This is a genomic window from Enterobacter sp. BIDMC 29 (genome assembly GCF_019378755.1).
Lineage (GTDB): Bacteria > Pseudomonadota > Gammaproteobacteria > Enterobacterales > Enterobacteriaceae > Enterobacter > Enterobacter ludwigii.
Genome location: NZ_CP080000.1, coordinates 2,402,305 through 2,459,278, shown reverse-complemented (window position 1 = coordinate 2,459,278; position 56,974 = coordinate 2,402,305). Strand labels below are relative to the sequence as shown.

The following is a 56,974-nucleotide window of genomic DNA, read 5'->3' as shown; positions in this document are numbered from 1 at the left end:
CGTATGTGGCGCTGGCCGAAAAAGGACTGTCATTTACGCTAAAGACGGTGGATCTGGGCGGCGGTGAACATCTGAAACCCCAGTGGCAGGGCTACGCCCTGACCCGTCGCGTACCGGTGCTGGACATTGATGGCTTCGCGCTGAGTGAATCGTCGGCGATCGATGAGTATCTGGAAGATCGGTTCGCACCACCTGAGTGGGAGCGCATCTACCCTCACGATCTGCAAAAACGTGCCCGCGCACGTCAGATCCAGGCGTGGCTGCGCAGCGATCTGGTGCCGATTCGCGTGGAACGCTCCACGGATGTGGTGTTTGCCGGGGTGAAAAAACCGGCGCTGAGTAAAGACGGTGCGGCCAGTGCCCAAAAACTGATCGATACCGCGACTTCTCTGCTGGCTCATGGTAATCCGAATTTATTCGGCGAGTGGTGTATTGCCGATACCGATCTGGCGCTGATGCTGAACCGTCTGATCCTCAATGGGGATGAGGTGCCTCAGCTGCTGGTGGATTATGCTGCGTTTCAGTGGCAGCGCGCCTCAGTGCAGCGCTATGTGGCACTCTCCGCTAAGCGGGCGGGCTGATATAGCCTGACGCTTCAGGTATGATAGGGCAGTCTGATTTCCAGGGAGTGACTGATGAAACTGATGTTTGCGTCTGATATCCATGGTTCGCTGCCCGCGACCGAGCGTGTTCTTTCTCTGTTTGCTCAAAGCGGGGCGCAATGGCTGGTGATTCTGGGGGATGTGTTAAATCATGGTCCGCGCAATGCGCTGCCGGAAGGCTATGCACCGGCGCAGGTAGCGGAAAAACTCAACCAGTATGCTTCGCGCATTATCGCCGTTCGCGGTAACTGCGACAGTGAAGTGGACCAGATGCTGCTGGATTTTCCCATCACTGCCCCCTGGCAACAGGTGCTGATGGAAAATAGCCGTCTGTTCCTGACCCATGGTCATCTTTTTAGCCCGGAAAATCTCCCGGCACTGGCGGCTGGCGATGTCCTGGTTTACGGTCATACTCATATTCCGGTGGCAGAAAAACGCGGCGAGATGTATCACTTTAACCCCGGTTCGGTCAGCATACCGAAAGGTGGAAATCCAGCAAGCTATGGCATGCTCGATGAGAATACGTTAAGCGTAATCGCACTTAATGATCAGCAAGTTATTGCGCAAATAGCGATTAATCCGTAAGTTACACCTCAACTGCAAACGCGCCGAAAGAGCGCTTAGACGAGAAGGTTTCCCGATGGTGGAGCAGAGTCATTTGGCAAGTACAGAGTGGGTTGACATTGTCAACGAAGAGAATGAAGTGATCGCGCAGGCCAGCCGCGAACAAATGCGCGCGGAGCGTCTGCGTCACCGTGCGACATACATCGTTGTGCATGACGGGATGGGCAAAATTCTGGTCCAGCGCCGCACGGACACCAAAGATTTTCTCCCTGGTATGCTGGATGCAACTGCAGGCGGCGTTGTTCAGGCGGATGAAGTTCTGCTGGACTCCGCGCGTCGTGAAGCGGAAGAAGAGTTAGGGATTGCCGGCGTGCCGTTTGCCGAGCATGGTCAGTTCTATTTCGAGGACGAGCATTGCCGCGTCTGGGGCGGGCTGTTTAGCTGCGTTTCCCATGGCCCGTTCGCCCTGCAGGAAGAAGAAGTGAGCGAAGTGAACTGGATGACGCCGGAAGAAATTACCGCGCGTTGCGACGAGTTCACCCCGGATTCGTTAAAAGCGCTGGCGCTGTGGATGACCCGCAACGCTAAAAACGAATCCACGAAAGCGGAAAAAGAGGAAGAGGCGGAGTAAGCCTCAACAACTCTCCCGCAGACACAGGCTGGACGCGATAGGTTTATGATCGCGCCAGTCTCCATCATTCAGACGTTCCAGTAACGCGCGTCCCGCTTCAATCCCAATCTTACGATGTGGCACAGCCATGGTCGTCAGCGGTGGCTGACAGACCCGGCTGACGTCGCTATCGCCAAAACCCACCACGGCCAGATCGTCCGGTACTTTTATACGCCGACGCTGGCATTCATAAAGTGCCCCGCAGGCCAGTTCATCCGACACGCACACCAGTGCATCCAGCTCCGGCCACGCCAGCAGGAACTCCGGCAGTTGCGCCGCACCCGTGGAAAAACTCGGTGGCATGGCGGCGTTAATCACCCGGTTTGGTGACATATGGTGGCGAAGCATCGCTTTGTACCAGCCCTGTAAATGCTGCTGGAAAATCCACTGCTCCTGGTTAGCGCACAGCAGGCCAATATTCTGGTAGCCGCGCTTAATAACCATCTCCGTCAGTTCGTACATCGCCGCGACGTTATCAATCCCGATATTCATATCAATAGGATCGGCGCGCATGGCCCCCATTTCCATGACCGGAATGGACGCGTTTTTCAGCCAGTGGCGGACAGTATCGGAGTGTTCAACGCTGAGCAAAATCGCAGCGGCAATGTTCGAGGCAAGCAGCGTCTCCAGCAATTTTTCTTCCTGCTCGAGTCGATGCTGTGATTCGGCCAGCATGATCTGGTAGCCGGCAGGCTGCAGCACCTGCTGAAGCCCGGCGAACATCTCCGAGCAACCGGATTCGGAGAGATTAGGAACGACCATCGCAATCGTCCATGACGATGCCGAGGCCAGCGCGCTGGCAGCGAGATTAGGCATGTAACCCAATTCCTGTACAGCGGCTTCTATTTTTTCTCGCAGTTTATCGGAAACCTGTTCAGGCGTGCGGAGTGCACGGGACACGGTCATCGTGCCCACCCCGGCAAGCTGTGCGACATCGGCGAGTGTCACTTTACCGGTACTGCGCCGTTTTCGGGTTAGAGACATACACCTTCCTGCTGACCAGACGCGTTTTTATTATCATCCTTCGTTTCACGTGAAACGCAGTATACGCCTTAAATCCCTTTTTTTGCTGTGAATTCACACCATGATTACAATTTGATAGCGCTATCACACTTCTGAATGTTAGCGATTGGTAGCGCTATCTTTGTGATCCCGATCGCAGTCAACATGGGATGTGTTGAATAAAGTTTGCTCATCTTTTGCATTGTGGCGGGACGGAGAAATGCTGAAAAAGTGGATATATGATACAACCATCACGCTGCAGGAGAGCGTGGAAAGCTGGCCGCAAGCGCTGGAAATATGCGCGAAACCGTTGCTGGATCTGCAGGTGATTGGCCCGGAATACGTGACGGCCATCATTGAGCAGCATCATGCATTAGGACCTTATTATGTGCTGGCACCAGGGCTGGCCATGCCGCATGCGCGGCCGGAAGAGGGGGCCAAAGGATTAGGCCTCTCATTATTAAAACTGAAAAAGGGAGTCTCTTTTGGTGCCGGCGAGTTCGATCCCGTGGATGTTATTATTATGCTCGCGGCGCCGGATAAACACAGTCACATCGACATGATCTCTGCCCTCGCTGAATTATTTTCCAGTGACGACGATATGGCTGAATTGCATCAGGCGAATACCCTGGAGGACATTAAAACGATTATTGACCGCTTCTGATTTAATTCTCTCATCCGATTTATCACAACATTACGCTTAGCGTGATGGGGCGTGCTCTACTCAAAAAAAGGGGACAACAATGAAAATTATGGCTATTTGCGGTTCAGGCCTGGGCAGTAGTTTTATGGTCGAAATGAATATTAAAAAGGTGCTCAAGAAGCTGGCCATTGACGCCGACGTTGAACACTCCGATCTCTCCTCGGCAACGCCGGGTGCCGCCGATCTTTTCGTGATGGCGAAAGACATTGCCGCCAGCGCCAGCGTGCCGGAAAGCCAGCTGGTGGTGATCAACAACATCATTGATATCAACGAACTCGAAGCGCAGCTCCGCGCCTGGTTCGACAGACAATAATCCTGATAAGGCGAGGTGGATATGTTTATCCTTGAAACGCTGAATTTCGTTGTTGATATATTAAAAGTCCCGTCGGTGCTGGTGGGCTTAATAGCCTTAATTGGCCTGGTCGCTCAAAAAAAATCTTTTTCTGATGTGGTGAAAGGGACCATTAAAACCATACTCGGTTTTATTGTGCTTGGCGGCGGGGCCACGGTGCTGGTTGGGTCATTAAACCCGTTAGGCGGAATGTTTGAACACGCCTTTAATATTCAGGGCATTATTCCCAATAACGAGGCAATTGTTTCCATTGCGCTGGAGAAATACGGTGCCTCTACCGCGCTGATTATGGCATTCGGTATGGTGGCAAATATCATTGTCGCCCGCTTTACGCGTCTGAAGTATATCTTTCTGACCGGGCATCACACCTTCTACATGGCATGCATGATTGGGGTCATCCTCACCGTGGCGGGCTTTGAGGGCGTTGGTCTGGTCTTTACCGGGTCGCTGATCCTCGGTCTGGTGATGGCCTTCTTCCCGGCGCTGGCGCAGCGTTACATGAAGCGCATTACCGGCAACGATGACATCGCTTTTGGTCACTTCGGTACCCTGGGCTATGTTCTCTCCGGCTGGATTGGCAGCAAGTTCGGCAAAGGCTCTCGCTCGACTGAAGAGATGAACCTGCCGAAGAACCTGAGCTTCCTGCGCGACAGCTCTATCTCCATCTCGCTGACCATGATGATCATCTACCTGATCATGGCGGTGAGCGCCGGGCGTGACTACGTTGAGGCGACCTTTAGCGGCGGTCAGAACTACCTGGTCTATGCCATCATCATGGCCATCACGTTCGCCGCGGGGGTGTTCATCATCCTGCAGGGTGTGCGCCTGATTCTGGCGGAAATCGTCCCGGCCTTTACCGGCTTTTCTGAAAAACTGGTGCCGAATGCACGTCCGGCTCTGGACTGCCCGGTTGTCTATCCGTATGCGCCAAATGCGGTGCTGATTGGCTTCCTGTTCAGCTTCCTTGGCGGGCTGGTGGGGCTGTTTATCTGTGGGCAATTCAGCTGGGTGCTGATTCTGCCTGGTGTGGTGCCGCACTTCTTCACCGGCGCCACCGCGGGCGTGTTTGGTAACGCCACCGGGGGGCGTCGTGGAGCGATGATTGGTGCGTTTGCCAACGGCCTGCTGATCACCTTCCTGCCGGTTCTGCTGCTGCCTGTGCTGGGGGCAATTGGATTTGCCAATACCACGTTCTCAGACGCTGACTTTGGCGCTGTCGGGATCGTGCTGGGTAACCTGGCGCGCTTCCTGTCGCCGCTTGCCATCACTGGCCTTGTTGTGGCGTTGTTCGCACTGCTGGTGGCGTACAACGTGTTCGCTAAAAACAAATCTGCGGGCGATAACGCGCAGGAAAACACCGGAGCCAAATCATGAATGAGAATGAGATAACCCATCTGGCGCGTCAGATCCGCCTTGAAACGCTGAAAATGCTGACCCAGCTGGGCTTTGGTCACTACGGCGGCAGTATGTCGGTTGTTGAAACCCTGGCCGTGTTGTACGGCGCAGTGATGAAAATTGACCCGGCCGACCCGGACTGGCCAGAGCGTGACTACTTTGTCTTGTCAAAAGGACATGCTGGTCCCGCGCTGTACAGCACCCTGGCGATCAAAGGCTACTTCCCGATGGAAGAACTTAGCACGCTGAACCAGAACGGTACGCGTCTGCCGAGCCATCCGGACCGGCTAAAAACGCGCGGGGTGGATGCCACCACCGGCTCGCTGGGGCAGGGGATTTCCATCGCCGGTGGAATGGCGCTGTCGCATAAGCTGGCGGGACGCCCCAACCGGGTTTTCTGTATCGTCGGCGACGGCGAGCTGAACGAAGGGCAGTGCTGGGAAGCGTTCCAGTTTATTGCACACCATCGCCTGAATAACCTGACGGTATTCGTTGACTGGAACAAACAACAGCTTGATGGCGAACTCGACGACATTATCTGTGCGTTCGATCTGGAAGGAAAATTCCGTGCCTTCGGGTTTGACGTGGTGACGGTGAAAGGAGATGACATTCCGGCACTGCTGGAGGTGACATCGCTGGTTCCGGCGGCGGATGCTCGCCCGCTGGTGGTGATCCTCGACAGTATCAAAGGGCAGGGCGTGCCGTATCTGGAGCAACTGAGTAACTCGCACCATCTGCGATTAACCGCCGAGAGCAAGGCGGCCCTCAACGAGACGATTCGCCAACTGGAGGCTTCACATGATTAAGGTTGCACCTGCAGGTCAGAAAGACGTCGTTGAGATGCGTAAAGTCTACGCGGGGTTTGTGGCACAGCAGATTGAAGCCGGGAGCGACATTATCGCCCTCGAGGCGGATCTGATGAGTTCAATGGCGATGGATGGCGTGGCGCGTGATTATCCGCAGCATGTGATTAACTGCGGCATCATGGAAGCTAACGTTATGGGGACGGCGGCGGGGCTGTCGCTGACCGGACGCAAGCCGTTCGTGCATACCTTTACCGCCTTCGCCAGCCGTCGCTGTTTCGACCAGCTGTTTATGTCCCTGGACTACCAGCGTAACAATGTGAAGGTCATTGCCTCAGATGCCGGCGTGACGGCCTGTCATAACGGCGGCACGCATATGTCGTTTGAAGATATGGGCATCGTGCGGGGGCTGGCCCATTCGGTGGTGCTGGAAGTGACGGATGCGGTGATGTTTGAAGATGTACTGCGCCAGCTTATTAACCTCGACGGTTTCTACTGGGTGCGTACCATCCGTAAGCAGGCCCCGAGCGTGTATGCGCCGGGTTCGACATTTACGCTTGGCAAGGGCAACGTACTGCGCGAAGGCAGTGACATCACCCTGATTGCCAACGGCATTATGGTGGCGGAAGCGCTTGAAGCGGCGCGTCAGCTCGAACAGGAGGGCGTCAGCGCCGCGGTGATCGACATGTTTACCCTTAAGCCGATTGACCGGATGCTGGTGAAAAACTACGCCGAGAAAACCGGACGTATCGTGACCTGCGAAAACCACAGCATTCATAACGGGCTGGGATCGGCAGTGGCGGAAGTGCTGGTGGAAACCTGTCCGGTGCCGATGCGTCGGGTGGGCGTGAAGGAGCGTTACGGCCAGGTGGGGACACAGGACTTCCTGCAGAAGGAGTATGGCCTGACGGCACACGACATTGTGTCGGCGGCGAGGGAGTTGTTGTAAATAAAAAAGGCGACCTTCGGGTCGCCTTTTTAGTCAGTAACGTATTACTGCTGTTGTGAAGACTGGATCGCGGTCAGAGCGATGGTGTAGACGATATCGTCAACCAGCGCGCCACGGGACAGGTCGTTCACAGGTTTGCGCATACCCTGCAGCATTGGCCCGATGGAGATCAGGTCTGCAGAACGCTGTACCGCTTTGTAGGTGGTGTTACCGGTGTTCAGATCCGGGAAGATGAACACGGTAGCGCGACCCGCAACCGGTGAGTTCGGTGCTTTGGATTTCGCAACGTCAGCCATAACCGCGGCATCATACTGCAGCGGACCGTCGATCATCAGATCAGGACGTTTTTCCTGTGCCAGACGCGTCGCTTCACGGACTTTCTCTACATCGCTACCTGCACCAGAAGTACCGGTAGAGTAGGAGAGCATTGCCACGCGAGGTTCAATACCGAAGGCAATCGCGGAATCGGCAGACTGAATAGCGATCTCAGCCAGCTGCTCTGCAGTTGGATCCGGGTTGATCGCACAGTCACCGTAAACGTAAACCTGTTCAGGCAGCAGCATGAAGAACACGGAAGACACCAGAGAACTGCCTGGCGCCGTTTTAATCAGCTGCAGCGGTGGACGGATGGTGTTCGCCGTGGTGTGAACCGCACCGGAAACCAGACCGTCAACTTCGTCCTGCTCCAGCATCAGCGTGCCCAGCACAACGTTGTCTTCAAGCTGCTCACGCGCTACGGCTTCGGTCATGCCCTTGCTCTTACGCAGTTCAACCAGACGTGCAACGTAGCTTTCGCGAACCACTTCCGGGTCGACGATTTCAATGCCTGCACCCAGCTCAACGCCCTGAGAGGCAGCAACGCGGTTAATTTCATCCGGGTTACCCAGCAGCACACAGGTCGCGATGCCGCGCTCTGCACAGATGGCAGCCGCTTTAACGGTACGTGGTTCGTCGCCTTCTGGCAGAACAACACGTTTGCCCGCTTTACGCGCCAGCTCGGTCAGCTGGTAACGGAAGGCCGGAGGAGACAGACGACGGCTGCGCTCGGAGGTCGCCGTCAGGGATTCAATCCAGTCTGCGTTGATGTAGCCCGCAACGTATTCCTGCACTTTCTCGATACGCTCATGGTCATCAACCGGCACTTCCAGGTTGAAGCTCTGCAGGCTCAGAGAGGTCTGCCAGGTGTTGGTGTTCACCATAAAGACTGGCAGGCCAGTGGCGAACGCACGTTCGCACAGCTTGCTTACGCGTGGATCCATCTCGTAAGCACCGGTCAGCAGAATGGCACCGATTTCCACACCGTTCATCGCGGCCAGGCACGCAGCAACCAGCACGTCAGGACGGTCAGCGGAGGTCACGAGCAGGGAGCCTGCGCGGAAGTGTTCCAGCATGTGCGGAATGCTACGCGCACAGAAGGTCACAGACTTCACGCGGCGGGTGTTGATGTCGCCTTCGTTAATCACGGTAGCGTTCAGGTGACGCGCCATGTCGATTGCACGGGTAGCAATCAGGTCGAAGCTCCATGGCACCACGCCCAGTACTGGCAGCGGGCTGGAATCCTGCAGAGTCGCAGGATCAACTTTAACCACTTTCGCTTTAGAAGAGTCATCGAAGATTTCGGACAGGTCAGGACGGGTACGACCTTGTTCATCAACCGGTGCGTTCAGTTTGTTAACGATAACGCCGGTGATGTTGGTATTTTTCGCGCCGCCGAAGCTGCTGCGGGTCAGTTCGATACGCTCTTTCAGCTGTTCCTGGTTATCGGTACCCTGGGACATGACGAACACGATTTCTGCATTCAGCGTTTTCGCGATTTCGAAGTTCAGAGACTGAGCGAACTGGTGTTTGCGGGTCGGGACCAGGCCTTCAACCAGCACCACTTCCGCGTCTTGCGTGTTAGCGTGATAGTTGGCGATGATCTCTTCCATCAGCACGTCTTTCTGGTTGCTGGACAGCAGAGATTCAACGTGGCTCATCTTCAGCGGTTCAGCCGCTGGCAGATTGGAGTTCTTACGCACGATGGTGGTGGTCTGGTCTGGCGCATCGCCACCGGCACGAGGCTGGGCGATAGGCTTAAAGACGCTCAAACGAACGCCTTTGCGTTCCATAGCACGGATAACGCCAAGGCTGACGCTGGTCAGACCGACGCTGGTTCCGGTAGGGATCAGCATAATAGTACGGGACACGGTTTATCCTCTTTCGTTACCGCCGACAGGGGGCGGGCTACAAAACAGCACCGCCAGCATTGCTGGCGGTGTGGAATCAGGCAGTCAGGCGGTGCGCGTCTTGCGCGATGACCAGCTCTTCGTTAGTTGGGATAACGATAGCCGGACGGGTGCCTTCTTTGTTGATGAAGCCAGACTTGCCGAAGCGGGCTGCCAGGTTACGCTCGTGGTCAACTTCGAAGCCCAGAACACCCAGTTTACCCAGGGACAGTTCACGAACCATTGCCGCGTTCTCACCGATACCACCGGTGAAGATAACCGCGTCCAGACGACCGTCCATCAGCGCAGTGTAAGAGCCGATGTACTTCGCCAGACGGTGGCAGTAAACGTCCATTGCACGTTTAGCGTCTGCTTTTTCTGCGTAGTTGTCTTCAACATAACGGCAGTCGCTGGTGACTTCGGTCAGACCCAGCAGGCCAGACTCTTTGGTCAGCATTTTGTTGATCTGATCAACGCTCATGCCCAGGGTGTCGTGCAGGTGGAAGATGATCGCCGGGTCGATGTCACCGGAACGGGTACCCATCACCAGACCTTCCAGCGGGGTCAGACCCATGGATGTATCAACACATTTACCGTTGCGGATAGCAGAAACAGAACCACCGTTGCCCAGGTGGCAGGTGATGATGTTAACTTCGTCAACCGGCTTGTTCAGCACTTTAGCGGCTTCCTGAGTCACATAGAAGTGGCTGGTGCCGTGCGCGCCGTAGCGACGAACGCCGTGCTCTTTGTAGAGGCTGTACGGCAGGGCATAGAGGTAAGATTCTTCCGGCATGGTCTGGTGGAACGCAGTGTCGAACACAGCCACGTTTTTGTCTTTCAGCTGCGGGAAGGATTTCAGCGCTTCAGCGATACCGATCAGGTGAGCTGGGTTGTGCAGCGGTGCGAAAGAGGCAGAGTCTTTAATGCCCTGAATAACCGTTTCGTCGATAACGACGGAACGGGTGTATTTTTCGCCGCCGTGGACGATACGGTGACCAATCGCAGTCAGCTGAGCAGACAGTTCTGGTTTTTGTGCCAGAATAGTGTTAACGATAAAGTTCAGCGCTTCACTGTGAGCGGCGCCTGCACCTAAAGCCGCTTCCTGTTTGCTGCCGTCCATCTTCCACTTGATACGTGCTTCAGGCAGATGGAAACATTCGGCCAAACCAGAGAGGTATTCGTCACCGTTGAGCGCATCGATGATGGCGAATTTCAGTGAGGAGCTACCGCAGTTCAGAACCAGTACTAACTTACTCGACATGGAAGTACCTATTATTGATACGTGGCTAAAAAAACGTCAGGGAGTCTAAAAGCGTAACGCATAATGACTCAGACATTTATGATTAACATCATGCCAAACGAACATTGTGGCATGATGGAAGAAATACATATGATTTTATGCCATTTTGAACATTTTTCAGCCAATGGCATAATATGCGATAATTTGACGAGTTAATGGTTCTCGTCTAAGGGCCTATCAGGCTGGCACAGAATACCCGATACGGGGTGCTGATGACAAAATATTTTGAACGTTGTCATAGCCTGTTGTGGTTTTGCACGAAAATTTTAATTTTTATATGTGAAGTTGAGGTACAGCCATGTCGACACCAGAGAACCCGTCCGTGAATTTTTTCAGTCTGTTTCGTCGGGGACAGCATTACGCAAAGACGTGGCCAATGGAAAAGCGCCTTGCGCCCATGTTTATTGAGAACCGCACGATCCGCGCCACGCGCTATGCGATTCGCTTTATGCCACCTGTCGCCATCTTTACGCTCTGCTGGCAAATCGCGCTGGGCGGGCAGCTTGGCCCGGCCGTTGCGACGGCACTTTTCGCGTTAAGTCTGCCGATGCAGGGTCTGTGGTGGTTAGGTAAACGTTCTATCACGCCACTCCCGCCTTCTATTTTACACTGGTTTTATGAAGTTCGCGGGAAACTGGAGGAAGCCGGGCAGGCGCTTGCCCCGGTCGAAGGCAAGCCCGATTACCAGGCGCTTGCTGACACGCTCAAGCGCGCTTTTAAGCAACTCGACAAAACATTCCTCGATGACTTGTGATTGATCATCGAAACGACGAATAAAAGAAGGCACAGTAACTCACCGTTACCGTGTCTTTTTTTTTACAGTGCAATGCGCTACAGGAGTCGAAAGATGGAAATGACCCATGCTCAACGTCTGATTTTGTCCAACCAGTACAAAATGATGACTATGCTTGATCCCGATAACGCTGAGCGCTACAGCCGCCTGCAGACAATCGTCGAACGTGGCTTTGGTTTGCAGATGCGTGAACTGGACCGCGAGTTTGGTGAGATGAAAGAAGAAACCTGCCGCACCGTGATCGACATTATGGAGATGTATCACGCCCTGCATGTTTCCTGGACCAATCTCAAAGATCAGCAGTCCATTGACGAACGTCGCGTCACCTTCCTGGGCTTTGATGCCGCAACGGAAGCGCGTTATCTGAGCTATGTGCGTTTTATGGTGAACACGGAAGGGCGCTATACCCATTTTGACGCGGGCACGCACGGCTTCAATGCGCAGACCCCAATGTGGGAAAAATATCAGCGCATGCTGAGCGTCTGGCACGCCTGCCCGCGCCAGTACCATTTAAGTAACAATGAGATTCAACAAATTATTAATGCCTGACGGAGGTGCTTGTGCAGTGTAGAGGTTTTCTGTTTGATTTGGACGGTACGCTGGTGGATTCGCTGCCGGTTGTGGAGCGTTCATGGTGCCATTGGGCGGACAGACATGGCATTGACCATCAGGAAGTACTGAATTTTATCCATGGCAAACAGGCCATAACCTCATTGCGGCACTTCTTAGCAGGACGTTCTGAGGAAGAGATTCAGGCGGAGTTCAGCTATCTTGAGCACATTGAAGCCACCGACACGGATGGCATCACAGCGCTGCCGGGGGCGCTTGAACTGCTTGAACATCTGAACGAAGCCCAAATCCCGTGGGCGATCGTCACCTCCGGCTCGGTGCCCGTTGCCCATGCCCGCCACAAGGCCGCAGGGTTACCGACGCCCGAAGTGTTTATCACGGCAGAGCGCGTGAAGCGCGGCAAGCCTGAACCGGATGCCTTTTTACTCGGTGCCGAACTGCTTGGCCTGGCACCAGCCGATTGTGTGGTGGTGGAGGATGCGGCAGCAGGCGTCCTGGCGGGGTTGAACGCCGGAAGCCACGTCATCGCCGTTAATGTTCCGGCGGGTTCACCCCGCCTGAACGAGGCGGATCTGGTGCTTAACACGCTGACGGCGATTAACGTTGCGAAGGCACCGGACGGAGTTGTAACCGTCTCGCTTAAAATGTAATCCCATGATATAGCCCCACATTGTTGGGGCTTTTTTATGGCAAAATTTTGTCTCCTCCACTGACAAGGATATGTTGTGAACGGTGAACTGATTTGGGTCCTGAGCCTGCTTTTAATCGCCATCCTTCTCTTTGCCTCAGGCAAGGTGCGCATGGATGCCATCGCCTTGTTTGTCATCGTTGCCTTTGTGCTGAGCGGTACGCTCACGCTGCCGGAGGCTTTCTCCGGATTTAGTGATCCCAACGTTATCCTGATTGCCGCCCTGTTTATTATTGGCGACGGGCTGGTGCGCACCGGCGTGGCGACCATTATGGGGTCGTGGCTGGTCAAGGTGGCCGGCAACAGCGAAACCAAAATGTTGATCTACCTGATGCTGACGGTTGCCGGGCTGGGGGCGTTTATGAGCTCCACGGGCGTCGTCGCCATCTTTATCCCGGTGGTGCTGAGCGTCTCCATGCGGATGCAAACCTCGCCGTCGCGCCTGATGATGCCTCTGAGCTTTGCCGGTCTTATCAGCGGGATGATGACGCTGGTGGCGACCCCGCCGAACCTGGTCGTCAACAGTGAGCTAATCCGCGAAGGGTTTGAAGGCTTTAGCTTTTTCAGCGTGACCCCACTTGGACTGGTGATTCTGGTGCTGGGCGTGGTCTACATGCTGTTAACCCGTTTTGCCCTGAAGGGGGAAAAACAGGATAAAAGCAAAGACGGCTGGAAACGACGGACCTTCCGCGATCTGATCAAAGAGTATCGTCTGACCGGGCGGGCGCGCCGTCTGGCTATCCGCCCCGGCTCGCCCCTCATTGGCCAGCGTCTTGACGACCTGAAGCTGCGCGAGCGCTATGGCGCGAACGTGATCGGCGTAGAGCGCTGGCGTCGTTTTCGGCGGGTGATTGTTAACGTCAACGGGGTGTCGGAATTCCGTGCACGCGACGTTTTGCTGATTGATATGTCCACCGCCGATGTCGATTTGCGCGAGTTTTGCAGTGAACAGTTGCTGGAACCCATGGTGCTACGTGGGGAGTATTTTTCAGACCAGGCGCTGGATGTCGGCATGGCCGAAGTGTCGCTGATCCCGGAATCAGAATTACTGGGTAAAACCGTGCGCGAAATCGGCTTCAGGACCCGCTATGGGCTAAACGTGGTGGGCTTAAAGCGTGATGGCGTGGCGATGGAAGGGGCGGTAGTGGATGAGCCTATCCTGCTCGGTGATATCTTCCTGGTCGTCGGCAACTGGAAACTGATCGGTCAGCTCGGGCAGAAAGGCCGCGACTTTGTGGTACTTAATATGCCGGTTGAAGAGAGCGATGCTTCTCCGGCGCACAGCCAGGCACCGCATGCGATTTTTTGCCTGGTGTTGATGGTCGCACTGATGCTGACTGACGAAATTCCAAACCCTATTGCGGCCATTATCGCCTGTCTTCTGATGGGGAAATTCCGCTGTATTGATGCCGAAAGCGCCTACAAAGCCATTCACTGGCCGAGCATCATTCTGATTGTCGGGATGATGCCCTTTGCCCTGGCGTTACAAAAAACCGGTGGGGTGGATTTGATCGTCAAGGGACTCATGGACGCAGGCGGTGGATACGGGCCTTACATGATGCTGGTCTGCCTGTTTATCATGTGCGCCACGATAGGCCTGTTTATCTCCAATACGGCCACGGCCGTCCTGATGGCACCCATTGCACTGGCGATGGCGAAATCAATGGGGGTTTCGCCGTACCCGTTTGCCATGATCGTCGCTATGGCGGCATCTGCAGCGTTTATGACTCCGGTCTCGTCACCGGTCAATACGCTGGTGCTTGGCCCCGGAAATTACAAATTCAGTGATTTTGTGAAGATAGGCGTGCCCTTCACCGTGCTGGTGATGGTGGTGTGCGTGATACTGATTCCCGTACTTTTCCCGTTTTAAACCCTGATGCCGGGTAGCGATGTCGCGACCCGGCATACCGTCAGAGAGGGGAGTCCTGACTGATCTCGTCCAGCGACAAATGGAAGCTCGGCACAAACACCTGCATGAAATAATCCATCTCTTCGCTGCGGCGTGATTCCAGCGTTTTTTCCAGACGCGTTTTCGCCAGCAGAAATTCGTTATTCCCCGCGGACAGCTCTTCCAGACATTTCAGGTAAGCGCATAGCGCATCCGCCTGCTTAACCAGTAATTTTTCCTCTTCCGTGTACTGATGCTCATCAATCAGCGGCTCAAAAATATCGCGCAGCTCGTCCGGCACCATGTCGATCAGTTTCTGCTGAGCAATCTTCTCAATGGCCTTATATTCCTGGGCTATCTGCGAGTTGAAATATTTCACGGGTGTCGGTAAATCCCCGGTCAGCACTTCCGAGGCATCGTGATACATCGCCAGCAGGGCAATACGCTCAGCGTTAACCTGCCCGTTGAATTTCCGGTTTTTAATGGCAGCCAGAGCGTGAGCGACCATCGCAACCTGCAGACTGTGCTCCGACACATTCTCAGTGCGGACATTGCGCATCAGCGGCCAGCGGTTGATCAGTTTAAGGCGGGAGAGGTGGGCAAAGAAATGACTCTGACTCATAGGTTACCTTTTGTCTTCACTGCGACAGACTTCATTGTGCGGGGAGGGGAGGCAAGATGCAAATCAGGCTACCGAAGTAGCCTGATTTTAAGATTACTGGTGGTAACCTGAGAGGAAACGTCCAAAGCGGCTGATGGCCATCTCGAGGTCATCTTCACGCGGCAGGGTAACGATACGCACGTGATCCGGCCACGGCCAGTTAAAGGCGGTACCCTGCACCAGCAGCACTTTTTCCTGCAGCAGGAAATCGAGCACCATCTTCTGGTCGTCATGAATATTAAAGCGTTTCGCGTCGATTTTCGGGAACATGTAGAGCGCGCCGTTCGGCTTCACGCAGGAGACGCCTGGAATATCGTTGATAAGCTCCCACGCGCGGTTACGCTGCTCATATAAACGCCCGCCCGGCACGATAAACTCGCTGATGCTCTGATAGCCGCCGAGTGCGGTCTGGATAGCATGCTGCGCCGGCACGTTGGCACATAAACGCATAGAGGCGAGCATTTCCAGCCCTTCAATATAGCCTTTCGCATGTTTTTTCGGGCCGTTTAAGACCATCCAGCCCTGACGGAAACCGGCCACGCGGTAGGTTTTAGAGAGACCATTAAAAGTCACGGTCAGCAGGTCCGGAGCCAGTGCGGCGATAGAGTGGTGCTGCGCCGCGTCATACAGGATCTTGTCGTAAATTTCGTCGGCAAAGATGATCAGGTTGTGCTGGCGGGCGATCTCCACGATCTCCATCAGCAGCTCTTTTGAGTAGACCGCGCCCGTTGGGTTGTTCGGGTTAATAATGACGATGCCGCGCGTGCGTGGGGTAATTTTCGCACGAATATCATCGAGATCCGGGAACCAGTCAGAGGACTCGTCGCAAAGATAGTGCACGGCTTTACCGCTGGACAGGGATACGGCCGCCGTCCACAGCGGATAATCCGGCGCGGGAACCAGCATTTCGTCACCGCTGTTCAGCAGCGCCTGCATGGCCTGCACGATCAGCTCAGAGACACCGTTGCCGATATAGATATCTTCAACGGTAACATCACGCATATCGCGCGCCTGGTAGTGCTGCATGATGGCTTTTCGTGCGGAGTAAAGTCCTTTTGAATCGCAATAGCCTTGCGCAGTAGGCAGGTTGCGGATCACATCAACCAGAATTTCATCCGGCGCTTCAAAACCAAATGGCGCAGGGTTACCAATGTTGAGTTTTAGAACCTTATTGCCTTCTTCTTCAAGGCGTTTAGCCTCTTTCAGAACCGGGCCACGGATGTCGTAACAGACGTTATCTAGCTTGCTGGATTTTTCGATAGGGGACATGAACCTTTAACCTTTTCGCGATTGTTGCCACTCCCTGCCGTGGAAGTCAGCACGGAATAATGTACTCCCCCCTCGCTTCGTTTTGAAGGGCGGGCAGGAGAAGATTTTGTGTAGTGAATGAAAATGGTGTGAATCTTTTTCGCTATCAACGAACAATTTAACTGACGTAAAGTAAGGTTAATGGTGTAATAATAGGTTTATTGTGCTGTTAAAGAATATAAAAGTTGTATATTGTGCTGATAAAAATAAATAATATCCGCAACCTGCGTGGCAGTTACGCTGAGTGACCTTTCGTAAAACCTGAATGCTTCGTTACGTGGCGTTGTAATAGTGTGCATTGGCTAAAAGTTACTCATGTGAAATTAATGTTAAGTGTTATTAATGAATGGCCTTAATCTAAATTAAAATTTATTTATTATTAACCAACAAAATGCAACTTTAGTTAATTTTAATAAAATTAGTTGAGAAGCTTAACAACCCTCATAAATCCGCAATATTGCAATAAGACTTATAAATAAAGTGGATTTGGGTTAAGATGTCTTTCAGGAAAGCTGGGCACAGATACATATGTTTTGTATTTGTGGAACAGGTTTTCTGAATTAATTGATTGTTATTGTTAGAGTTATCTCTGGCCGGAATGGGTTAAACATCTCCTGCTACGTTGACAGCACTGCGAGAAAGATGGCAGAAAGGGTGTATCACCCTTAATGGAATTTACATAAACCTGCAAACATCTAAATATCCTGAACGTTTAAGAGAATAAAAATAACGTCATGAAACGTGCTTTCTGACTGTTGATATTAAAACAGCACAATAACTATCTGTCAGGCAGTCTGCCGGGCCGGGATGCGAGGGAAAACCTTCAGAGGGAATTGCTTAACTGTTACACACACAGCTTCAACCCGGGCAGCTCCGCACGAGCAACCTGAAAGTGAAAAGATATGATAAATGCAAATCGTCCGATAATGAATCTCGACCTCGATCTGCTGAGAACGTTTGTTGCGGTCGCCGATCTCAACACTTTTGCAGCTGCTGCTGCCGCCGTTTGCCGAACCCAGTCCGCCGTTAGCCAGCAAATGCAACGGCTGGAACAACTGGTTGGTAAAGAGCTCTTTGCCCGTCACGGGCGTAATAAGCTCTTAACGGAACACGGTATTCAGCTTCTGGGTTATGCCAGGAAAATACTTCGCTTTAATGACGAAGCATGTATGTCATTAATGTATAGCAACCTGCAAGGGGTGCTAACGTTAGGTGCGTCTGATGAGTCAGCAGACACAATATTGCCATTTCTTCTCAATCGAATTAGTTCGGTTTATCCGAAGCTTGCGCTGGACGTTAGCGTAAAACGAAATGCTTTTATGATTGAGATGCTAAATGAGAATAAGGTCGATCTGGTGGTGACCACGCACCGTCCAGGGCAATTTAATTGCCTGACGTTGCGCACGTCTCCGACGCATTGGTATTGCGCTGCTGAATATGTGCTGCAAAAAGGTGAGCCAATTCCATTGGTATTACTGGATGATCCGAGCCCGTTCCGCGATATGGTGTTGTCGGCGCTCAATGAGGCCAATATTCCATGGCGTCTGGCTTATGTGGCTTCCACATTGCCAGCGGTACGTGCTGCCGTGAAAGCGGGGCTTGGGGTAACGGCTCGTCCGGTCGAAATGATGAGCCCGGATCTGCGCGTACTGGGTAAATCAGATGGTCTTCCTGCTTTGCCTGATACGGAGTATCTGCTCTGCCACAATACGTCCAGCAATAACGAACTGGCGAAAGTCGTGTTCGAGGCGATGGAAAACTACCATAATCCATGGCAGTTCGAACATGTTACCTCCGAAGGGGGGGATGATTCCCTGATCGTTGAAGGGGACTTTGAGTGATCGACAGCTCAAAATTCTGGTAACAATTTGTAAATGTAAAAAAAAGCCACTCACGCGATTTTCGCCTGCAGTGGCTTTTTTTTGGCAGTAATACCCGCGATCACCGCGTGGATTTTCAGGATAGTCGCTATTTATCAGTAAGATAAATGCTTTTGTTCAAATGTTGTGCATTTCCCGTTCAGTCTCCCTCCAGCTCGCCTCGATGTTAATAAAACAGGAAATATGTTGCTGGTTTTTTGGGTGAATTAACAAAAGCGTGTCTCAGATCAAGAAAATACTCCTCTTTGGGGGGAGGAATCGTTGGCAAATCCTGTCAAAATAGGAGGGTTATTTTTTTTACTTCCAAAACGGACACGATTCAACAACATGCATTTGACGTAAACTCAGGTACCCACCAGGGTTAAAGGGCACCAAATGTTAATGAGAATCGCTCGATGTAATTTAATGTGAAGAAACCTTTGTTAAAGTTGACAAAAGGTTATAGAAAGGAGTAAAAAACCCCATCATTTTGCTGTCTACGTCTCATTTCTGACAGTTAGTGTAAGGTTTTTCGTTCCTCCCCATGAATCGATGTGATGCCCATCTGCCAGCAAGAGCAGTGTCGTAGGTATCACTTTTGATGAGTAAGCAATGAGTATGTCAACATCCACAGAAGTCATCGCTCATCACTGGGCATTCGCAATCTTTCTTATTGTAGCCATTGGCCTGTGCTGCCTGATGTTAGTCGGCGGCTGGTTCCTGGGCGGTCGCGCCCGTGCAAGGCACAAGAACACACCTTTCGAATCAGGTATTGATTCAGTAGGTTCCGCTCGCTTACGCCTGTCTGCCAAGTTTTATCTGGTAGCCATGTTCTTCGTCATCTTTGACGTGGAAGCGCTTTACCTTTTCGCATGGTCAACTTCCATCCGCGAAAGTGGTTGGGTGGGCTTTGTCGAGGCCGCAATTTTCATTTTAGTGTTACTGGCCGGTCTGGTTTATCTGGTGCGTATTGGCGCGCTTGACTGGACGCCTGCGCGTTCACGTCGTGAACACATCAACCCGGAAAACAGTATCTCTAATCGTCAGCAGTAACAGCGAGGCAATAAGATGGATTATACGCTCACCCGCATAGATCCTAACGGTGAGAATGACCGTTACCCCCTGCAAAAACAGGAGATCGTAACCGACCCCCTGGAGCAAGAAGTCAATAAAAGCGTGTACATGGGCAAACTCGAGCATGCCATGCACGATATGGTCAACTGGGGTCGTAAGAACTCCATCTGGCCTTACAACTTTGGCCTTTCTTGCTGCTACGTTGAAATGGTGACGTCATTCACTGCGGTGCATGACGTTGCGCGTTTTGGGGCAGAGGTACTGCGTGCCTCCCCACGTCAGGCTGACCTGATGGTGGTGGCAGGTACATGCTTTACCAAGATGGCACCTGTTATTCAGCGTCTGTATGACCAGATGCTGGAGCCAAAATGGGTTATTTCCATGGGCGCATGTGCAAACTCTGGCGGTATGTACGACATTTATTCCGTCGTACAGGGCGTAGATAAGTTTATTCCAGTGGATGTTTACATCCCGGGTTGTCCGCCGCGTCCGGAAGCTTACATGCAGGCGCTGATGCTGCTGCAGGAGTCTATCGGTAAAGAACGTCGTCCGCTCTCCTGGGTGGTTGGCGATCAGGGTGTTTACCGCGCCAACATGCAGTCTGAGCGCGAGCGTAAACGCGGCGAACGTATTGCAGTAACCAATCTGCGTACGCCTGACGAAATTTAATTTGCGCCTGTGGGCATGGAGTAAACCTTCGCATATCACTACTCAAATAGCGCGAAGCCACGCCCTACAGTCACCACGGACCATTTGCAATGGTGAACAATATGACCGACTTAACCGCGCAAGAAGCCGCCTGGCAAACACGGGATCATCTGGATGACCCTGTCATTGGCGAACTGCGCAACCGTTTTGGGCCGGATGCCTTTACTGTTCAGGCGACCCGCACCGGGGTACCCGTTGTTTGGGTGAAGCGTGAGCAATTACTGGAAGTGGTCGATTTCCTCAAGAAATTGCCAAAACCTTACGTCATGCTGTTTGATTTACACGGCATGGATGAACGTCTGCGTACGCACCGCCAGGGTCTCCCTGCTGCGGATTTTTCCGTTTTCTACCACCTGATCTCAATAGACCGTAATACGGATATCATGCTCAAGGTGGCATTGTCTGAAAACGACATGCATCTGCCGACGATCACTAAACTTTTCCCGAACGCTAACTGGTATGAGCGTGAAACCTGGGAAATGTTCGGGATGACCTTCGACGGCCACCCGCATCTGACGCGCATCATGATGCCGCAGACGTGGACCGGCCACCCGCTGCGTAAAGACTATCCGGCACGTGCGACTGAATTCGACCCGTTTGAGCTGACGAAAGCCAAGCAGGATCTGGAGATGGAAGCGCTGACCTTCAAGCCGGAAGACTGGGGCATGAAACGCGGGACGGAAAACGAGGACTTTATGTTCCTCAACCTCGGTCCAAACCACCCCTCTGCGCACGGTGCTTTCCGTATTATTCTTCAGCTTGATGGCGAAGAGATTGTCGACTGCGTACCGGACATCGGTTACCACCACCGTGGTGCTGAGAAGATGGGCGAGCGTCAGTCCTGGCACAGCTACATTCCGTATACCGACCGTATCGAGTACCTCGGCGGTTGCGTAAACGAAATGCCATACGTGCTGGCCGTTGAGAAACTGGCAGGTATCACCGTACCGGATCGCGTTAACGTCATCCGCGTGATGCTCTCCGAACTGTTCCGTATCAACAGCCACCTGCTGTATATCTCCACGTTCATTCAGGACGTTGGCGCGATGACCCCGGTCTTCTTTGCCTTTACCGATCGTCAGAAAATCTACGATCTGGTAGAAGCCATCACCGGTTTCCGTATGCACCCGGCCTGGTTCCGTATCGGCGGTGTGGCACACGATCTGCCGCGCGGCTGGGAGCGCCTGCTGCGTGAATTCCTCGACTGGATGCCAAAACGTCTGGCTTCTTACGAGAAAGCCGCACTGCGTAACACCATCCTGAAAGGCCGTTCCCAGGGCGTTGCCGCCTACGGTGCGAAAGAAGCGCTGGAGTGGGGTACGACAGGTGCGGGTCTGCGCGCAACCGGTATTGATTTCGACGTGCGTAAAGCCCGTCCTTACTCTGGCTATGAGAACTTCGACTTCGAAGTCCCGGTTGGCGGCGGTGTTTCCGACTGCTACACCCGCGTGATGCTGAAAGTTGAAGAGTTGCGCCAGAGTCTGCGCATCCTTGAGCAGTGCCTCAACAACATGCCGGAAGGCCCGTTCAAGGCGGATCACCCGCTGACGACGCCGCCGCCGAAAGAGCGCACGCTGCAACATATCGAAACCCTGATCACCCACTTCCTGCAGGTTTCCTGGGGTCCGGTCATGCCGGCGCAAGAATCCTTCCAGATGATTGAAGCGACCAAGGGTATTAACAGTTACTACCTGACCAGTGACGGCAGCACCATGAGCTACCGTACCCGCGTGCGTACACCAAGCTTTGCGCACCTGCAGCAGATCCCGTCCGCCATCCGCGGCAGTCTGGTCTCCGACCTGATTGTGTATCTGGGTAGTATCGATTTTGTTATGTCAGATGTGGACCGCTAATTATGCACGAGAATCAACAACCACAAACCGAGGCTTTTGAGCTGAGTGAAGCAGAACGTGCCGCTATTGAGCACGAGATGCACCACTACGAAGACCCGCGTGCGGCGTCCATTGAAGCGCTGAAAATCGTTCAGAAACAGCGTGGTTGGGTGCCGGATGGGGCGATCTATGAGATCGCAAAAGTGCTGGGCATTCCGGCAAGTGACGTAGAAGGCGTAGCCACGTTCTACAGCCAGATCTTCCGTCAGCCGGTGGGTCGCCATGTGATCCGCTACTGTGACAGCGTGGTTTGTCACATTACCGGTTATCAGGGCATTCAGGCAGCGATTGAGAAAAAGCTCAATATTAAGCCAGGCCAGACCACGTTCGATGGCCGCTTTACGCTGCTGCCAACCTGCTGCCTGGGGAACTGCGACAAGGGGCCGACCATGATGATTGATGAGGATACTCACAGTTATCTGACGCCGGAAGCCATTCCTGACCTGCTGGAGCAGTACAAATGAAAACTGTAATTCGTACTGCTGAAACTCATCCACTGACCTGGCGTCTGCGTGATGACAAACAGCCGGTATGGCTCGACGAATACCAGAGCAAAAACGGCTATGCCGGTGCGCGTAAAGCCCTGGGCGGCATGGCGCCGGACGACATCGTCAGTGCGGTCAAAGACGCTGGCCTGAAAGGGCGCGGCGGCGCAGGCTTCTCCACCGGTCTGAAGTGGAGCCTGATGCCTAAAGACGAATCCATGAACATCCGTTACCTGCTGTGTAACGCTGATGAAATGGAGCCGGGCACCTATAAAGACCGCCTGCTGATGGAACAGCTGCCGCACCTGCTGGTGGAAGGCATGCTGATCTCCGCATTCGCGCTGAAAGCGTACCGGGGTTACATCTTCCTGCGCGGTGAATACATCGAAGCGGCTGAAAACCTGCGTCGCGCGATTGCCGAAGCCACTGAAGCGGGCCTGCTGGGTAAAAACATCCTTGGCACCGGTTTTGACTTCGAGCTGTTCGTGCACACCGGGGCAGGGCGTTATATCTGTGGTGAAGAGACCGCACTGATTAACTCCCTGGAAGGCCGCCGTGCTAACCCACGTTCCAAGCCACCGTTCCCGGCAAGTTCTGGCGTCTGGGGTAAACCGACCTGTGTAAACAACGTCGAAACCCTGTGTAACGTCCCGGCAATCCTCGCCAATGGCGTGGAGTGGTATCAGGGCATCTCGAACAGTAAAGATGCCGGTACCAAGCTGATGGGCTTCTCCGGTCGCGTGAAGAACCCTGGCGTCTGGGAACTGCCGTTTGGCACCACCGCACGTGAAATTCTTGAAGACTACGCTGGCGGCATGCGTGATGGCCTGAAATTCAAAGCCTGGCAGCCAGGCGGTGCAGGGACCGACTTCCTGACCGAGGCCCATCTTGATCTGCCGATGGAATTCGAAAGCATTGGTAAAGCAGGCAGCCGTCTGGGTACGGCGCTGGCGATGGCCGTCGACCATGAGATCGGCATGGTATCGCTGGTGCGTAACCTCGAAGAGTTCTTTGCCCGCGAGTCCTGCGGCTGGTGTACACCGTGCCGTGATGGTCTGCCGTGGAGCGTGAAGATCCTGCGTGCTATCGAACGTGGCGAAGGCCAGCCTGGCGATATCGAGACACTTGAGCAACTGTGTCGATTCCTGGGCCCCGGGAAAACCTTCTGTGCCCACGCACCAGGCGCCGTTGAGCCACTGCAGAGCGCGATTAAATATTTCCGCGACGAATTCGAAGCAGGCATCAAGCAGCCGTTCAGCAATACCCATGCCATCAATGGGATTCAGCCGAACCTGCTGAAAGCGCGCTGGTAAAACAGAATTTTGATTAACGCTCAGTTACGACTGAGCCAACTGGAAGCATGCTAATGGCTACGATTCATGTAGACGGCAAAGAGTATGAGGTCAACGGGGCGGACAACCTGCTGGAAGCTTGTCTGTCGCTCGGCCTTGATATTCCGTATTTTTGCTGGCATCCGGCGCTGGGCAGCGTCGGTGCTTGCCGCCAGTGTGCGGTGAAGCAATATCAAAACGCGGAAGACACGCGTGGTCGCCTGGTAATGTCCTGTATGACGCCAGCCACCGAAGGCACTTTTATTTCGATTGATGACGAAGAAGCCAAACAGTTCCGTGAAAGCGTTGTGGAATGGTTGATGACCAACCACCCGCACGATTGCCCGGTCTGTGAAGAGGGCGGTAACTGCCACCTTCAGGATATGACCGTAATGACCGGTCACAGCTTCCGTCGCTATCGCTTTACCAAACGTACCCACCGCAACCAGGATCTGGGGCCGTTCATCTCTCACGAAATGAACCGCTGCATCGCCTGCTACCGCTGCGTGCGTTACTACAAAGATTACGCAGACGGACAAGATCTGGGCGTGTATGGCGCGCATGACAACGTCTACTTCGGTCGTCCGGAAGACGGTACGCTGGAAAGCGAATTCTCCGGTAACCTGGTCGAGATTTGTCCAACCGGCGTCTTCACCGATAAAACCCACTCCGAGCGTTACAACCGTAAGTGGGACATGCAGTTTGCACCAAGCATCTGCCAGCAGTGTTCGCTGGGCTGTAACACCAGCCCGGGTGAACGCTATGGCGAACTGCGTCGTATTGAAAACCGTTATAACGGTACCGTTAACCATTACTTCCTGTGCGACCGCGGTCGTTTCGGCTACGGCTACGTGAACCTGAAAGACCGTCCACGTCAGCCCGTTCAACGCCGTGGTGATGACTTCATCACCCTGAACGCTGAACAGGCGATGCAGGGCGCGGCAGATATTCTGCGCCAGTCGAAGAAAGTGATCGGTATCGGCTCCCCGCGCGCCAGCATCGAAAGTAACTTCGCGCTGCGTGAGCTGGTTGGGCCGGAAAACTTCTACACCGGTATCGCTCAGGGCGAGCAGGAACGTCTGCAGCTGGTACTGAAAGTGCTGCGTGAAGGCGGTATTCATACCCCAGCGCTGCGTGAAATTGAATCTTATGATGCGGTTCTGGTGCTGGGTGAAGATTTGACGCAGACCGGCGCTCGCGCTGCCCTGGCGGTTCGTCAGGCGGTCAAAGGTAAAGCTCGTGAAATGGCGGCGGCTCAAAAAGTGGCTGACTGGCAGATTGCGGCAATCCTCAATATCGGTCAGCGTGCGAAGCATCCTCTGTTTGTGACCAACGTCGACAACACGCGTCTGGACGATATCGCGGCGTGGACCTACTGCGCGCCGGTTGAAGACCAGGCCCGTCTTGGCTTTGCGATTGCTCATGCGCTGGACAGCAATTCTCCGGCCGTTGAAGGTCTCGATCGCGACCTGCAGAACAAAGTTGATGTGATTGTTCAGGCCCTGGCGGGTGCGAAGAAACCCCTGATTGTTTCCGGGACTAACGCCGGTAGCGCGGAGATCATTCAGGCTGCCGCGAACGTGGCTAAAGCGCTGAAAGGCCGTGGTGCAGACGTTGGCGTGACCATGATTGCCCGTGCGGTGAACAGCATTGGTCTGGGAATGATTGGCGGTGGCTCTCTGGAAGCTGCGTTAAGCGAACTGGAATCCGGTGCTGCTGACGCCGTTGTGGTGCTGGAAAACGATCTGCATCGCCATGCTTCTGCCGCACGCGTTGACGCAGCGCTCTCCAAAGCGCCGCTGGTGATGGTAATTGACCATCAGCGCACCGCGATCATGGACAAAGCGCACCTGGTGCTCTCTGCGGCAAGCTTCGCGGAAAGCGACGGTACGGTTATCAACAACGAAGGCCGCGCACAGCGTTTCTTCCAGGTGTATGACCCGGCGTACTACGACAGCAACACCATAATGCTGGAAAGCTGGCGCTGGCTGCACTCTCTGCACAGCACCGTTCAGAGCCGTGAAGTGGACTGGACGCAGCTCGACCATGTTATCGACGCGGTCGTGGAAAAACTGCCTCAGCTGGCTGGCATCAAAGATGCGGCTCCTGACGCAAGCTTCCGTATTCGTGGCCAGAAACTGGCGCGTGAACCGCACCGTTACAGCGGTCGTACCGCGATGCGTGCCAACATCAGCGTTCACGAACCTCGTCAGCCGCAGGATAAAGACACGATGTTTGCCTTCTCAATGGAAGGGAACAACCAGCCGTCTGCACCGCGCTCTCAGGTTCCGTTCGCATGGGCACCAGGCTGGAACTCCCCGCAGGCATGGAACAAATTCCAGGCTGAAGTGGGCGGCTCTCTGCGCCACGGTGACCCGGGCGTGCGTCTGATTGAAGCTTCCGACACCGGTCTGGACTTCTTCACCACCGTGCCGGCGAGCTTCCAGGCGCAGGAAGGGAACTGGCGTATTGCGCCGTACTACCATCTGTTCGGCAGTGATGAGCTGTCTCAGCGTTCTCCGGTATTCCAGAGCCGCATGCCGCAACCGTACATCAAGCTGAACCCGGCAGATGCCGCGAAGCTTGGCGTTAACGCGGGTGCGAACATCGCCTTTAGCTATGATGGCCAGACAATCAGCTTGCCGCTGATTATCTCTGAAAGTCTGACAGCAGGGCAGGTGGGTCTGCCGATGGGTATGCCTGGCATCGCGCCGGTACTGGCGGGTGCGCGTCTTGATAATCTGCAGGAGGCAAAAGCATGAGTTGGTTAACGCCGGATCTTATCGACATCCTGCTGAGCATTCTGAAAGCGATAGTTATCCTGCTGGTGGTCGTCACCTGTGGCGCGTTCATGAGCTTTGGTGAACGTCGTCTGCTCGGTCTGTTCCAGAACCGTTACGGGCCGAACCGCGTGGGCTGGGGTGGTTCACTCCAGCTGGTAGCGGACATGATCAAGATGTTCTTTAAAGAGGACTGGATCCCGCGCTTCTCGGACCGCGTGATCTTTACTCTGGCACCGATGATCGCCTTTACCTCGCTGCTGCTGGCGTTCGCGATTGTTCCTGTCAGCCCGACCTGGGTGGTGGCTGACCTGAACATCGGCATTCTGTTCTTCCTGATGATGGCAGGCCTCGCCGTGTATGCGGTGCTGTTCGCGGGCTGGTCCAGTAACAACAAATACTCCCTGCTGGGTGCGATGCGTGCTTCTGCGCAGACGCTGAGCTACGAAGTATTCCTGGGGCTTTCCCTGATGGGTGTGGTGGCGCAAGCCGGTTCATTCAACATGACCGACATCGTCAACAACCAGGCTGACATCTGGAACGTTATCCCGCAGTTCTTTGGTTTTATTACCTTTGCTATCGCGGGCGTGGCGGTGTGTCACCGTCACCCGTTTGACCAGCCAGAAGCCGAACAGGAACTGGCCGACGGTTACCACATCGAATATTCCGGTATGAAATTCGGTCTGTTCTTCGTGGGCGAGTACATCGGTATTGTCACCATTTCCGCGTTGATGGTAACGCTGTTCTTTGGTGGCTGGCATGGCCCGTTCTTACCGCCGTTCATCTGGTTCGCGCTGAAAACCGCGTTCTTCATGATGATGTTCATTTTGATTCGCGCAGCGTTACCGCGTCCGCGTTATGACCAGGTAATGTCCTTCGGCTGGAAAGTGTGCCTGCCGCTGACGCTCATCAACTTGCTGGTAACGGCGGCTGTCATTCTCTGGCAGCAGCCATAAGGGGCTATAGACCATGACCTTAAAAGAATTATTGGTAGGTTTCGGCACTCAGGTACGCAGTATCTGGATGATCGGCCTGCACGCGTTTGCGAAACGCGAAACCCGGATGTACCCGGAAGAGCCGGTATATCTGCCGCCGCGCTACCGTGGCCGTATCGTGCTGACGCGCGATCCGGACGGTTCAGAGCGCTGCGTAGCCTGTAACCTGTGTGCGGTAGCGTGTCCGGTGGGCTGTATCTCTCTGCAGAAAGCAGAGACGGTAGATGGCCGCTGGTATCCTGAGTTCTTCCGTATCAACTTCTCACGCTGCATTTTCTGCGGTCTGTGTGAAGAAGCGTGCCCAACCACGGCGATTCAGCTGACCCCGGACTTCGAACTGGGTGAGTATAAGCGTCAGGACCTGGTGTACGAGAAAGAGGATCTGCTGATTTCCGGTCCGGGCAAATACCCGGAATATAACTTCTACCGGATGGCGGGTATGGCAATCGACGGCAAAGATAAGGGCGAAGCAGAGAACGAAGCTAAGCCTATCGACGTCAAGAGCCTGTTACCGTAAGGAGAGGGCAATGGAATTCGCTTTTTATATCTGTGGCCTTATCGCCATCCTGGCTACGCTGCGAGTGATTACGCACACCAATCCGGTGCATGCGCTGCTGTACTTAATTATCTCGCTGCTGGCTATTTCCGGGGTGTTCTTTGCGCTGGGCGCGCACTTTGCTGGTGCGCTGGAGATCATCGTCTACGCCGGGGCCATCATGGTGCTGTTCGTCTTCGTGGTGATGATGCTGAACCTGGGCGGCTCTGAAATTGAGCAGGAACGTCAGTGGTTAAAACCGCAGGTCTGGATTGGCCCGGCGATCCTGTCGGCCATCATGCTGGTGGTCATTGTTTACGCCATTCTGGGTGTGAATGATCAGGGCATCGACGGCACGCCAATCGGCGCTAAAGAGGTGGGTATTACGCTGTTTGGCCCATACGTCCTGGCGGTTGAACTGGCCTCTATGCTGCTGCTGGCGGGCCTGGTTGTTGCCTTCCACGTTGGCCGCGAAGAGCGTGCTGGTGAGTTGCTGAGCAACCGCACTGACGACCGCGCGAAAAGAAAAACGGAGGAACGCGCATGATCCCCTTAACACATGGACTGATCCTCGCTGCGATTTTATTCGTTCTGGGCTTAACCGGTCTGGTTATCCGCCGCAATCTGCTGTTTATGCTGATCGGTCTGGAAATCATGATTAACGCCTCCGCGCTGGCCTTCGTGGTCGCCGGAAGCTACTGGGGCCAGACCGATGGTCAGGTGATGTACATTCTCGCCATCAGCCTCGCGGCTGCCGAAGCGAGTATTGGCCTGGCGCTGTTACTGCAGCTCCATCGTCGCCGCCAGAACCTGAACATCGATTCAGTAAGTGAGTTGCGTGGATGAACATGCTTGCCTTAACCATTATTTTTCCGCTGATTGGCTTCGTGCTGCTGGCGTTTTCTCGTGGCCGCTGGTCTGAGAATCTGTCCGCCACCGTCGGCATGGGCTCTGTGGGTCTGGCTGCGCTGGTGACAGCGTATGCGGGTATCGACTTCTTTAATAACGGGCGTCAGGCCTTCAGCGTACCGCTGTGGACTTGGATGTCGGTCGGTGATTTCAACATCGGTTTCAACCTGGTGCTGGATGGTCTCTCTCTGACCATGCTCTCCGTGGTAACCGGCGTGGGCTTCCTGATCCACATGTTTGCCTCCTGGTATATGCGCGGTGAAGAGGGTTACTCCCGCTTCTTCGCCTACACCAACCTGTTTATCGCGAGCATGGTTGTTCTGGTGCTGGCCGATAACCTGCTGTTGATGTATCTCGGCTGGGAAGGCGTGGGTCTCTGCTCTTATCTGCTGATCGGCTTCTACTATACCGATCCGAAGAATGGCGCAGCGGCCATGAAAGCGTTTGTCGTGACCCGTGTGGGTGACGTCTTCCTCGCCTTCGCGCTGTTCATTCTCTACAACGAACTGGGCACGCTGAATTTCCGCGAAATGGTGGAACTGGCGCCAGCGCACTTCGCTGCCGGCAATGACATGCTGTGGTGGGCAACGCTGATGCTGCTGGGTGGTGCCGTGGGTAAATCCGCGCAGCTGCCGTTGCAGACATGGCTGGCCGACGCGATGGCAGGTCCAACGCCTGTCTCCGCGCTGATCCACGCCGCAACCATGGTTACCGCTGGGGTCTACCTGATTGCGCGTACGCATGGTCTGTTCCTGATGACGCCGGAAATTCTGCATCTGGTGGGTATCGTTGGTGCGGTAACGCTGGTGCTGGCAGGCTTTGCCGCGCTGGTGCAAACCGACATCAAACGCGTTCTCGCGTACTCCACCATGAGCCAGATTGGTTATATGTTCCTGGCACTGGGTGTTCAGGCATGGGACGCAGCCATTTTCCACCTGATGACGCACGCGTTCTTTAAAGCGCTGCTGTTCCTCTCATCCGGTTCCGTGATTCTGGCCTGCCACCACGAGCAGAACATCTTCAAGATGGGCGGACTGCGTAAGTCCATTCCGCTGGTTTATGTCTGCTTCCTGGTGGGCGGCGCGGCGCTGGCGGCACTGCCGCTGATTACCGCGGGCTTCTTCAGTAAGGACGAAATCCTTGCCGGTGCCATGGCGAATGGTCATATCAATCTGATGGTTGCGGGTCTGGTCGGTGCGTTCATGACCTCCCTGTATACCTTCCGTATGATTTTCATCGTATTCCACGGTAAAGAACAAATTCACGCTCACGCAGGGAAGGGGATTACTCATCACCTGCCGCTGATTGTGCTGCTGGTACTCTCCACCTTCGTTGGCGCACTGATTGTGCCACCGCTGCAGGGCGTACTGCCGGACACCACCGAGCTTGAGCACGGTCGCGTTCTGACGCTTGAAATCACCTCGGGTGTGGTCGCTATCGCGGGCATCCTGATCGCAGCATGGCTGTGGCTGGGCAAACGTACGCTGGTGACCGCCGTTGCCAACAGTGCGCCAGGCCGCCTGCTGGGGACCTGGTGGTACAACGCGTGGGGCTTCGACTGGCTGTACGACATGATCTTCGTCAAGCCGTTCCTGGGCATTGCGTGGCTGCTGAAACGCGATCCGCTGAACTCCCTGATGAATATCCCGGCGATCCTTTCCCGCTTTGCAGGTAAAGGCCTGCTGTTCAGCGAGAACGGTTACCTGCGCTGGTATGTGGCGTCCATGAGCATCGGTGCGGTTGTCGTGCTGGCGCTGCTGATGGTGTTGCGTTGATCGTTAAGTGAATTTTATTCGAATTCGTTGAAAATCAGGCCCCTGCTGGGGGCCTTAAAAAGGAATGTAAATCGCCATGTTACTACCCTGGCTAATATTAATTCCCTTCATCGGCGGCTTCCTGTGCTGGCAGACTGAACGCTTTGGCGTGAAGATGCCGCGCTGGATCGCGCTGATCACCATGGGATTGACGCTCGCGCTTGGTCTGCAACTGTGGTTGCAGGGTGGCTACTCTCTGACGCAGTCTGCGGGGATTCCGCAGTGGCAGTCTGAATTTATTCTGCCGTGGATCCCGCGTTTTGGGATAACCATTCACCTGGCTATCGACGGTCTGTCGCTGCTGATGGTGGTGCTGACGGGTCTGCTCGGCGTTCTGGCGGTACTGTGCTCCTGGCGAGAAATTGAAAAATACCAGGGCTTCTTCCACCTGAACCTGATGTGGATCCTGGGCGGCGTTATCGGCGTGTTCCTTGCCATCGACATGTTCCTGTTCTTCTTCTTCTGGGAGATGATGCTGGTGCCGATGTACTTCCTGATCGCGCTGTGGGGCCATAAGGCGTCCGACGGTAAAACGCGTATCACGGCGGCAACCAAGTTCTTCATCTATACCCAGGCGAGCGGTCTGGTAATGTTGATTGCGATTCTGGCGCTGGTGTTTGTTCACCACACGGCGACCGGTATCTGGACCTTCAACTATGAAGACCTGCTGAAGACCCCGATGTCTCACGGTGTGGAATACCTGCTGATGCTGGGCTTCTTCATTGCCTTCGCGGTGAAAATGCCGGTGGTTCCCCTGCACGGCTGGCTGCCAGACGCGCACTCACAGGCGCCAACGGCGGGTTCCGTTGACCTGGCGGGGATCTTGCTGAAAACCGCGGCCTACGGTCTGCTGCGTTTCGCTCTGCCGCTGTTCCCGAATGCGTCCGCTGAGTTCGCGCCAATTGCGATGTGGCTTGGTGTGATCGGTATCTTCTACGGTGCCTGGATGGCCTTCACGCAGTACGACATTAAACGTCTGATTGCGTACACCTCCGTTTCCCACATGGGCTTTGTACTGATTGCCATCTACACCGGCAGCCAGCTGGCTTACCAGGGTGCGGTTATCCAGATGATTGCGCACGGTCTGTCCGCAGCCGGTCTCTTCATCCTGTGTGGTCAGCTGTACGAACGTCTTCACACCCGTGACATGCGTATGATGGGCGGTCTGTGGAGCAAAATTAAATGGCTGCCAGCGCTCTCTATGTTCTTCGCGGTGGCCACTCTGGGTATGCCAGGCACCGGTAACTTCGTCGGCGAATTTATGATTCTGTTCGGCAGCTTCAAAGTGGTGCCGGTCATTACCGTGATCTCCACCTTTGGTCTGGTGTTCGCTTCCGTTTACTCGCTGGCGATGCTGCATCGCGCTTACTTCGGTAAAGCGAAGAGCGAAATTGCTGCAAAAGAACTGCCGGGGATGTCGCTGCGTGAGCTGTTCATCATCCTGCTGCTGGTCGTACTGCTGGTGCTGTTGGGCTTCTTCCCGCAGCCAATTCTGGATACCTCGCACTCCGCGATGGGGAATATCCAGCAGTGGTTTGTTAATTCTGCTTCTACTACAAGGCCGTAATTCGCCATGACAATAACTCCACAACAACTGATCGCGCTGCTACCGCTGCTGATCGTCGGATTGACGGTGGTGGTTGTGATGCTCTCCATTGCGTGGCGACGCAATCACTTCCTGAATGCCACGCTGTCGGTCATCGGTCTGAACGCCGCATTGGTCTCTCTCTGGTTTGTTGGCCAGGGCGGGGCGATGGACGTCACTCCACTGATGCGCGTTGACGGCTATGCCATGCTGTACTCGGGTCTGGTTCTGCTGGCGAGCCTGGCAACCTGTACGTTTGCGTACCCATGGCTGGAAGGCTACAACGACAACAAAGAAGAGTTTTACCTGCTGGTACTGATTGCCGCGCTGGGCGGTATTCTGCTGGCGAATGCGAACCATCTGGCTGCGCTGTTCCTCGGTATTGAGCTTATCTCTCTGCCGCTGTTCGGTCTGATTGGTTACGCCTTCCGTCAGAAACGTTCTCTGGAAGCGAGCATCAAGTACACCATTCTGTCTGCTGCCGCGTCGTCTTTCCTGCTGTTTGGTATCGCGCTGCTGTACGCACAGTCCGGAAACCTCTCTTTCATGGCGCTCGGCAAGAGCCTCGGCGACGGTATGCTGCACGAACCGCTGCTGCTGGCGGGTCTGGGCATGATGATTGTTGGCCTTGGCTTTAAGCTCTCTCTGGTTCCGTTCCACCTGTGGACGCCAGACGTCTACCAGGGCGCGCCTGCTCCAGTCTCAACCTTCCTGGCGACGGCGAGCAAAATCGCTATCTTCGGAGTGGTGATGCGTCTGTTCCTGTACGCGCCGGTGGGTGACAGCGAAGCGGTTCGCGTGGTGCTGGGTATCATCGCGTTTGCTTCCATCATCTTCGGTAACCTGATGGCGCTGAGCCAGACCAACATTAAACGTCTGCTGGGCTACTCATCTATCTCCCATCTGGGCTACCTGATGGTGGCACTGATTGCGCTGCAGAGCGGTGAGATGTCGATGGAGACCGTCGGTGTTTACCTGGCCGGTTACCTGTTCAGCAGCCTCGGCGCGTTCGGCGTGGTGAGCCTGATGTCCAGCCCGTACCGTGGTCCGGATGCAGATTCCCTGTTCTCCTACCGTGGTCTGTTCTGGCACCGTCCGATTCTGTCCGCCGTTATGACCGTAATGATGCTCTCTCTGGCCGGTATTCCGATGACGCTGGGCTTTATCGGTAAGTTCTACGTGCTGGCAGTGGGTGTGCAGGCACACCTGTGGTGGCTGACGGCGGGCGTGGTTATCGGCTCTGCAATCGGTCTCTACTACTACCTGCGTGTGGCCGTGAGTCTGTATCTGAGTGCACCTCAGCAGCTGAACCGCGATGCGCCGCGTAACTGGCAGTACAGCGCCGGTGGTATCGTGGTACTGATCTCCGCGCTGCTGGTACTGATCTTCGGTATCTATCCACAGCCGCTGATCACCATCGTGCAGCACGCGATGCCGCTGATGTAATCACGTTGCTGTTTGACCGCAGTGAATAAAAAAACCCGCCTCGGCGGGTTTTTTGTTGGCTTGCGGCCTTGCCCTGTCGGGAAGGCGTGAGCCTGCTGAAAGTTAAGCCAGCTGTTTACGGCTAATCAGCGGACCGTCAATCTTCTTCATTGACCGATCCAGAACTTCTTCAATGACTGACGACAGTTCATTGAGTTCAAACTTTGCCACGTAACCGTCGGCTTTCACCTTGCGAATATGATCTTCGTTAGCATTGCCGGAGAGGGAAGAGTGGATCACCACCGGAATATCTTTCAACAGTGGGTCGGTTTTGATTTTACGCGTCAGGGTAAAGCCGTCCATCTCCGGCATTTCCAGGTCGGTCAGCACCAGTGCAATCTTATCGGTAATCGGCACACCTTCAGCCTGAGCCTGTGCCGCCAGCACGCTAATTTTCTCCCACGCGTCTTTGCCGGTGATATGCAGCTGCGCCGGGATCTCCATCGCCTGCAGACCTTTTTCCAGCATCGAGCGTGCCACTTTAGAGTCTTCGGCGACAATCGCGACGGCACCGGGCTTGATGTGGAATTTCGTGGTCTTCAGATCCGTGGCATGCAGGTCGTGGTTGGCCGGGGTGATGTCATACAGGATCTGCTCAACGTCGAGCACCATCGCCAGCTCATTGGTATCGGTCTTCTCATCCAGACAGGCGATACTGGTGATGTACCGCCCGCTGACGGCAGTTTCCGCCGCGTGCACCTGCTTCCAGTCAAGACGCATGATGTTCTCAACGGATTCCACCGCAAAAGCCTGCACGCTGCGGGCATATTCCGTGATCAGCAGGATGTTCAGCCCGGTGGTTGGCTTACAGCCCGCCACGGCAGCCAGGTCGATTACCGGGATAACCTGATCGCGAATATTCACCATGCCCATCAGCGGTGATTTCATCCCGGCGGGTTTCGTGAACTCTGGCATCGGCACAATTTCACGCAGCTTAAAGACGTTAATGCCAAACAGCTCGGATTTATTTGCGTTCAGAGAGGTGCCAAGACGGAACAGCAACAGTTCAAAACGGTTCGACAGGGTGAGATTCGCCCTGTCATCAATATCTTTCTGGAAATTATCCATTCTACCCTCGAGAGAAATGCTGACCTTTTAATCGTTATCGGCACTCTGAGAGAAAAATGAAGGACTAAACGCTGACCTTAGCGAAATCTTCGGCCAGCTCACATTCCTGGAACCGTTCACGGCACTCTGCCAGCAGGCGTTCACAGCCACGGGCATCGTAGCGCGAGCTGACATGGGTGACGATCAGTTTCCCGACGCCCGCGTCACGCGCAAGCTGCGCCGCCTGGTGCGTAGAGCTATGGCCCCGGCTGTTGGCTTTCTCTTCCATCGCCGCCTCGAGGGTGGCTTCATGCACCATGAGATCCACACCCTGCGCCAGCAGCAACCCCGCCGGGCACGGGGCCGTGTCGCCAAAAATCGCCAGTTTTTTCCCGGGCTGCGGGGCGGCGAGGTAATCCTGCCCGTTGATGACGCGCCCGTCTTCCAGCGTCACGGTTTCGCCCTGCTTCAGGCGCTGGAACAGCGGCCCGGGTTTAATCCCGTCGGCCAGTAACGCCGACGCATTGAGCGCGCCGGGTTTATCCTGCTCCTCAATGCGATAACCATAGCACTCTACCGGATGGCTCAGGGGTTGGGCTGTCACCCGATACACACCGTCATCCAGCACCAGACCAGCGGTTATCTCCACCACCTCCAGGGGATAATCTGTCCATGAGCCGCTCAGGCGCAGCGTGGTGTCGACAAATTCCCGAATACCCGCAGGCCCGTAAATCGTCAGCGGGTTGGCATTGCCCGCCATTGAGCGGCTGCACAGCAGGCCAGGCAGGCCAAACAGATGGTCGCCATGCAGATGGGTAATGAAAATGTTATCCAGTTTGCCGGGATGATACGGGGTATGTAACAGCTGATGCTGCGTCCCTTCACCGCAGTCAAAAAGCCATAATCCACCCCGCGTCGGGTGCTGCAAATCCAGCAGAATCGCGGTCACATTTCGTGATCGGGTTGGCACTCCAGCGGACGTACCGAGAAAAATCAGTTCCATAACGTAATCAGCCCTTTGCCGAACGGGGAGGGGTTTAGTATAACGTGATGAACCCAGGAAGGAGACTGACATGATCCAGTGGCAAGATTTACACCATAGTGAGCTCACGGTAACGTCACTTTACGCGCTGCTCAAACTGCGCTGCGAAGTGTTTGTTGTTGAACAAACCTGCCCGTATCAGGATATCGATGGCGATGATCTTATTGGCGAGAATCGCCATATTCTTGGCTGGCGGGACAACGCGCTGGTGGCGTATGCGAGGATTCTGAAAAGCGAAGACGATTTTGAGCCTGTCGTGATTGGCCGCGTGATTATCAGCGGCAACGCGCGTGGTGAAAAACTGGGCTATCAGCTGATGGAAAAAACGCTGGAAGCGTGCCAAAAACAGTGGCCGGACAAGGCGTTATATCTGGGCGCGCAGGCGCACCTGCAACCGTTTTACGGGCATTTTGGGTTTACGCCCGTGACGGACGTGTACGATGAGGACGGTATTCCACACATCGGCATGGCGCGGGAAGCGAAACAGGCGTAATGGCGAGTCGTTGGCTATAGTTAGCGGACTGGTGTACTAACATGGAGAAAAATATGTCATTTCAATCCTGGGATACCCGTATCGATGACGACCTGGCCTTGCTGAGCGAAACGCTGGAAGAGGTGTTACGTTCGTCGGGCGACCCTGCCGATCAGAAATATATTGAGCTGAAAGCCCGTGCCGAAAAAGCACTGGATGATGTTAAAAATCGCGTCAGCCATGCTTCGGACAATTACTACTACCGCGCGAAAAAGGCGGTATACCGTGCCGATGATTACGTCCATGAAAAACCATGGCAAGGCATCGGGGTAGGGGCAGCTGTCGGACTGGTGCTGGGGCTGCTTTTAGCCCGCCGTTAACGTTCCTTATACGGTTAACCACTCCCTATACGTGGGTACTGCTATTTATGGTCAGTACCCCGTATAATATGCGGTTTTAACAGGGAGAGGTTCGCGTGAATTCGATTTCCACCGCGCTGGAGCATCTGCGTAGCCAGCTTACGCAAGCGTTACCCACTGCACCCGGTTTACATCACTTCGACGTCTCTTTCCCGTTAAACGACGCCTTCGATCCCCTGGCCTGGCTGGGCGTTCAGCATTGCTATCCTCAGTTTTACTGGCAACAGCGTAACGGTGATGAAGAACTTGCTGCGCTTGGTGCCGTCGCGCATTTCTCCTCTCTGGCATTTGCCTCACAGTTTTTGCAGGCGCATGATGCGGCCCGTGACACGCGTATCTGCGGCCTGAATGCGTTTAATCCCGAGCAGGGCAGTCTGTTTTTACCGCGTCTGCTGTGGCGACGTACCGCCGGACATGCCACGTTACGCCTGCAGCTGTGGAGCGACAGTTCACTTCACGATGATGCCCGCGCCGCGCTGGATTTTCTCCAGCAGCTCGTTGAGGCGAGACCCATTCGTCCGCTGTACGTTGAGGTTGTGCAGGAAAAGCATCATCCGGAACAACCCGAATGGCTGCGCCTTATCCGCAAGGCAACCCAGACCATCGCTCGCGGTGATTTTGAAAAGGTGGTGCTCGCCCGGGCAACCGACCTGCAGTTTAAGCACTCTGTTAACCCTGTCGCACTGATGGCTGCCAGCCGCGCCCTGAACCTGAACTGCTACCATTTCTGCATGGTGTTCGATGCCAGCAACGCGTTTCTCGGCTCGACCCCCGAGCGCCTGTGGCGCAGACGCGGCAAGCTGCTGCGCACGGAAGCGCTGGCAGGCACCGTCGCCAGCCATACCGATGATAAACAGGCCAAACGGCTGGGCGACTGGCTGATGAACGACGACAAAAATCAGCGTGAAAATATGCTGGTGGTGGAAGATATTTGCCAGCGGCTCCAGCACCATACCCAGACGCTGGAGGTGCTGCCCGCCCAGGTTGTACGGCTGCGTAAAGTACAGCATCTGCGTCGCTGTATCTGGACCGAGCTCAAACACGCTGACGATGCACAATGCCTGCATGTTCTGCAGCCCACGGCGGCCGTCGCCGGCCTGCCGCGTCAGGCGGCGCGCGACTTTATCTACCACAACGAGCCGTTCGACCGCGAGTGGTACGCCGGTTCTGCCGGGTATTTATCCCCTGAACAAAGCGAGTTCTGCGTGGCGTTGCGTTCTGCCCGTGTTTACGAAGACGCCCTGCGGCTGTACGCCGGGGCGGGAATTGTCAGCGGCTCTGACCCGGAGCAGGAGTGGCAGGAGATAGAAAACAAAGCGGCCGGACTGCGCTCTCTGCTCCTAAGGGATTAAGACTGATTCGCGCAATCCCGATTCATATCAAAATTCCAATTTTTTCTATTATTTATACTGTGTCGCATTCTTGATACCGGACAATCTCATGTCAGTAAGTTCTTTTAACCGACGCTGGGCGGCGGTGATCCTTGAAGCCCTGACTCGCCATGGCGTCAGGCACGTGTGTATTGCACCGGGTTCTCGTTCAACGCCGCTGACGCTGGCGGCCGCTGAAAACCGGGCATTTATTCACCACACTCATTTTGATGAACGCGGGCTTGGCCATCTGGCGCTGGGGCTGGCGAAAGTCAGCAACGAGCCTGTGGCGGTGATTGTGACCTCCGGTACCGCGGTGGCAAACCTCTATCCGGCGTTGATCGAAGCCGGATTAACCGGGGAGAAACTGATCCTGCTGACCGCGGATCGTCCCCCCGAGCTTATCGACTGTGGCGCCAACCAGGCCATTCGTCAGCCGGGCATCTTTGCCTCGCATCCTTCACAGGCAATCGCACTACCGCGTCCTACTCAGGATATTCCGGCAAGCTGGCTGGTCTCGACAATCGATCATGCCATCGGGACACTGCGCAGCGGGGCGCTGCATATTAACTGTCCGTTTGCCGAACCGCTGTATGGCGAAATGGATGACACCGGACTTGAATGGCAGCGCACCCTGGGTGAGTGGTGGCAAAGTGAAAAGCCGTGGCTGCGTGCACAACCGCATCCTGAAAGCGCCAGACAACGTGACTGGTTCTTCTGGCGGCAGAAGCGTGGCGTGGTGGTTGCCGGGCGCATGAGCGCCGCGCAAGGCAAGCTGGTTGCGGAATGGGCGCAAACCCTTGGCTGGCCGCTGATTGGCGACGTACTTTCCCAGACCGGTCAGCCGCTGCCGTGTGCCGATCTCTGGCTGGGGAATGCGAAGGCGGTCACCGAGCTTTCGCAGGCGCAGATTATTGTCCAGCTCGGCTCAAGCCTGACCGGCAAACGGTTACTGCAGTGGCAGGCAACCTGTGATCCAGAAGAGTACTGGCTGGTGGACTCGCTGGACGGGCGGCTCGACCCGGCACACCATCGTGGTCGTCGTCTGGTCAGTGAGATTGACGCCTGGCTTGCGCTCCATCCGGCTGAAAAACGCAAGCCCTGGGCCGTTGCGATCCCGGCGCTTTCGGAACAGGCCTGGGCGTTAACCCAGGCGAGCTGCGAAGCGTTCAGTGAGGCCGGGCTGGCACACCGTATTCGTCAGTATCTGCCCGAGCAGGGGCAGCTGTTTGTCGGCAACAGCCTGGTGGTTCGCCTGATAGATGCCTTTTCAAAGCTGCCAGCCGGTTACCCGGTCTACAGTAACCGGGGGGCCAGCGGCATTGACGGGTTGATCTCCACGGCGGCGGGCGTACAGCGTGCCAGCGCGAAGTCTACGCTGGCGATCGTCGGCGATCTCTCCGCACTGTACGACCTCAATGCCCTGGCGCTGCTGCGTCAGGTTTCGGCACCGTTTGTGCTGATTGTGGTTAACAACAACGGTGGACAGATTTTCTCCCTGCTGCCCACCCCGCAGAGCGAACGTGAGCGTTTCTATCTGATGCCGCAGAACGTGCAGTTTGAACACGCCGCGGCAATGTTCAGCCTGAAATACCATCGCCCGGAAAGCTGGGAAGCGCTTGATGCGGCCCTGAGCAGCGCCTGGCGACAGCCCGGTGCAACGCTGATCGAGCTGGTGGTGAACGATGCTGACGGCGCGCAGAAACTGCAAAGCCTGCTGGCCCAGGTAAGCCACCTGTGATCCTCGCGGGCGTGCAGCAGGCTGGAAAGCCAGGTTATCCCTGGCTGGTCTTTTTGCACGGTTTTTCCGGGGATTGCCGCGAGTGGCAGACGGTCGGGGCGGCGCTGAGCGATTACCCGCAGCTGTATCTCGACCTGCCGGGGCACGGTGATTCCGGCAATACTGGCGTGACCGGGTTCGAGGAGATGAGCGATTTGCTGACCCGAACCCTGCTTAGTTACAACATACTGAATTTCTGGCTGGTGGGGTACTCCCTCGGCGGCCGCATTGCGATGTTCCATGCCTGCCAGCAGCCAGAGGGGCTTAAGGGCATTATTGTGGAAGGCGGCCATCCCGGGCTACAGGATGCCGGTGAGCGGAGTGCGCGGCTGGCATCCGATCGCCGCTGGGCGCGGCGCTTTCGTACCGAGGCGCTCGACGTGGTTTTCACCGACTGGTACCGACAACCCGTATTTGCTTCCCTGACGGACGTTCAGCGGCAAGCGCTTATTCGCCTGCGTAGCCAGAACAATGGCGCGACTCTGGCGATGATGCTCGAGGCCACCTCGCTGGCCGTGCAGCCTGATTTGCGTCCGGGACTGAGCGCCTGCAACGTCGCTTTTGATTATTTATATGGTGAACGTGATGAGAAGTTCAAAGCCCTTGCGGCTGAACTGCACGCCGTACGCCATGCGATCCCCCATGCCGGACACAACGCCCACCGGGAAAACCCCGCTGCGGTTGCTGCGAGTCTGGCTCAGATACTGCGTCTTCGAATAAAGGACTCTCTATGATCTATCCTGATGAACACATGCTCTATGCGCCGGTTGAATGGCAAGACTGCTCCGAAGGTTACTCCGACATTCGTTACCACAAATCCGCAGACGGCATTGCCAAAATCACCATCAACCGCCCGCAGGTGCGTAACGCGTTCCGTCCGCTGACCGTCAAAGAGATGATTCAGGCGCTGGCAGACGCGCGCTATGACGACAACATCGGTGTTATCGTCCTGACCGGCGAAGGTGAAAAAGCGTTCTGTGCCGGTGGCGATCAGAAAGTGCGCGGCGATTACGGCGGATACCAGGATGACTCTGGCGTTCACCACCTGAACGTGCTCGATTTCCAGCGCCAGATCCGCACCTGTCCAAAACCGGTGGTGGCGATGGTGGCAGGCTACTCCATCGGCGGCGGCCATGTGCTTCACATGATGTGTGACCTGACCATTGCCGCAGAGAACGCCATCTTTGGCCAGACAGGCCCGAAAGTGGGGTCGTTCGATGGTGGCTGGGGTGCTTCCTACATGGCGCGTATTGTCGGTCAGAAAAAAGCCCGCGAAATCTGGTTCCTGTGCCGTCAGTACACTGCTCAGGAAGCGCTGGATATGGGTCTGGTGAACACCGTGGTGCCAATTGCCGACCTCGAGAAAGAGACCGTGCGCTGGTGTCGTGAAATGCTGCAAAACAGCCCAATGGCGCTGCGCTGCCTGAAAGCGGCCCTGAATGCCGACTGTGACGGTCAGGCAGGTCTGCAGGAGCTGGCAGGTAACGCCACCATGCTGTTCTACATGACCGAAGAAGGGCAGGAAGGTCGCAACGCCTTTAACGAAAAACGCCAGCCTGACTTCAGCAAATATAAACGGAATCCGTAATGCGTCGCGCGCAGGTTTACCGCTGGCAGATACCGATGGACGCGGGCGTGGTGCTGCGTGAACGGCGGTTAAAAACCCGTGATGGCATGCTGGTGCATCTGCAGCAGGACGAGCAGGAAGGCTGGGGCGAGATTTCGCCGCTGCCGGGCTTTAGCCTTGAATCGCTGGAGGACGCGCAGGCGGTATTGCTGGCGTGGGCCAGTGAGTGGCGTGAGGGCGCGAACCCGGCGTTGCCGGAGGTGCCTTCCGCGGCTTTTGGTATTAGCTGCGCGCTGGCAGAGCTGGACGGTAGCTTGCCTGCAGAGGCTAATTACCGCGCGGCACCGCTCTGTACGGGTGATCCGGATGAACTGTTTGCGCTGCTCGCCGCCATGCCGGGCGAGAAAGTGGCGAAAATCAAAGTCGGTCTCTATGAAGCGGTGCGCGATGGAATGGTCGCTAACCTCTTACTGGAAGCATTGCCCGACCTGCATCTGCGTCTGGATGCTAACCGCGCCTGGACGCCGCTGAAGGCGCAGCAGTTCGCGAAGTACGTAAACCCGGCGTACCGCAGTCGTATCGCGTTTCTGGAAGAGCCGTGTAAAACTCGCGACGATTCCCGGGCGTTTGCCCGTGAAACCGGCATTGCCATCGCGTGGGATGAAAGCCTGCGTGAAGACGGCTTTGCGTTTGTCGCCGAACCGGGTGTCCGCGCGGTGGTCATTAAACCGACGTTGACCGGCAGCCTTGCTAAGGTACGCGAACAGGTCGCGGCGGCCCATGCCGCCGGGCTGACGGCGGTCATTAGCTCTTCGATTGAGTCCAGCCTGGGGCTAACCCAACTGGCGCGCATTGCCGCCTGGTTAACGCCAGACACTGTCCCCGGTCTCGATACGCTGAACCTGATGCAAAATCAGCTTATCCGTCCGTGGCCAGACAGCACGCTGCCGCTCCTTGACGTTGAGGGGCTGGAGCCGTTGCTATGAGTTTTACCGACTGGCCGTGGCGACACTGGTGCGCGCAGTATGCTGATAAACCGGCCCTGAGGCTGAACGATGAGACGCTCAGCTGGCAACAGCTGTGTGCGCGCATCGACAGACTGGCCGCGGGCTTTCAGCTGCAGGGTGTGCAGGAGGGCGACGGCGTACTGCTGCTGGCGCATAATCACCCGCAAACCCTGATGGCGTGGCTGGCATTGCTTCAGTGCGGGGCACGTATTCTTCCCGTTAACCCGCAGCTGCCGCACCCGCTGCTGGACGTGTTGCTCCCGCAGATGACGCTGCGCTTTGCCCTGGTGCTGGACGGCGTCTACGACGGGCTGGTCGCGCTCAGTATGCGCGAGGCGCCGGGCGGGTGTCGCGTGGCGTGGCAACCGTCGCGGCTGGCTTCCATGACGCTGACATCCGGTTCAACCGGTTTACCCAAGGCGGCGGTCCATACCTGTGCCGCCCATCTTGCCAGTGCGCGCGGCGTGCTTTCGCTGATGCCCTACGACGATGAAGACGACTGGCTGCTCTCCCTGCCGCTGTTTCATGTCTCCGGGCAGGGGATTTTGTGGCGCTGGCTGCAGGCCGGCGCGCGCTTAACCGTCCGCGAGAAGCAGCCGCTGGCGCAGGCCCTGCAGGGCTGTACGCATGCCTCACTGGTACCGACGCAGCTCTGGCGTCTGCTTAATGCACATCAGCCTGTCGCGCTGAAAGCCGTACTGCTTGGTGGGGCCGCGATCCCCGTTGACCTGACTCAGCAGGCGGGCCAGCGGGGGATCCGCACTTTCTGTGGCTACGGTCTGACGGAGTTTGCCTCAACGGTTTGTGCCAAAGAGGCGGACGGTGAACCGGACGTCGGCGCTGCGTTGCCGGGCAGAGAGGTGCGGGTGGTTGACGGTGAAGTGTGGATCAAAGCGCAAAGTATGGCCGCAGGTTACTGGCGGGACGGTGCATTGATTCCGCTGACCAATGCACAGGGCTGGTTTGCCACCCGCGATCGCGGGGAATGGCATGACGGGCGCCTGACGATCCTTGGCCGAATGGACAACCTCTTTTTCAGCGGGGGCGAAGGGATCCAGCCGGAAAGCCTTGAGCGGGTTATTGCCCGCCATCCGCAGATAAACCAGGCGTTTATCGTCCCACTCGATGACGCCGAGTTCGGTCAGCGTCCGGTGGCGGTGGTGGAGTGTGAACCGGGAACCGATATCACCGGCTTCCCGGCATGGGTACAGGGTAAACTGGCGCGCTTTGAGCAGCCGGTGCACTGGCTGATGCTGCCGGCAGAGCTTAAAAATGGCGGGATTAAGATCTCCCGCCAGGCATTAAAACAGTGGGTCACCCGTCTGTTGAAAGGATAATCAACCGATATCCGGTGCCGGTTTGCGCTGGCGGCGACGTAGCAGACGCAATACCGGCGGAACCACAATCACCAGGATGGCCATCGCTAACAGCACCTTCGTCACGCTGCTGTCCCACAGAATAGACATATTGCCGTTGCTGATGGACAAGGCGCGGCGCAGGTTCTGCTCCAGCATCTCTCCCAGCACAAAGCCTAAAATCAGCGGCGACATCGGGAAGTGCATCTTACGCAGGATGTAGCCCAGTGCGCCAAGCAGCACCATCAGCACCAGATCGAAAGTGGTGCTATGTACCGCATACACCCCCACCGCAGAGACGGCCGCGATAGCCGGCACCAGGAACCACAGGGGAATTGTCAGCATCCGGGTGAACAGACCAATCAGCGGAATGTTCATGACCAGCAGCATCACGTTGGCGATCAGCAGCGCTGCAATCAGCCCCCAGACAATATCCGGCTGCTCGGTAAACATGGCCGGTCCAGGCGTAATGTTATAGAGCGTCAGCGCGCCCATCATCACCGCCGTGGTGCCCGAGCCCGGCACGCCAAGGGTCAGCATCGGGATAAACGAACCGCAGGCCGAGGCGTTATTCGCAGCCTCTGGGGCCGCTACCCCGCGAATGTCGCCCTTGCCGAAGCTGTCACTGTTGCCGCTGAGCTTTTTCTCGGTCATGTAAGTGATGGCGCTGGCGATGGTGGCCCCGGCCCCCGGCAGAATGCCGACGAAGAAGCCAATCACCGACGAACGCAGCGTCGCGCCGATACACTGTGCGCCCTCTTTGGCACTGAAAAGCATGCGGCCCGTTTTACGCACCAGCGTCTGTCCGCTGCTGGTATGCTCCAGCATCAATAAAATTTCAGAGACCGAGAACAGGCCAATCACGACCACGATAAACTGCACGCCGTCGGAAAGGTGCACGCTGTCAAAGGTAAAGCGATAAACCCCGGTGTTGGCATCCACGCCGACGGTGGCTAACCCTAAGCCAATCAGCGCGGACAAAAATGATTTCAGCGGATTCTGCGCCATCATGCTGCCGAGACAGGCGATGGCAAAGACCATCAGCGCAAAATACTCTGCCGGACCAAACGCCAGCGACCACTGGGCCAGCGCTGGGGCAAACAGAATGATACCGCCGATGGCAATCAGCGAACCACAAAATGAACTGACCGCGGAGATGGACAGCGCCACGCCACCGCGACCCTGCCGTGCCATCGGGTAGCCATCCAGCGCGGTCATAATGGCCGCCGCATCGCCGGGCACGTTCAGCAGAATGGAGGAAATACGCCCGCCATATTCACAGCCTATATACACCGTCGCCAGCAGGATCAGCGCCGATTCCGCAGGCAGATGCAGGGCAAACGCCAGCGGGAGTAAAATGGCAACGCCGTTAATCGGCCCAAGGCCGGGCAGCAGACCCACAATGGTCCCGACAAAGCAGCCGATCAGGGCTATCACCAGGTTTTCCGGGGTCATCGCCACGGCGAACCCCTGCGAGAGATAAATCCAGGTATCCATAGCGTGCTCCGTTAATTAAACCATGCGCCGAGCGGTAAGGTCACATCCAGCAGGCGGTCAAAGGCAAACCACAGCAAGATCCCCATTACCGCGCCGGAAATCCCCGCCGCCGGGAGGGTGGCGTTAAACAGCATGCCGATCACCATCGTCAGGATGGCGGTTGCCACTGGAAAGCCGAGCCACTCAAAACCCCAGGCGTACATCAGCAGAACGATGACCATCACCAGCAGACGCTGCAGAATACGGCGCGGTGGCCACTCTACGGTATCCGGATGACGGAGCAGCAGGGCCACCGAGCAGAGCAGCATCAGTCCAACAATGCCCATCGGGAAGGGGCGCGGCCCCACCGGTTCATAGCTGTATTCGCTGTGGATCTGCCAGGCGACGAACATCCCACCGACGCAGAGCAGCAGCCAAATCCCGGCAAAAATACGATCGCTCATACCGCCTCCGGTTATTTGGCAAGGCCAAAGGCTTTCGCCTGTTCGCGATAGTCATTGACCTGTTTTTTGACGTACTCATCCAGCGGCTTGCCGCTCAGGTTGAACTCAAACAGCCCGCGCAGATCGCGCTGCTTTTTAAACGCTTCGGTCTGCTGGAGTTTATTGAAGGTTTCGACCCACCACTGATATTCGGCATCGGTCACTTTTGGCCCGACGAAGAAACCGCGGATAATCGGCCAGACCAGGTCATAACCCTGTTCTTTTGCGGTAGGGACGTTCGCCAGCTGGCCCGGCAGGCGGTTCTCAGAGAAGACCGCCAGCACGCGGATTTTATCGCCGTTCAGGTAGGGCACCATTTCACTGAGATCGCCGGATACCGCCTGAACGTGATTTCCCATCAGCGCCGTCACCGGTTCGCCGCCTCCTTCAAACGCCACGTAGCGCATCTTGTGAGGATCAACCTTCGCCTGTTGTGCCAGCAGGGCGGCTTTCATCCAGTCCTGGCTGCCGATGGAGGCACCGGCGCCAATCACCACGCTGTTCGGATCTTTTTCCATGGCGGTCAGCAGGTCTTTCAGGGATTTCCACGGTGAATCCGCGCGCACGGCAATCATGCCGTAGTCGGTACCGACGGTTGCCAGCCAGCGCACATCATCCACGCCGTAGCGGCCAAACTTCCCCTGAGACAAGTTCAACAGCGAGCCACCGGAGAAAGCCACCACCGTGCCGGCTTCCGCAGGGCGTTGCGCGACAATCGCGTTGTACGCAACGGCACCCACGCCGCCGGGCATATAGGTCACGCGCATGGGTTTTGCGATAGCGCCGGTCTCCAGCATGCTGACCTGAATGAGTTTGCAGGTGAGATCGAAACCGCCGCCGGGTTTCGCCGGCGCGATGCACTCGGTGCGGGACGGGGCATCCTGCGCCTGAACGACAGAGGCACTTATCATCAATACGCTTGCAGCAAGCGTCGAAAGTAGTTGTTTTTTCATCGTTTATCCTCACGCCGGAGTTCCGGGAGTACGGGTACGGGGCTTTTTTCTGATTATGTGAACCACCTTGTAGCGGTTCCGTTGCGTGATTGTTAAAACAATAACCTTTCATTTCCCTTTCAATGCGACACCAACTTTACAGGATGTGATATGCGTCTCTTACTCGCGGAAGATAATCGTGAGCTGGCTCACTGGCTGGAGAAAGCGCTGGTGCAGGGGGGCTTTGCCGTGGACTGCGTTTCTGACGGGCGCGCCGCCGACCATCTGCTGCAGGGAGAAAGCTATGCGGTTGCCATTCTGGACATCGGAATGCCCGGCTTTGACGGTCTGGAGGTTGTGCATCGTCTGCGTAAACGCGGTCAGACGCTGCCCGTCCTGTTTCTCACCGCGCGCAGCAACGTGGCGGACCGGGTGAAAGGGCTCAACGCCGGGGCGGATGATTATCTGCCGAAACCGTTTGAGCTGGAGGAGCTTGACGCGCGGCTGCGCGCCCTGTTGCGCAGAAGCGAAGGGCGAACGCAGGAGCGTCAGCGCCTTGGGGAGCTGGAATATGACGACGAAGGCTTTTTCCTGCTGCGCGACGAGCCTCTGTCGCTCACGCCGCGTGAACTGTCGCTGCTGAAGGTGTTGATGCATCGCCGGACCCGGCCCGTTTCCCGACAGCAGCTGTTCGATCAGGTGTTTAGCCTGAATGACGACGTTAGCCCGGAGAGTATCGATCTCTATATTCATCGTCTGCGCAAAAAGCTCAGCGGTAGCGGCGTGAGGGTCACCACCCTTCGCGGACTGGGTTATGTGCTGGAGTGCGGCGATGAGGTGGGTTAAGCCGCAGTCGCTTTACCTGCAACTGCTGCTGTTTCTTGGGCTTCCGTTGCTGTTGCTGTGGGGGTTGTCGGCATTTAACAGCTATGTCAGCGCATTGCAGGCGGCCACGCAGGCTTACGACCGCACGCTGTTATCCTCTGCCCGAACAATATCGGAGCGGCTGGAGGTTCACGACGGCAGGCTGGGCGTGAATGTTCCCTGGGTGGTGCTCGACAGCTTTGAACTCAATATGAACGACCGGCTCTATTATAAAGTGGTCGATCCCGACGGGCGGGTGATCTCCGGTTATGACGATCTGCCCCGGATGCCCCCGGCAACATCCCGCACCACGCTCTATCCGGCGCTGGCCTGGTTTTATCACACCGAATATCGCGGGCAGGCGATCCGTGTCGCGCGTCTGCTGCAGCCCGTCAATGAAGGGAATATCGTCGGCATGGCGGAGATTTATGTTGCGGAGACGCTCCAGTCCCGCCGCTATCTCGCCAGTCAGTTGCTCTTTTCATCATGGGTCTCTCAGGGATTGCTGGTGCTGCTGACCCTGGTGTTGACCGCGTGGTTGTTGCGTCGCGTACTGCGCCCAATGCGCCAGCTCTCTTCGCTGATGGTGCGCCGTGATCCTGGCCTGCTCGCGCCGCTGCCGGAGTTGTTGCCCTGGTCTGAGACCCGGCTGCTGATTGTGGCGTTCAACCGCTATATCGACAGGCTGCGCGGCGTGCTGTCGCGTCAGGAACGCTTCAACGCGGATGCCTCGCATCAGCTCAAAACCCCGCTGGCGGTGCTGAAAACCCAGGTCTCCGTTGCCCTGACGCGTCAGGATCCCGCCCTATGGCAGGAGAGCCTGCGGGCAATGAATGCGACCCTGGATGACACCATTGTACTGACCGAACGGCTGCTGCAGCTTTCCGCGGTGAAGCGTAAGGAGCAGGGGGAGGGCCAGTTTGCGCCGGTGGATTTGGTTCAGGTGGTGCAAAACTGCTGCTTCTCCCGGCTGGCGCAGGCGCGCAGTAAAGCGATTGACCTGGGCTATGACGGTCTGCAGCAGCCGGTTATGATCGAAGGGGATGACGTGCTGCTGGGGGAGTTGTGCGCCAACCTGCTGGAGAATGCGATCAAATATACCCCTGCAGAAGGGACAGTGACCGTGCTCCTGCGAACGGACCAGGGCGCCGTTGAGCTGAGCGTGGAGGACAGTGGTCCGGGCATCGAAGAGGACCAGATCCAGCAGGCGGTGCTGCCTTTCCACCGGCTGGATAACGTCGGAGATGCCGCCGGGTCAGGGATCGGGCTGGCGCTGGCCGCTGATATTGCCCGTCTGCACCGAAGTCCTTTGCAGCTGACGCGCAGCGAAACGCTGGGTGGCCTGAGCGTTAAAATGCGTTTTCTGCTGCTCACGTAAAAAAACACCGGGTATCAAATCGTTACAAACTCCTCGCCTGCCGCACGCAGAGTGCTTGATCCCCGGGCGACTCAGGTTAAAATCTCGCGGTTTTGGGACTTCTCTATAAAATTGTGCGGGATCACGACAATGAAAAAAGTGGCATTAGTGGGCTTAGGCCTGATGGTTGTTTCTTCGGCGGCGAACGCCATCAGCTTCAACGGCTCGGCGGGTCAGGATTATACTCACCTCGGTTTTGGCCTTGGGACCGAGACCTCCGGTCTGGCGATGACCGGCGGCTGGACACATAACGATGACGATGGCGATGCGGCAAGCCTCGGCCTGGGTCTGAACATTCCGCTTGGCCCGTTCCTGGCCACCGTGGGCGGTAAGGGGATTTACACTAACCCGAACGACGGTGATGAAGGTTACGCGGCGGCGGTAGGCGGCGGCCTGCAGTGGAAAATTGGCGATAGCTTCGGCCTGTTCGGCGAGTATTACTACTCACCGGATTCGCTCTCCAGCGGTATCGACAGCTATGAAGAAGCCAACGCGGGCGCGCGCTGGACCATCATGCATCCGATTACGATTGAAGCAGGCTATCGCTATCTGAACCTGGCGGGTAAAGACGGCAACCGCGACAACGCACTGGCTGACGGCCCGTACGTGGGGGTCAGCGCAGGGTTCTAATCACGCCGGCGCGGCACTCTGTCGCGCCAGTTTCTCTCTTCTCCCGACATCCATTTGCGCTATAGTGTTTTGACCATATAAGCGGGAGAACACAATGATTAACGTGGAGATGTTATCCACCGGCGACGAAGTGCTGCATGGACAAATTATTGATACCAATGCTGCCTGGCTTGCCGATCTTTTCTTTGAGCAAGGATTACCGTTAACGCGTCGCAATACGGTGGGCGACAATCTTGAGTCACTGGTGAATGTGCTGCGCGAGCGTAGCGAACACGCCGACGTGTTGATTGTGAACGGCGGGCTCGGTCCCACCAGCGACGATCTCAGCGCCCTGGCCGCCGCGACCGCAAAAGGTGAAGGGCTGGTGCTGCATGAAGAGTGGCTGGCGCAGATGGAGCGTTTCTTCTCCGAACGTGGCCGTGTTATGGCACCCAGCAACCGCAAGCAGGCGGAAATTCCCGCCAGCGCCGAACTGGTCGATAACCCCGTGGGTACCGCGTGTGGGTTTGCCATTACGCTGAACCGCTGCCTGATGTTCTTCACGCCGGGCGTACCGTCAGAATTTAAAGTGATGGTCGAGCAGCAGATCCTGCCGCGCCTTCGCGAACGTTTTACCCTGCCTGAGCCTCCGCTCTGCCTGCGTCTGACCACGTTTGGCCGCTCCGAAAGCGATCTGGCCCAGAGTCTTGATCATCTCTCCCTGCCACCCGGTGTCTCAATGGGCTACCGCTCCTCCATGCCTATCATTGAACTCAAGCTGACAGGACCGGCCTCAGAGAAGGCGGCGATGCTGGCGCTCTGGCCGGAGGTGCAGCGCGTCGCAGGTGAAAGCCTGATCTTTGAAGGCACCGAGGGGCTGCCGGCGCAGATTGCGTCACATCTGCAGTCTCGGCAGCTGAGCGTGACCTTAAGCGAACAGTTCACCGGCGGCCTGCTGGCGCTACAGCTGTCGCGCGCCAGTGCGCCGCTGTTGGCCAGTGAAGTGGTGCCGTTCCAGCAGGAAACGCTGGCGCAGACCGCGCGCTGGGCTTCGGAAAGAAGGGTGAAACATTTTGCTGGCCTGGCGCTGTTTGTGGGGGGGCTGGATGAGGAACATCTCAACTTTGCGCTGGCGACGCCGGAAGGCACGCATGCTTTGCGGGTTAAAATGAGCATTACTCGCCACAGTCTGGCGGTACGTCAGGAGGTCTGCGCCATGATGGCGCTGAACATGCTGCGCCGCTGGCTGAAGGGTAAAGAGGTGGCCAGCGAGCACGGCTGGATTAATGTTGTCGAATCGCTGTTTGTTGAGTGATGCCTTTGCCGGGGCGTTTTGCCCCGGCACGGTTTAGCCCAGCGCCTTCGCCAGCAGAGTGATCGGATGCTCGCAGCGCTTGCTGGTAGACATCTCTATCTGCCACTTGCAGGTTTCGCAGTCGGTGACCACGATATCTGCGCCGCTCTCTTCAATCTGGCGAAACAGCGGGGCGCCGATCGCCTGTGACGTTTCGTAGTTTTCTCGCTTAAAGCCGTAAGTGCCCGCAATGCCGCAGCAGCGCGAGTCCAGCACCGTCAGCTCCAGCCCCGGAATGAGCCGCAACAGCTCAAGCGTATAGAGCGACCAGCCCATTTTCTCCATATGACACGGTGTGTGATACACCACTTTCAGCGGTAGTTCCCGCAGCGGCAGCGTCTGCCCGCTGTCCAGTTTGCGCCACAGGAAACGCGTCGCCAGCTCAATGTGCTCGCGCAGACCGGTGTTATCCACGTCCAGCAGGTGCGGATACTCATCACGCAGGGTGAAGGTACAGGTGGACGAGGTGGCCAGCACCGGAATTCCTTTATCAACGATGGCCTCGCGCAGGGACGTGACGTTGCTTTTGGCTTGTTTGCGCGCCTTATCGGTAAAACCGTTGGCAATCAACGGCACACCGCAGCACTTCTCTTTATTCAGGAGCTGCACGCCGGTCCCCATCGCGTTGAGTACTTTCAGCAGATCTTTTCCCAGTTGCGGGTGGTTGTAGTTGACATAGCAGCCGTGGAAGAACGCGACCTGATCGGTGTACTGCGCCTGTTCCGCTGCCACGGATGTATACCAGCGCCGGAAGGTTCCGTGAGAGTATTTTGGCAGGCTGCGGTGGTGGTCTATCTTCAGCGTCGCATCCAGCAGTTTTCGCACCGGCTTGAGAGACGTTGCAGCATTCACCAGCGGGGCAAAAGGCGTGGAGACACTGCCCATCAGGTCGGTGTGACTCAGGATCGCATCGCGCAGGGACGGCTTTTGCGTGCTGTAACGCGCGCGGGCTCGCTGGATGATATCGCCAATCTTCACGTCCGACGGACAGGCCACTTCGCAACGTTTACAGTTGATGCAGTATTTCAGCGCCTCATCATACAGCGCACCGTCTTTCAGACGCAGGCGCTCGCCGTCAGGCCCGGCCTGTTTCGGGCCCGGGTAGCGCGGATTCACACCGCTGACCGGGCAGACGGTGGTACAAACTGTGCATTTGATGCAGCTTTCAAACCGGGTATCGTTCATTGCTCAGCCTCCATGCGCTGGCCAATTTGCTCTGCCACATACAGCGCCGTGATGGCGCAGACCCCGCCGCCGCAACCCTGAGCGATGGGATCGTATCCCCCCAGAAGAGAGCCAATGGCATAGAGATTACTGACCGGCTGACCAGAAAGTTGCGGGTGCAGTTGCTTATCGACAATCACGCCGAACTGCTGCCAGGGTTGCGGGGTGAAGAAATCACTCTGATACCAGTCCGCGCGGGAGGGCGTTTGCCGGACATCCAGCCCCATAATGGCCTCCTGGATGCCGTCCCGACGGCTCAGCAGCCCGTTGCTGAAGAAACTGCCGCTTGCCAGCACCGTATAACGCGCGCGAAGCGGAATATCAGCGTGATTACGCGTCCAGACTTCGCTCACCGAACCATCCGTCAGGGTGATTTTTTTCACCTCGTCACCCGCCATCCACACGCCACCCTGAGCGATAAACCGCCGCTGAAGCTGGGTATGCAGGCGAATGCCGGGGACAGAAGGGGGAAGCGTCGGCAGCAGGCCAAGCGAGCAGGGCAGGCGATCCGAGAGCCAGCGCCAGAGCCGGTTGTCGCTTAAGCCAAAGCAGGCGGGCATAAACAGCGTGTCGCAACCTTCGGCAAGCGGCCGGAGCGCGGCATACAGCAGCGGCCATTTATCGTCGTTATCGAGAAAACGGGCAATATTCACCGCGCGAAACTCGCTCGGGTTGTCGCGCAGGACGTCAAGCTCAGGAAGCTCTATCTCAGCCGTGTGTGCGTTCACGCCCTGGCGACAGAGCGATGCCGCAGCGAGGTGGGGCTGGAAATCAAGAAAACCGCTAATACCCACGACCAGGACCCGTCCTGCGTTGAAGGGGGCAACAGGCACCTCTTCCGGGCTGAGCCAGGCAGAGCGCAGGGTGCCGAGTGGGGTAACCCGATGATGATTTTTCCGGGCGTTACCCTGCAGCCGTGCGCCGCACTCGGCCAGAAGGGTTTCGGCTTCATGGGCGAAGCGGTCGACCGTGTCTCTGCCCGTCAGGTTATAGGGATGCTCTGGCGGCAGGGCATCGCGATACGCCTCATCCAGCAGATCCAGCGAACCCGACGAGAAGTGCAGTGCGCTCTGGCCCCGGGTGATGATGGCGCAGCGCAGCCCCTGCTTCGTTAGCCTGATACCACAGAGCAGACCCGCCAGCCCACCACCGACAATCACGGTATCAAATTTCATCCTGTTGCTCCTTCTCAAGACCGCACAGCCCCTGGTAGACCCAGCGGGTAAACTCGCTTTCACGCAGGGCATCACCCCAGGCGACAGGCTGAATGCCTTTCCAGCGTTCGTTCAGGAAATCACTGAGTTGTGCCAGCGACTGGGTGGCAGTGGTGGTATGAAAACGTTGTAACAACCCGGCCGCACGGCAGGCGCACAGCTCACCCTGGCAGGTGCCCATGCCCACGCGGGTGCGCCGACGTAAATCAAGCAGGCTGTTGACGGTCAGATTCTCCACGGCGTATTGCACTTCACCCGCCGTGACGGCTTCGCATTCACACACCAGGCTACGGCTCAGCCGTCCTTCCCCCAGCCAGACCGGCGTGCGGTCTCCATGGCGATAGATGGCGGAACCGAGCAGGGGGGCGGAAAGGGAGATGATTTTTTGCAGCGTTTTCTCGGTGGACTGACGCGAGCCGGGCAGAGGTTGCTCTGCGGTCATACACCGTTCGCTGTTACCCAGCTTGCGACAGACGGCATCGGTTGCCCACTCGGCCATCAGGCGGTAGGTCATCAGCTTACCGCCGGTGATGGTGATAAACCCGTCCATACCATCGCGCGCGGCGTGGTCGAGCAGCACGATGCCACGGCTGACGTTGCGCCCGCTCGGGTCGTTATCGCTCGCCACCAGAGGGCGCACGCCGGCATAGGCGCGAAGAATTCGGGTCTGCGCCATCACAGGGGCCAGCTTTTCCCCTTCGCGCAGCAGGATATCCACCTCGTCGGCGGTCACGCGGTTGTAATCAATCTCGCTATAGTCCACGTGGGTTGAGGTGGTGCCGATAAGCGAAATGGTATCGCCCGGCACCAGGATGTCGGCATCAGAAGGTTTGCGGCAGCGGTTGATCACGTGGTTGTTAATGCGGTGGTCGAGGATCAGCAGCGAGCCTTTTGCCGGGAACATGCGCACAGACAGCTCGGCGTACTCCGCGATGCGTTGCCCCCAGATCCCCGCCGCGTTGACTACCACGGCGGCGTACAGTTCGCCATGCTCCTTATACTGCGTATCAAAAACACGTACGCCGCAGACGCGGTTCCCTTCACGGATAAGCCCGGTCACTTCCTGCCCGGTCAGAACCTGTGCGCCATGTTCACGGGCGTCCAGCATGTTCGCGGCGGTCAGGCGGAAAGGGTCAACCGTACCGTCCGGGACCTTCACCGCACCGATAAGGGCCGGGTTGACAGACGGTTCCAGACGACGCGCGAGTTCGAGGTCGATGACGTCAGCCTCAATCCCTGCAGCGCGGCAGGCGGTCACAAAGGTTGGCTGAAATGAGAGATCGTCTTCAGGAAGCGTAATGAACAGACCGTTGGTCGGTTCAATGCAGTGGCGGGCAATGCGTCTGAGGATCTGGTTTTCAGCAATGCATTCCCGCGCGGATTCGGGGTCGGTCACCGCGTAACGGGCACCACTGTGTAGCAGACCATGATTGCGCCCGGTTGCGCCCGTCGCAATGTCATGGCGCTCCAGAAGCGTGACGCTCAGCCCACGCAGGGCGCAGTCGCGTGCGATGCCGGCGCCGGTCGCGCCACCGCCAATGATAATCACATCGCTGTAGCGAGGATCGTGAATTGTCATTGTTATCCCTCTGTGTTCGTTTTTTACCATTTAGCCACATCAAAACTGTGGTTTGTTTGATTTCGAACATAAACGAACGAAATTCGAAAGTGAAACGTGATTCCATGCGCTTTTCTGCGCACATTGTCATATTTCTGTAACAATTTGTGCGTTGATTCACAGTAACAATCACCGTGATTTCTTAACATCGCCGCCTCTCTGGAGTGTGGGGCAGTTAAACCCCTGTAAATTCAATACCTGGCCACGGAGGCTGTCATGCTCAGTATCTTCAAACCTGCGCCGCATCGGGCGCGTCTGCCAGAGGCAGAAATTGATCCGCTATACCGTCGTCTGCGTTGGCAAATCTTCCTGGGGATCTTCTTCGGGTACGCGGCGTACTACCTGGTACGTAAAAACTTTGCGCTCGCCATGCCGTATCTGGTGGAGCAGGGCTTTTCTCGTGGCGATCTGGGGTTCGCGCTGTCGGGGATCTCTATCGCCTACGGTTTTTCCAAATTCATCATGGGCTCAGTGTCCGATCGCTCGAATCCACGCGTGTTCCTGCCTGCGGGTCTGATCCTGGCGGCAGCGGTGATGCTGTTCATGGGCTTTGTGCCATGGGCAACCTCCAGCATCGCCGTGATGTTCGTGCTGCTGTTCCTCTGTGGCTGGTTCCAAGGAATGGGGTGGCCGCCTTGCGGGCGCACCATGGTGCACTGGTGGTCGCAGAAAGAGCGTGGCGGCATCGTGTCGGTGTGGAACTGCGCGCATAACGTCGGTGGCGGTATTCCACCTCTGCTGTTCCTGCTGGGGATGGCGTGGTTTAACGACTGGAAAGCCGCGCTTTATATGCCTGCCTTTGGTGCCATTCTGGTGGCGGTTATCGCTTTCGCCCTGATGCGTGACACGCCGCAGTCCTGTGGCCTGCCGCCGATTGAAGAGTACAAAAACGACTATCCGGATGATTACAGCGAGCAGCATGAAGAAGAGCTGACGGCCAAACAGATCTTCATGAAGTACGTCCTGCCCAACAAACTGCTGTGGTATATCGCGGTGGCCAACGTCTTCGTGTACCTGCTGCGTTACGGCATCCTCGACTGGTCACCTACCTATCTGAAAGAGGTGAAGCATTTCGCGCTGGATAAATCCTCCTGGGCTTACTTCCTCTATGAGTACGCCGGGATCCCGGGGACGCTGATTTGCGGCTGGATGTCGGACAAAGTGTTCCGGGGTAACCGTGGTGCGACGGGCGTCTTCTTTATGACGCTGGTGACCATTGCCACCGTGGTTTACTGGCTCAACCCGCCGGGTAACCCGTCAATCGATATGGCCTGTATGATCGTCATCGGCTTCCTGATTTACGGCCCGGTGATGCTGATTGGTCTGCATGCCCTGGAGCTGGCGCCGAAGAAAGCGGCAGGTACGGCGGCCGGCTTTACCGGTCTGTTCGGTTACCTGGGCGGTTCGGTCGCGGCGAGCGCCATTGTGGGCTACACCGTTGACTTCTTCGGCTGGGACGGCGGCTTTATGGTGATGATTGGCGGTAGCGTGCTGGCGGTGCTGCTGTTGATTGTGGTGATGATTGGTGAAAAACGTCATCACGCCGAAATGCAGGCGCGTCGTCAATAAGGAGAAGGCTGATGAAATTAACTTACGTAGCAACGGGCCTGCTGCTGGCGGGCCTGATGACAGGCTCAGCGCTGGCTAACGAGAAAATGGTTATCGCCCATCGCGGCGCAAGCGGCTATCTGCCAGAGCACACGCTCCCGGCAAAAGCAATGGCCTATGCGCAGGGGGCAGATTATCTCGAGCAGGATCTGGTGATGACCCGTGACGACCAGCTGGTCGTCCTTCATGACC

General features: G+C 56.3%; 53 protein-coding genes (2 of these 53 running past the window's edge). 40 read left to right on the top strand and 13 right to left on the bottom strand.

Features of this window, described 5'->3' with window-relative positions; translation table 11 throughout:
* The 3 genes in view from yfcF to yfcD are tightly spaced (at most 55 nt apart) and all read left to right on the top strand, a layout consistent with a single transcriptional unit that may run on beyond the window.
* Positions 1–581, top strand: the 3' portion of a protein-coding gene (gene yfcF, locus JTA15_RS10985) for a glutathione transferase (RefSeq protein WP_032681959.1). 64 nt of this gene lie to the left of the window's left edge; only the last 581 of its 645 coding nucleotides appear in the window; its start codon lies off the left edge, out of view; it ends in the stop codon at positions 579–581.
* Positions 582–635: 54 nt separating this feature from the next.
* Positions 636–1,187, top strand: a complete 552-nt coding sequence (yfcE, locus tag JTA15_RS10980) for a phosphodiesterase (RefSeq protein WP_014171017.1) — start codon at positions 636–638, stop codon at positions 1,185–1,187.
* Between the two features lie 55 nt (positions 1,188–1,242).
* Positions 1,243–1,797 carry an NUDIX hydrolase YfcD gene (yfcD, locus tag JTA15_RS10975; protein WP_014171016.1) on the top strand — a complete coding sequence of 185 codons (555 nt, stop codon included), beginning with the start codon at positions 1,243–1,245 and terminating at the stop codon, positions 1,795–1,797.
* Between the two features lie 3 nt (positions 1,798–1,800).
* Here yfcD and JTA15_RS10970 read toward each other — a convergent pair whose 3' ends face one another.
* Positions 1,801–2,820 (bottom strand): LacI family DNA-binding transcriptional regulator, encoded by a 1,020-nt coding sequence (locus tag JTA15_RS10970; RefSeq protein ID WP_014171015.1) that lies wholly within the window; start codon positions 2,818–2,820, stop codon positions 1,801–1,803.
* Positions 2,821–3,058: 238 nt separating this feature from the next.
* Here JTA15_RS10970 and JTA15_RS10965 point away from each other — a divergent pair, with 238 nt between their 5' ends.
* The 5 genes from JTA15_RS10965 (at position 3,059) to JTA15_RS10945 (ending at position 7,040) form a co-directional block, all read left to right on the top strand.
* The gene (locus JTA15_RS10965) at positions 3,059–3,502 is read left to right on the top strand and encodes a PTS sugar transporter subunit IIA (RefSeq protein WP_025203579.1); all 444 of its coding nucleotides are present in this window, start codon (positions 3,059–3,061) and stop codon (positions 3,500–3,502) included.
* A gap of 79 nt (positions 3,503–3,581) precedes the next feature.
* Positions 3,582–3,854 (top strand): PTS sugar transporter subunit IIB, encoded by a 273-nt coding sequence (locus tag JTA15_RS10960; protein ID WP_014171013.1) that lies wholly within the window; start codon positions 3,582–3,584, stop codon positions 3,852–3,854.
* Between the two features lie 21 nt (positions 3,855–3,875).
* On the top strand, positions 3,876–5,267 hold the full coding sequence (locus JTA15_RS10955; RefSeq protein ID WP_020883137.1) for a PTS ascorbate transporter subunit IIC: 1,392 nt from the start codon (positions 3,876–3,878) through the stop codon (positions 5,265–5,267).
* Positions 5,264–6,094: a transketolase gene (locus JTA15_RS10950; protein ID WP_014171011.1), complete on the top strand. Its 831-nt coding sequence runs from the start codon at positions 5,264–5,266 to the stop codon at positions 6,092–6,094. The genes JTA15_RS10955 and JTA15_RS10950 overlap by 4 nt, the downstream gene beginning before the upstream one ends.
* Positions 6,087–7,040: a transketolase family protein gene (locus tag JTA15_RS10945; protein ID WP_219373220.1), complete on the top strand. Its 954-nt coding sequence runs from the start codon at positions 6,087–6,089 to the stop codon at positions 7,038–7,040. The genes JTA15_RS10950 and JTA15_RS10945 overlap by 8 nt, the downstream gene beginning before the upstream one ends.
* A 44-nt stretch (positions 7,041–7,084) precedes the next feature.
* Here the strand turns inward: JTA15_RS10945 and pta are convergent, their stop codons facing one another.
* Both pta and ackA read right to left on the bottom strand, forming a co-directional pair.
* Positions 7,085–9,226 carry a phosphate acetyltransferase gene (gene pta / locus JTA15_RS10940; RefSeq protein ID WP_014171009.1) on the bottom strand — a complete coding sequence of 714 codons (2,142 nt, stop codon included), beginning with the start codon at positions 9,224–9,226 and terminating at the stop codon, positions 7,085–7,087.
* Positions 9,227–9,302: 76 nt separating this feature from the next.
* Positions 9,303–10,505 (bottom strand): acetate kinase, encoded by a 1,203-nt coding sequence (ackA, locus tag JTA15_RS10935; RefSeq protein WP_219373219.1) that lies wholly within the window; start codon positions 10,503–10,505, stop codon positions 9,303–9,305.
* Positions 10,506–10,842: 337 nt separating this feature from the next.
* Between ackA and yfbV the strand changes: the two genes are divergently transcribed.
* The 4 genes from yfbV to JTA15_RS10915 all read left to right on the top strand — a co-directional run bounded on the left by yfbV (position 10,843) and on the right by JTA15_RS10915 (position 14,465).
* Positions 10,843–11,298 carry a terminus macrodomain insulation protein YfbV gene (yfbV, locus tag JTA15_RS10930; protein ID WP_008502875.1) on the top strand — a complete coding sequence of 152 codons (456 nt, stop codon included), beginning with the start codon at positions 10,843–10,845 and terminating at the stop codon, positions 11,296–11,298.
* A 93-nt stretch (positions 11,299–11,391) separates the two neighbouring features.
* Positions 11,392–11,886: a YfbU family protein gene (locus JTA15_RS10925; protein ID WP_020883140.1), complete on the top strand. Its 495-nt coding sequence runs from the start codon at positions 11,392–11,394 to the stop codon at positions 11,884–11,886.
* 11 nt (positions 11,887–11,897) lie between these two features.
* Positions 11,898–12,557: a sugar phosphatase gene (locus tag JTA15_RS10920; RefSeq protein ID WP_059305524.1), complete on the top strand. Its 660-nt coding sequence runs from the start codon at positions 11,898–11,900 to the stop codon at positions 12,555–12,557.
* A gap of 75 nt (positions 12,558–12,632) precedes the next feature.
* Positions 12,633–14,465: an SLC13 family permease gene (locus JTA15_RS10915; protein WP_014171004.1), complete on the top strand. Its 1,833-nt coding sequence runs from the start codon at positions 12,633–12,635 to the stop codon at positions 14,463–14,465.
* Positions 14,466–14,505: 40 nt separating this feature from the next.
* Here the strand turns inward: JTA15_RS10915 and yfbR are convergent, their stop codons facing one another.
* Together yfbR and alaA are read right to left on the bottom strand one after the other, a co-directional pair.
* Entirely contained in the window at positions 14,506–15,105 is a 600-nt protein-coding gene (gene yfbR / locus JTA15_RS10910; protein WP_014171003.1) for a 5'-deoxynucleotidase, read from the bottom strand.
* Between the two features lie 93 nt (positions 15,106–15,198).
* Positions 15,199–16,413 (bottom strand): alanine transaminase AlaA, encoded by a 1,215-nt coding sequence (gene alaA / locus JTA15_RS10905; protein ID WP_014171002.1) that lies wholly within the window; start codon positions 16,411–16,413, stop codon positions 15,199–15,201.
* Positions 16,414–17,354: 941 nt separating this feature from the next.
* Here alaA and lrhA point away from each other — a divergent pair.
* From lrhA to nuoN, 14 genes are all read left to right on the top strand, one after another.
* A complete protein-coding gene (lrhA, locus tag JTA15_RS10900; RefSeq protein ID WP_014171001.1) occupies positions 17,355–18,293 on the top strand; it encodes a transcriptional regulator LrhA in 939 nt (312 codons plus the stop codon).
* Positions 18,294–18,923: 630 nt separating this feature from the next.
* On the top strand, positions 18,924–19,364 hold the full coding sequence (nuoA, locus tag JTA15_RS10895) for an NADH-quinone oxidoreductase subunit NuoA (protein WP_014171000.1): 441 nt from the start codon (positions 18,924–18,926) through the stop codon (positions 19,362–19,364).
* A 15-nt stretch (positions 19,365–19,379) separates the two neighbouring features.
* Positions 19,380–20,054: an NADH-quinone oxidoreductase subunit NuoB gene (gene nuoB / locus JTA15_RS10890; protein WP_003861482.1), complete on the top strand. Its 675-nt coding sequence runs from the start codon at positions 19,380–19,382 to the stop codon at positions 20,052–20,054.
* Positions 20,055–20,143: 89 nt separating this feature from the next.
* Complete coding sequence (gene nuoC / locus JTA15_RS10885) at positions 20,144–21,946, top strand: NADH-quinone oxidoreductase subunit C/D (RefSeq protein ID WP_014170999.1); 1,803 nt, start codon at positions 20,144–20,146, stop codon at positions 21,944–21,946.
* A 2-nt stretch (positions 21,947–21,948) separates the two neighbouring features.
* Positions 21,949–22,449 carry an NADH-quinone oxidoreductase subunit NuoE gene (nuoE, locus tag JTA15_RS10880; protein WP_014170998.1) on the top strand — a complete coding sequence of 167 codons (501 nt, stop codon included), beginning with the start codon at positions 21,949–21,951 and terminating at the stop codon, positions 22,447–22,449.
* Positions 22,446–23,783 carry an NADH-quinone oxidoreductase subunit NuoF gene (gene nuoF, locus JTA15_RS10875; RefSeq protein ID WP_014170996.1) on the top strand — a complete coding sequence of 446 codons (1,338 nt, stop codon included), beginning with the start codon at positions 22,446–22,448 and terminating at the stop codon, positions 23,781–23,783. The genes nuoE and nuoF overlap by 4 nt, the downstream gene beginning before the upstream one ends.
* A 53-nt stretch (positions 23,784–23,836) precedes the next feature.
* Positions 23,837–26,563: an NADH-quinone oxidoreductase subunit NuoG gene (nuoG, locus tag JTA15_RS10870; RefSeq protein WP_138614422.1), complete on the top strand. Its 2,727-nt coding sequence runs from the start codon at positions 23,837–23,839 to the stop codon at positions 26,561–26,563.
* Positions 26,560–27,537 (top strand): NADH-quinone oxidoreductase subunit NuoH, encoded by a 978-nt coding sequence (gene nuoH / locus JTA15_RS10865; RefSeq protein WP_014170994.1) that lies wholly within the window; start codon positions 26,560–26,562, stop codon positions 27,535–27,537. The genes nuoG and nuoH overlap by 4 nt, the downstream gene beginning before the upstream one ends.
* Before the next feature lie 13 nt (positions 27,538–27,550).
* Positions 27,551–28,093 (top strand): NADH-quinone oxidoreductase subunit NuoI, encoded by a 543-nt coding sequence (nuoI, locus tag JTA15_RS10860; RefSeq protein ID WP_003861491.1) that lies wholly within the window; start codon positions 27,551–27,553, stop codon positions 28,091–28,093.
* 10 nt (positions 28,094–28,103) lie between these two features.
* Complete coding sequence (nuoJ, locus tag JTA15_RS10855) at positions 28,104–28,658, top strand: NADH-quinone oxidoreductase subunit J (RefSeq protein ID WP_014170993.1); 555 nt, start codon at positions 28,104–28,106, stop codon at positions 28,656–28,658.
* A complete protein-coding gene (gene nuoK / locus JTA15_RS10850) occupies positions 28,655–28,957 on the top strand; it encodes an NADH-quinone oxidoreductase subunit NuoK (RefSeq protein WP_003861496.1) in 303 nt (100 codons plus the stop codon). Before nuoJ ends, nuoK begins: the two co-directional genes overlap by 4 nt.
* Positions 28,954–30,795, top strand: coding sequence for an NADH-quinone oxidoreductase subunit L (gene nuoL, locus JTA15_RS10845; protein WP_014170992.1), 1,842 nt, complete (start codon positions 28,954–28,956; stop codon positions 30,793–30,795). Before nuoK ends, nuoL begins: the two co-directional genes overlap by 4 nt.
* Before the next feature lie 76 nt (positions 30,796–30,871).
* On the top strand, positions 30,872–32,401 hold the full coding sequence (gene nuoM, locus JTA15_RS10840) for an NADH-quinone oxidoreductase subunit M (protein ID WP_014170991.1): 1,530 nt from the start codon (positions 30,872–30,874) through the stop codon (positions 32,399–32,401).
* A 6-nt stretch (positions 32,402–32,407) separates the two neighbouring features.
* Positions 32,408–33,865, top strand: coding sequence for an NADH-quinone oxidoreductase subunit NuoN (gene nuoN / locus JTA15_RS10835; protein ID WP_014170990.1), 1,458 nt, complete (start codon positions 32,408–32,410; stop codon positions 33,863–33,865).
* 102 nt (positions 33,866–33,967) lie between these two features.
* On the opposite strand, the gene JTA15_RS10830 is transcribed toward nuoN, so the two are convergent.
* Positions 33,968–34,972 (bottom strand): chemotaxis protein, encoded by a 1,005-nt coding sequence (locus tag JTA15_RS10830; protein ID WP_014170989.1) that lies wholly within the window; start codon positions 34,970–34,972, stop codon positions 33,968–33,970.
* A 64-nt stretch (positions 34,973–35,036) separates the two neighbouring features.
* The gene (gene rnz, locus JTA15_RS10825) at positions 35,037–35,954 is read right to left on the bottom strand and encodes a ribonuclease Z (RefSeq protein ID WP_219373218.1); all 918 of its coding nucleotides are present in this window, start codon (positions 35,952–35,954) and stop codon (positions 35,037–35,039) included.
* Between the two features lie 70 nt (positions 35,955–36,024).
* Here rnz and JTA15_RS10820 point away from each other — a divergent pair, with 70 nt between their 5' ends.
* From JTA15_RS10820 to menE, 8 genes are all read left to right on the top strand, one after another.
* On the top strand, positions 36,025–36,486 hold the full coding sequence (locus JTA15_RS10820; protein ID WP_014170987.1) for a GNAT family N-acetyltransferase: 462 nt from the start codon (positions 36,025–36,027) through the stop codon (positions 36,484–36,486).
* A 53-nt stretch (positions 36,487–36,539) separates the two neighbouring features.
* Complete coding sequence (gene elaB / locus JTA15_RS10815; protein ID WP_020883147.1) at positions 36,540–36,845, top strand: stress response protein ElaB; 306 nt, start codon at positions 36,540–36,542, stop codon at positions 36,843–36,845.
* 95 nt (positions 36,846–36,940) lie between these two features.
* Positions 36,941–38,236: an isochorismate synthase MenF gene (gene menF, locus JTA15_RS10810; RefSeq protein ID WP_219373217.1), complete on the top strand. Its 1,296-nt coding sequence runs from the start codon at positions 36,941–36,943 to the stop codon at positions 38,234–38,236.
* Between the two features lie 88 nt (positions 38,237–38,324).
* Positions 38,325–39,995, top strand: coding sequence for a 2-succinyl-5-enolpyruvyl-6-hydroxy-3-cyclohexene-1-carboxylic-acid synthase (gene menD, locus JTA15_RS10805; RefSeq protein WP_134178559.1), 1,671 nt, complete (start codon positions 38,325–38,327; stop codon positions 39,993–39,995).
* The gene (gene menH / locus JTA15_RS10800) at positions 39,992–40,768 is read left to right on the top strand and encodes a 2-succinyl-6-hydroxy-2,4-cyclohexadiene-1-carboxylate synthase (RefSeq protein WP_185791080.1); all 777 of its coding nucleotides are present in this window, start codon (positions 39,992–39,994) and stop codon (positions 40,766–40,768) included. The genes menD and menH overlap by 4 nt, the downstream gene beginning before the upstream one ends.
* Positions 40,765–41,622 (top strand): 1,4-dihydroxy-2-naphthoyl-CoA synthase, encoded by an 858-nt coding sequence (gene menB / locus JTA15_RS10795; protein ID WP_014170982.1) that lies wholly within the window; start codon positions 40,765–40,767, stop codon positions 41,620–41,622. Before menH ends, menB begins: the two co-directional genes overlap by 4 nt.
* Positions 41,622–42,587 (top strand): o-succinylbenzoate synthase, encoded by a 966-nt coding sequence (gene menC / locus JTA15_RS10790; RefSeq protein WP_219373216.1) that lies wholly within the window; start codon positions 41,622–41,624, stop codon positions 42,585–42,587. Before menB ends, menC begins: the two co-directional genes overlap by 1 nt.
* Positions 42,584–43,945 carry an o-succinylbenzoate--CoA ligase gene (menE, locus tag JTA15_RS10785; RefSeq protein ID WP_214579530.1) on the top strand — a complete coding sequence of 454 codons (1,362 nt, stop codon included), beginning with the start codon at positions 42,584–42,586 and terminating at the stop codon, positions 43,943–43,945. Before menC ends, menE begins: the two co-directional genes overlap by 4 nt.
* On the opposite strand, the gene JTA15_RS10780 is transcribed toward menE, so the two are convergent.
* The 3 genes from JTA15_RS10780 to JTA15_RS10770 are packed head-to-tail and all read right to left on the bottom strand — an operon-like array spanning position 43,946 to position 46,895.
* Positions 43,946–45,460 carry a tripartite tricarboxylate transporter permease gene (locus JTA15_RS10780; RefSeq protein WP_068794832.1) on the bottom strand — a complete coding sequence of 505 codons (1,515 nt, stop codon included), beginning with the start codon at positions 45,458–45,460 and terminating at the stop codon, positions 43,946–43,948.
* An 11-nt stretch (positions 45,461–45,471) separates the two neighbouring features.
* Positions 45,472–45,903 (bottom strand): tripartite tricarboxylate transporter TctB family protein, encoded by a 432-nt coding sequence (locus JTA15_RS10775; protein WP_020883153.1) that lies wholly within the window; start codon positions 45,901–45,903, stop codon positions 45,472–45,474.
* Positions 45,904–45,914: 11 nt separating this feature from the next.
* A complete protein-coding gene (locus JTA15_RS10770; protein WP_014170977.1) occupies positions 45,915–46,895 on the bottom strand; it encodes a tripartite tricarboxylate transporter substrate binding protein in 981 nt (326 codons plus the stop codon).
* A 150-nt stretch (positions 46,896–47,045) separates the two neighbouring features.
* Here JTA15_RS10770 and tctD point away from each other — a divergent pair, with 150 nt between their 5' ends.
* From tctD to JTA15_RS10750, 4 genes are all read left to right on the top strand, one after another.
* Entirely contained in the window at positions 47,046–47,720 is a 675-nt protein-coding gene (gene tctD / locus JTA15_RS10765) for a transcriptional regulator TctD (RefSeq protein WP_078774633.1), read from the top strand.
* A complete protein-coding gene (locus JTA15_RS10760; RefSeq protein WP_219373215.1) occupies positions 47,707–49,116 on the top strand; it encodes a sensor histidine kinase in 1,410 nt (469 codons plus the stop codon). Before tctD ends, JTA15_RS10760 begins: the two co-directional genes overlap by 14 nt.
* A gap of 129 nt (positions 49,117–49,245) precedes the next feature.
* On the top strand, positions 49,246–49,785 hold the full coding sequence (locus tag JTA15_RS10755) for a YfaZ family outer membrane protein (RefSeq protein WP_032678603.1): 540 nt from the start codon (positions 49,246–49,248) through the stop codon (positions 49,783–49,785).
* 94 nt (positions 49,786–49,879) lie between these two features.
* Positions 49,880–51,079, top strand: coding sequence for a nicotinamide mononucleotide deamidase-related protein YfaY (locus JTA15_RS10750; RefSeq protein WP_219373214.1), 1,200 nt, complete (start codon positions 49,880–49,882; stop codon positions 51,077–51,079).
* A gap of 33 nt (positions 51,080–51,112) precedes the next feature.
* Here JTA15_RS10750 and glpC read toward each other — a convergent pair whose 3' ends face one another.
* Genes glpC through glpA form a run of 3 tightly spaced genes read right to left on the bottom strand, consistent with a single transcriptional unit; the run spans position 51,113 to position 55,135 of the window.
* Positions 51,113–52,303: an anaerobic glycerol-3-phosphate dehydrogenase subunit GlpC gene (glpC, locus tag JTA15_RS10745; RefSeq protein WP_020883157.1), complete on the bottom strand. Its 1,191-nt coding sequence runs from the start codon at positions 52,301–52,303 to the stop codon at positions 51,113–51,115.
* Positions 52,300–53,517, bottom strand: a complete 1,218-nt coding sequence (glpB, locus tag JTA15_RS10740) for a glycerol-3-phosphate dehydrogenase subunit GlpB (RefSeq protein ID WP_047742954.1) — start codon at positions 53,515–53,517, stop codon at positions 52,300–52,302. The genes glpC and glpB overlap by 4 nt, the downstream gene beginning before the upstream one ends.
* Positions 53,507–55,135: an anaerobic glycerol-3-phosphate dehydrogenase subunit A gene (glpA, locus tag JTA15_RS10735; RefSeq protein ID WP_219373213.1), complete on the bottom strand. Its 1,629-nt coding sequence runs from the start codon at positions 55,133–55,135 to the stop codon at positions 53,507–53,509. The genes glpB and glpA overlap by 11 nt, the downstream gene beginning before the upstream one ends.
* Positions 55,136–55,390: 255 nt before the next feature.
* On the opposite strand from glpA, the gene glpT reads away from it, so the two are divergent.
* Positions 55,391–56,743, top strand: a complete 1,353-nt coding sequence (glpT, locus tag JTA15_RS10730) for a glycerol-3-phosphate transporter (protein WP_025203601.1) — start codon at positions 55,391–55,393, stop codon at positions 56,741–56,743.
* 11 nt (positions 56,744–56,754) lie between these two features.
* Positions 56,755–56,974: the beginning of a glycerophosphodiester phosphodiesterase gene (gene glpQ / locus JTA15_RS10725; protein ID WP_219373212.1), read on the top strand. It continues 833 nt past the right edge of the window; only the first 220 of its 1,053 coding nucleotides appear in the window; the start codon lies at positions 56,755–56,757; its stop codon lies beyond the right edge, outside the window.

Excerpts from the sequence above, each read along its gene's own strand:
- yfcE (WP_014171017.1), top strand. The coding sequence starts at position 636 with ATGAAACTGATGTTTGCGTCTGATATCCATGGTTCGCTGCCCGCGACC.
- yfcD (WP_014171016.1), top strand. The coding sequence starts at position 1,243 with ATGGTGGAGCAGAGTCATTTGGCAAGTACAGAGTGGGTTGACATTGTC.
- JTA15_RS10970 (WP_014171015.1), bottom strand. The coding sequence starts at position 2,820 with ATGTCTCTAACCCGAAAACGGCGCAGTACCGGTAAAGTGACACTCGCC.
- JTA15_RS10965 (WP_025203579.1), top strand. The coding sequence starts at position 3,059 with ATGCTGAAAAAGTGGATATATGATACAACCATCACGCTGCAGGAGAGC.
- JTA15_RS10960 (WP_014171013.1), top strand. The coding sequence starts at position 3,582 with ATGAAAATTATGGCTATTTGCGGTTCAGGCCTGGGCAGTAGTTTTATG.
- JTA15_RS10955 (WP_020883137.1), top strand. The coding sequence starts at position 3,876 with ATGTTTATCCTTGAAACGCTGAATTTCGTTGTTGATATATTAAAAGTC.
- JTA15_RS10950 (WP_014171011.1), top strand. The coding sequence starts at position 5,264 with ATGAATGAGAATGAGATAACCCATCTGGCGCGTCAGATCCGCCTTGAA.
- JTA15_RS10945 (WP_219373220.1), top strand. The coding sequence starts at position 6,087 with ATGATTAAGGTTGCACCTGCAGGTCAGAAAGACGTCGTTGAGATGCGT.
- ackA (WP_219373219.1), bottom strand. The coding sequence starts at position 10,505 with ATGTCGAGTAAGTTAGTACTGGTTCTGAACTGCGGTAGCTCCTCACTG.
- yfbV (WP_008502875.1), top strand. The coding sequence starts at position 10,843 with ATGTCGACACCAGAGAACCCGTCCGTGAATTTTTTCAGTCTGTTTCGT.
- JTA15_RS10925 (WP_020883140.1), top strand. The coding sequence starts at position 11,392 with ATGGAAATGACCCATGCTCAACGTCTGATTTTGTCCAACCAGTACAAA.
- yfbR (WP_014171003.1), bottom strand. The coding sequence starts at position 15,105 with ATGAGTCAGAGTCATTTCTTTGCCCACCTCTCCCGCCTTAAACTGATC.
- alaA (WP_014171002.1), bottom strand. The coding sequence starts at position 16,413 with ATGTCCCCTATCGAAAAATCCAGCAAGCTAGATAACGTCTGTTACGAC.
- lrhA (WP_014171001.1), top strand. The coding sequence starts at position 17,355 with ATGATAAATGCAAATCGTCCGATAATGAATCTCGACCTCGATCTGCTG.
- nuoA (WP_014171000.1), top strand. The coding sequence starts at position 18,924 with ATGAGTATGTCAACATCCACAGAAGTCATCGCTCATCACTGGGCATTC.
- nuoB (WP_003861482.1), top strand. The coding sequence starts at position 19,380 with ATGGATTATACGCTCACCCGCATAGATCCTAACGGTGAGAATGACCGT.
- nuoC (WP_014170999.1), top strand. The coding sequence starts at position 20,144 with ATGGTGAACAATATGACCGACTTAACCGCGCAAGAAGCCGCCTGGCAA.
- nuoE (WP_014170998.1), top strand. The coding sequence starts at position 21,949 with ATGCACGAGAATCAACAACCACAAACCGAGGCTTTTGAGCTGAGTGAA.
- nuoF (WP_014170996.1), top strand. The coding sequence starts at position 22,446 with ATGAAAACTGTAATTCGTACTGCTGAAACTCATCCACTGACCTGGCGT.
- nuoG (WP_138614422.1), top strand. The coding sequence starts at position 23,837 with ATGGCTACGATTCATGTAGACGGCAAAGAGTATGAGGTCAACGGGGCG.
- nuoH (WP_014170994.1), top strand. The coding sequence starts at position 26,560 with ATGAGTTGGTTAACGCCGGATCTTATCGACATCCTGCTGAGCATTCTG.
- nuoI (WP_003861491.1), top strand. The coding sequence starts at position 27,551 with ATGACCTTAAAAGAATTATTGGTAGGTTTCGGCACTCAGGTACGCAGT.
- nuoJ (WP_014170993.1), top strand. The coding sequence starts at position 28,104 with ATGGAATTCGCTTTTTATATCTGTGGCCTTATCGCCATCCTGGCTACG.
- nuoK (WP_003861496.1), top strand. The coding sequence starts at position 28,655 with ATGATCCCCTTAACACATGGACTGATCCTCGCTGCGATTTTATTCGTT.
- nuoL (WP_014170992.1), top strand. The coding sequence starts at position 28,954 with ATGAACATGCTTGCCTTAACCATTATTTTTCCGCTGATTGGCTTCGTG.
- nuoM (WP_014170991.1), top strand. The coding sequence starts at position 30,872 with ATGTTACTACCCTGGCTAATATTAATTCCCTTCATCGGCGGCTTCCTG.
- nuoN (WP_014170990.1), top strand. The coding sequence starts at position 32,408 with ATGACAATAACTCCACAACAACTGATCGCGCTGCTACCGCTGCTGATC.
- JTA15_RS10830 (WP_014170989.1), bottom strand. The coding sequence starts at position 34,972 with ATGGATAATTTCCAGAAAGATATTGATGACAGGGCGAATCTCACCCTG.
- rnz (WP_219373218.1), bottom strand. The coding sequence starts at position 35,954 with ATGGAACTGATTTTTCTCGGTACGTCCGCTGGAGTGCCAACCCGATCA.
- JTA15_RS10820 (WP_014170987.1), top strand. The coding sequence starts at position 36,025 with ATGATCCAGTGGCAAGATTTACACCATAGTGAGCTCACGGTAACGTCA.
- elaB (WP_020883147.1), top strand. The coding sequence starts at position 36,540 with ATGTCATTTCAATCCTGGGATACCCGTATCGATGACGACCTGGCCTTG.
- menD (WP_134178559.1), top strand. The coding sequence starts at position 38,325 with ATGTCAGTAAGTTCTTTTAACCGACGCTGGGCGGCGGTGATCCTTGAA.
- menB (WP_014170982.1), top strand. The coding sequence starts at position 40,765 with ATGATCTATCCTGATGAACACATGCTCTATGCGCCGGTTGAATGGCAA.
- menC (WP_219373216.1), top strand. The coding sequence starts at position 41,622 with ATGCGTCGCGCGCAGGTTTACCGCTGGCAGATACCGATGGACGCGGGC.
- menE (WP_214579530.1), top strand. The coding sequence starts at position 42,584 with ATGAGTTTTACCGACTGGCCGTGGCGACACTGGTGCGCGCAGTATGCT.
- JTA15_RS10780 (WP_068794832.1), bottom strand. The coding sequence starts at position 45,460 with ATGGATACCTGGATTTATCTCTCGCAGGGGTTCGCCGTGGCGATGACC.
- JTA15_RS10775 (WP_020883153.1), bottom strand. The coding sequence starts at position 45,903 with ATGAGCGATCGTATTTTTGCCGGGATTTGGCTGCTGCTCTGCGTCGGT.
- JTA15_RS10770 (WP_014170977.1), bottom strand. The coding sequence starts at position 46,895 with ATGAAAAAACAACTACTTTCGACGCTTGCTGCAAGCGTATTGATGATA.
- tctD (WP_078774633.1), top strand. The coding sequence starts at position 47,046 with ATGCGTCTCTTACTCGCGGAAGATAATCGTGAGCTGGCTCACTGGCTG.
- JTA15_RS10760 (WP_219373215.1), top strand. The coding sequence starts at position 47,707 with ATGAGGTGGGTTAAGCCGCAGTCGCTTTACCTGCAACTGCTGCTGTTT.
- JTA15_RS10755 (WP_032678603.1), top strand. The coding sequence starts at position 49,246 with ATGAAAAAAGTGGCATTAGTGGGCTTAGGCCTGATGGTTGTTTCTTCG.
- JTA15_RS10750 (WP_219373214.1), top strand. The coding sequence starts at position 49,880 with ATGATTAACGTGGAGATGTTATCCACCGGCGACGAAGTGCTGCATGGA.
- glpC (WP_020883157.1), bottom strand. The coding sequence starts at position 52,303 with ATGAACGATACCCGGTTTGAAAGCTGCATCAAATGCACAGTTTGTACC.
- glpB (WP_047742954.1), bottom strand. The coding sequence starts at position 53,517 with ATGAAATTTGATACCGTGATTGTCGGTGGTGGGCTGGCGGGTCTGCTC.
- glpA (WP_219373213.1), bottom strand. The coding sequence starts at position 55,135 with ATGACAATTCACGATCCTCGCTACAGCGATGTGATTATCATTGGCGGT.
- glpT (WP_025203601.1), top strand. The coding sequence starts at position 55,391 with ATGCTCAGTATCTTCAAACCTGCGCCGCATCGGGCGCGTCTGCCAGAG.